The 54,734-nt window shown below is 68.8% G+C and carries 57 protein-coding genes and 1 tRNA gene (2 of these 58 cut by a window edge); 26 read left to right on the top strand and 32 right to left on the bottom strand.

Features of this window, described 5'->3' with window-relative positions; translation table 11 throughout:
* Nucleotides 1–664, top strand: partial view of a PleD family two-component system response regulator gene (locus tag J2851_RS03025; RefSeq protein ID WP_209763547.1) — the 3' portion only. Its footprint begins 752 nt before the window's first position; 664 of the gene's 1,416 nt are visible here — the last part of the coding sequence; its start codon lies beyond the left edge, outside the window; its stop codon occupies nt 662–664.
* Nucleotides 665–778: 114 nt separating this feature from the next.
* Here the strand turns inward: J2851_RS03025 and rpmG are convergent, their stop codons facing one another.
* The 3 genes from rpmG to rnr form a co-directional block, all read right to left on the bottom strand.
* Nucleotides 779–946, bottom strand: a complete 168-nt coding sequence (gene rpmG / locus J2851_RS03020) for a 50S ribosomal protein L33 (RefSeq protein ID WP_012974790.1) — start codon at nt 944–946, stop codon at nt 779–781.
* A gap of 167 nt (nt 947–1,113) precedes the next feature.
* Nucleotides 1,114–2,625, bottom strand: a complete 1,512-nt coding sequence (locus J2851_RS03015; RefSeq protein ID WP_209763545.1) for a S41 family peptidase — start codon at nt 2,623–2,625, stop codon at nt 1,114–1,116.
* A gap of 230 nt (nt 2,626–2,855) precedes the next feature.
* Nucleotides 2,856–5,105 (bottom strand): ribonuclease R, encoded by a 2,250-nt coding sequence (gene rnr, locus J2851_RS03010; RefSeq protein ID WP_209763543.1) that lies wholly within the window; start codon nt 5,103–5,105, stop codon nt 2,856–2,858.
* Between the two features lie 147 nt (nt 5,106–5,252).
* Between rnr and J2851_RS03005 the strand changes: the two genes are divergently transcribed.
* Entirely contained in the window at nt 5,253–5,924 is a 672-nt protein-coding gene (locus J2851_RS03005; RefSeq protein WP_209763541.1) for a TIGR02117 family protein, read from the top strand.
* Here the strand turns inward: J2851_RS03005 and topA are convergent.
* Both topA and dprA read right to left on the bottom strand, forming a co-directional pair.
* A complete protein-coding gene (topA, locus tag J2851_RS03000; protein WP_209763533.1) occupies nt 5,921–8,725 on the bottom strand; it encodes a type I DNA topoisomerase in 2,805 nt (934 codons plus the stop codon). The two genes, J2851_RS03005 and topA, sit on opposite strands and share 4 nt — an antisense overlap.
* Before the next feature lie 53 nt (nt 8,726–8,778).
* Nucleotides 8,779–9,900, bottom strand: a complete 1,122-nt coding sequence (gene dprA, locus J2851_RS02995; protein WP_209763531.1) for a DNA-processing protein DprA — start codon at nt 9,898–9,900, stop codon at nt 8,779–8,781.
* 338 nt (nt 9,901–10,238) lie between these two features.
* On the opposite strand from dprA, the gene J2851_RS02990 reads away from it, so the two are divergent.
* Nucleotides 10,239–10,688 (top strand): DUF29 domain-containing protein, encoded by a 450-nt coding sequence (locus J2851_RS02990; RefSeq protein ID WP_209763529.1) that lies wholly within the window; start codon nt 10,239–10,241, stop codon nt 10,686–10,688.
* Between the two features lie 31 nt (nt 10,689–10,719).
* Here J2851_RS02990 and J2851_RS02985 read toward each other — a convergent pair whose 3' ends face one another.
* The 8 genes from J2851_RS02985 to J2851_RS02950 all read right to left on the bottom strand — a co-directional run bounded on the left by J2851_RS02985 (nt 10,720) and on the right by J2851_RS02950 (nt 17,652).
* A complete protein-coding gene (locus J2851_RS02985; RefSeq protein WP_209763520.1) occupies nt 10,720–11,175 on the bottom strand; it encodes a DUF6326 family protein in 456 nt (151 codons plus the stop codon).
* Between the two features lie 218 nt (nt 11,176–11,393).
* Nucleotides 11,394–12,686 carry a hypothetical protein gene (locus tag J2851_RS02980; protein WP_209763511.1) on the bottom strand — a complete coding sequence of 431 codons (1,293 nt, stop codon included), beginning with the start codon at nt 12,684–12,686 and terminating at the stop codon, nt 11,394–11,396.
* A 153-nt stretch (nt 12,687–12,839) separates the two neighbouring features.
* A complete protein-coding gene (gene plsY / locus J2851_RS02975; RefSeq protein WP_209763509.1) occupies nt 12,840–13,448 on the bottom strand; it encodes a glycerol-3-phosphate 1-O-acyltransferase PlsY in 609 nt (202 codons plus the stop codon).
* A 4-nt stretch (nt 13,449–13,452) separates the two neighbouring features.
* A complete protein-coding gene (locus tag J2851_RS02970; protein WP_209763506.1) occupies nt 13,453–14,748 on the bottom strand; it encodes a dihydroorotase in 1,296 nt (431 codons plus the stop codon).
* A complete protein-coding gene (locus J2851_RS02965; protein ID WP_209763497.1) occupies nt 14,741–15,703 on the bottom strand; it encodes an aspartate carbamoyltransferase catalytic subunit in 963 nt (320 codons plus the stop codon). The genes J2851_RS02970 and J2851_RS02965 overlap by 8 nt, the downstream gene beginning before the upstream one ends.
* An 84-nt stretch (nt 15,704–15,787) precedes the next feature.
* The gene (locus J2851_RS02960) at nt 15,788–16,294 is read right to left on the bottom strand and encodes a DUF6644 family protein (protein WP_209763494.1); all 507 of its coding nucleotides are present in this window, start codon (nt 16,292–16,294) and stop codon (nt 15,788–15,790) included.
* 6 nt (nt 16,295–16,300) lie between these two features.
* Entirely contained in the window at nt 16,301–16,663 is a 363-nt protein-coding gene (locus J2851_RS02955) for a DUF6152 family protein (protein ID WP_209763492.1), read from the bottom strand.
* Nucleotides 16,664–16,698: 35 nt separating this feature from the next.
* A complete protein-coding gene (locus J2851_RS02950) occupies nt 16,699–17,652 on the bottom strand; it encodes a transcriptional regulator GcvA (protein WP_209763490.1) in 954 nt (317 codons plus the stop codon).
* A 168-nt stretch (nt 17,653–17,820) separates the two neighbouring features.
* Between J2851_RS02950 and J2851_RS02945 the strand changes: the two genes are divergently transcribed.
* The 5 genes from J2851_RS02945 (at nt 17,821) to J2851_RS02925 (ending at nt 20,299) form a co-directional block, all read left to right on the top strand.
* Nucleotides 17,821–18,042, top strand: a complete 222-nt coding sequence (locus J2851_RS02945; protein ID WP_209763488.1) for a DUF1127 domain-containing protein — start codon at nt 17,821–17,823, stop codon at nt 18,040–18,042.
* A gap of 4 nt (nt 18,043–18,046) precedes the next feature.
* Nucleotides 18,047–18,505, top strand: coding sequence for a GFA family protein (locus J2851_RS02940; RefSeq protein WP_246500360.1), 459 nt, complete (start codon nt 18,047–18,049; stop codon nt 18,503–18,505).
* A complete protein-coding gene (locus J2851_RS02935; protein WP_307420598.1) occupies nt 18,502–18,909 on the top strand; it encodes a GFA family protein in 408 nt (135 codons plus the stop codon). The genes J2851_RS02940 and J2851_RS02935 overlap by 4 nt, the downstream gene beginning before the upstream one ends.
* A 126-nt stretch (nt 18,910–19,035) precedes the next feature.
* A complete protein-coding gene (locus tag J2851_RS02930) occupies nt 19,036–19,386 on the top strand; it encodes a cupredoxin domain-containing protein (RefSeq protein ID WP_209763485.1) in 351 nt (116 codons plus the stop codon).
* Nucleotides 19,387–19,465: 79 nt separating this feature from the next.
* The gene (locus tag J2851_RS02925; RefSeq protein ID WP_209763478.1) at nt 19,466–20,299 is read left to right on the top strand and encodes an FTR1 family iron permease; all 834 of its coding nucleotides are present in this window, start codon (nt 19,466–19,468) and stop codon (nt 20,297–20,299) included.
* Nucleotides 20,300–20,363: 64 nt separating this feature from the next.
* Here J2851_RS02925 and ruvX read toward each other — a convergent pair whose 3' ends face one another.
* The gene (gene ruvX, locus J2851_RS02920) at nt 20,364–20,909 is read right to left on the bottom strand and encodes a Holliday junction resolvase RuvX (protein WP_209763466.1); all 546 of its coding nucleotides are present in this window, start codon (nt 20,907–20,909) and stop codon (nt 20,364–20,366) included.
* Nucleotides 20,910–21,005: 96 nt separating this feature from the next.
* Between ruvX and J2851_RS02915 the strand changes: the two genes are divergently transcribed.
* The 5 genes from J2851_RS02915 (at nt 21,006) to J2851_RS02895 (ending at nt 26,468) form a co-directional block, all read left to right on the top strand.
* Entirely contained in the window at nt 21,006–21,518 is a 513-nt protein-coding gene (locus J2851_RS02915) for a GNAT family N-acetyltransferase (protein ID WP_209763464.1), read from the top strand.
* Between the two features lie 160 nt (nt 21,519–21,678).
* Nucleotides 21,679–21,966: an Asp-tRNA(Asn)/Glu-tRNA(Gln) amidotransferase subunit GatC gene (gene gatC / locus J2851_RS02910; protein WP_209763458.1), complete on the top strand. Its 288-nt coding sequence runs from the start codon at nt 21,679–21,681 to the stop codon at nt 21,964–21,966.
* A complete protein-coding gene (gene gatA / locus J2851_RS02905; protein WP_209763452.1) occupies nt 21,966–23,447 on the top strand; it encodes an Asp-tRNA(Asn)/Glu-tRNA(Gln) amidotransferase subunit GatA in 1,482 nt (493 codons plus the stop codon). The genes gatC and gatA overlap by 1 nt, the downstream gene beginning before the upstream one ends.
* A 22-nt stretch (nt 23,448–23,469) precedes the next feature.
* Nucleotides 23,470–24,921 (top strand): Asp-tRNA(Asn)/Glu-tRNA(Gln) amidotransferase subunit GatB, encoded by a 1,452-nt coding sequence (gene gatB, locus J2851_RS02900; protein WP_209763444.1) that lies wholly within the window; start codon nt 23,470–23,472, stop codon nt 24,919–24,921.
* A 134-nt stretch (nt 24,922–25,055) separates the two neighbouring features.
* Nucleotides 25,056–26,468, top strand: a complete 1,413-nt coding sequence (locus J2851_RS02895) for a PAS domain-containing sensor histidine kinase (RefSeq protein ID WP_209763435.1) — start codon at nt 25,056–25,058, stop codon at nt 26,466–26,468.
* 24 nt (nt 26,469–26,492) lie between these two features.
* Here the strand turns inward: J2851_RS02895 and J2851_RS02890 are convergent, their stop codons facing one another.
* Nucleotides 26,493–26,765: a hypothetical protein gene (locus tag J2851_RS02890; protein ID WP_246500359.1), complete on the bottom strand. Its 273-nt coding sequence runs from the start codon at nt 26,763–26,765 to the stop codon at nt 26,493–26,495.
* A gap of 162 nt (nt 26,766–26,927) precedes the next feature.
* Here J2851_RS02890 and J2851_RS02885 point away from each other — a divergent pair.
* Nucleotides 26,928–27,021: transfer RNA gene (locus J2851_RS02885), tRNA-Ser, on the top strand.
* Nucleotides 27,022–27,257: 236 nt separating this feature from the next.
* A complete protein-coding gene (locus J2851_RS02880; protein ID WP_209763433.1) occupies nt 27,258–27,449 on the top strand; it encodes a hypothetical protein in 192 nt (63 codons plus the stop codon).
* Between the two features lie 63 nt (nt 27,450–27,512).
* Here J2851_RS02880 and J2851_RS02875 read toward each other — a convergent pair whose 3' ends face one another.
* Nucleotides 27,513–27,707 (bottom strand): DUF3008 family protein, encoded by a 195-nt coding sequence (locus J2851_RS02875; RefSeq protein ID WP_209763431.1) that lies wholly within the window; start codon nt 27,705–27,707, stop codon nt 27,513–27,515.
* A gap of 70 nt (nt 27,708–27,777) precedes the next feature.
* Nucleotides 27,778–28,869 carry a site-2 protease family protein gene (locus J2851_RS02870; RefSeq protein ID WP_209763427.1) on the bottom strand — a complete coding sequence of 364 codons (1,092 nt, stop codon included), beginning with the start codon at nt 28,867–28,869 and terminating at the stop codon, nt 27,778–27,780.
* 361 nt (nt 28,870–29,230) lie between these two features.
* Here J2851_RS02870 and J2851_RS02865 point away from each other — a divergent pair, with 361 nt between their 5' ends.
* Nucleotides 29,231–30,349: an NADH:flavin oxidoreductase/NADH oxidase gene (locus J2851_RS02865; protein ID WP_209763420.1), complete on the top strand. Its 1,119-nt coding sequence runs from the start codon at nt 29,231–29,233 to the stop codon at nt 30,347–30,349.
* Between the two features lie 251 nt (nt 30,350–30,600).
* On the opposite strand, the gene J2851_RS02860 is transcribed toward J2851_RS02865, so the two are convergent.
* Nucleotides 30,601–30,795: a hypothetical protein gene (locus J2851_RS02860; RefSeq protein WP_209763414.1), complete on the bottom strand. Its 195-nt coding sequence runs from the start codon at nt 30,793–30,795 to the stop codon at nt 30,601–30,603.
* A gap of 171 nt (nt 30,796–30,966) precedes the next feature.
* A complete protein-coding gene (locus J2851_RS02855; RefSeq protein WP_209763408.1) occupies nt 30,967–31,548 on the bottom strand; it encodes a hypothetical protein in 582 nt (193 codons plus the stop codon).
* 144 nt (nt 31,549–31,692) lie between these two features.
* On the opposite strand from J2851_RS02855, the gene J2851_RS02850 reads away from it, so the two are divergent.
* From J2851_RS02850 to J2851_RS02830, 5 genes are all read left to right on the top strand, one after another.
* Nucleotides 31,693–33,093: a cytochrome P450 gene (locus J2851_RS02850; RefSeq protein ID WP_209763406.1), complete on the top strand. Its 1,401-nt coding sequence runs from the start codon at nt 31,693–31,695 to the stop codon at nt 33,091–33,093.
* Between the two features lie 118 nt (nt 33,094–33,211).
* A complete protein-coding gene (osmF, locus tag J2851_RS02845; protein WP_209763403.1) occupies nt 33,212–34,144 on the top strand; it encodes a glycine betaine ABC transporter substrate-binding protein OsmF in 933 nt (310 codons plus the stop codon).
* Between the two features lie 18 nt (nt 34,145–34,162).
* The gene (locus J2851_RS02840) at nt 34,163–35,338 is read left to right on the top strand and encodes an ABC transporter permease (RefSeq protein WP_209763401.1); all 1,176 of its coding nucleotides are present in this window, start codon (nt 34,163–34,165) and stop codon (nt 35,336–35,338) included.
* Nucleotides 35,335–36,264: an ABC transporter ATP-binding protein gene (locus J2851_RS02835; protein ID WP_209763391.1), complete on the top strand. Its 930-nt coding sequence runs from the start codon at nt 35,335–35,337 to the stop codon at nt 36,262–36,264. The genes J2851_RS02840 and J2851_RS02835 overlap by 4 nt, the downstream gene beginning before the upstream one ends.
* The gene (locus tag J2851_RS02830; protein ID WP_281415958.1) at nt 36,261–37,028 is read left to right on the top strand and encodes an ABC transporter permease; all 768 of its coding nucleotides are present in this window, start codon (nt 36,261–36,263) and stop codon (nt 37,026–37,028) included. The genes J2851_RS02835 and J2851_RS02830 overlap by 4 nt, the downstream gene beginning before the upstream one ends.
* Nucleotides 37,029–37,194: 166 nt before the next feature.
* Here J2851_RS02830 and lysM read toward each other — a convergent pair whose 3' ends face one another.
* The gene (gene lysM, locus J2851_RS02825) at nt 37,195–37,665 is read right to left on the bottom strand and encodes a peptidoglycan-binding protein LysM (RefSeq protein WP_209763389.1); all 471 of its coding nucleotides are present in this window, start codon (nt 37,663–37,665) and stop codon (nt 37,195–37,197) included.
* Nucleotides 37,666–37,816: 151 nt separating this feature from the next.
* Here lysM and J2851_RS02820 point away from each other — a divergent pair, with 151 nt between their 5' ends.
* A complete protein-coding gene (locus J2851_RS02820; protein ID WP_209763387.1) occupies nt 37,817–38,797 on the top strand; it encodes a S1C family serine protease in 981 nt (326 codons plus the stop codon).
* Nucleotides 38,798–38,956: 159 nt separating this feature from the next.
* Here the strand turns inward: J2851_RS02820 and gndA are convergent, their stop codons facing one another.
* Complete coding sequence (gndA, locus tag J2851_RS02815; protein ID WP_209763385.1) at nt 38,957–40,390, bottom strand: NADP-dependent phosphogluconate dehydrogenase; 1,434 nt, start codon at nt 40,388–40,390, stop codon at nt 38,957–38,959.
* A 79-nt stretch (nt 40,391–40,469) separates the two neighbouring features.
* Nucleotides 40,470–41,510, bottom strand: coding sequence for an HTH-type transcriptional regulator GntR (gene gntR / locus J2851_RS02810; protein ID WP_307420592.1), 1,041 nt, complete (start codon nt 41,508–41,510; stop codon nt 40,470–40,472).
* A gap of 190 nt (nt 41,511–41,700) precedes the next feature.
* Between gntR and J2851_RS02805 the strand changes: the two genes are divergently transcribed.
* Both J2851_RS02805 and edd read left to right on the top strand, forming a co-directional pair.
* On the top strand, nt 41,701–42,195 hold the full coding sequence (locus J2851_RS02805) for a gluconokinase (protein ID WP_307420591.1): 495 nt from the start codon (nt 41,701–41,703) through the stop codon (nt 42,193–42,195).
* A gap of 23 nt (nt 42,196–42,218) precedes the next feature.
* A complete protein-coding gene (gene edd / locus J2851_RS02800) occupies nt 42,219–44,021 on the top strand; it encodes a phosphogluconate dehydratase (RefSeq protein ID WP_209763377.1) in 1,803 nt (600 codons plus the stop codon).
* A 218-nt stretch (nt 44,022–44,239) separates the two neighbouring features.
* Here edd and J2851_RS02795 read toward each other — a convergent pair whose 3' ends face one another.
* From J2851_RS02795 to J2851_RS02765, 7 genes are all read right to left on the bottom strand, one after another.
* Complete coding sequence (locus J2851_RS02795; RefSeq protein ID WP_209763372.1) at nt 44,240–44,977, bottom strand: 2-keto-4-pentenoate hydratase; 738 nt, start codon at nt 44,975–44,977, stop codon at nt 44,240–44,242.
* Nucleotides 44,974–46,056 carry a LacI family DNA-binding transcriptional regulator gene (locus J2851_RS02790; protein WP_209763370.1) on the bottom strand — a complete coding sequence of 361 codons (1,083 nt, stop codon included), beginning with the start codon at nt 46,054–46,056 and terminating at the stop codon, nt 44,974–44,976. Before J2851_RS02790 ends, J2851_RS02795 begins: the two co-directional genes overlap by 4 nt.
* Nucleotides 46,057–46,072: 16 nt before the next feature.
* Nucleotides 46,073–47,011, bottom strand: coding sequence for a 2-hydroxyacid dehydrogenase (locus tag J2851_RS02785; protein ID WP_209763368.1), 939 nt, complete (start codon nt 47,009–47,011; stop codon nt 46,073–46,075).
* Between the two features lie 27 nt (nt 47,012–47,038).
* Complete coding sequence (locus tag J2851_RS02780) at nt 47,039–47,827, bottom strand: amino acid ABC transporter ATP-binding protein (protein WP_209763366.1); 789 nt, start codon at nt 47,825–47,827, stop codon at nt 47,039–47,041.
* A gap of 202 nt (nt 47,828–48,029) precedes the next feature.
* Nucleotides 48,030–48,830, bottom strand: a complete 801-nt coding sequence (locus J2851_RS02775) for a transporter substrate-binding domain-containing protein (RefSeq protein ID WP_209763363.1) — start codon at nt 48,828–48,830, stop codon at nt 48,030–48,032.
* A gap of 35 nt (nt 48,831–48,865) precedes the next feature.
* Nucleotides 48,866–49,519 (bottom strand): amino acid ABC transporter permease, encoded by a 654-nt coding sequence (locus J2851_RS02770; protein ID WP_209763361.1) that lies wholly within the window; start codon nt 49,517–49,519, stop codon nt 48,866–48,868.
* A gap of 13 nt (nt 49,520–49,532) precedes the next feature.
* A complete protein-coding gene (locus J2851_RS02765; protein ID WP_211114187.1) occupies nt 49,533–50,213 on the bottom strand; it encodes an amino acid ABC transporter permease in 681 nt (226 codons plus the stop codon).
* A 367-nt stretch (nt 50,214–50,580) separates the two neighbouring features.
* On the opposite strand from J2851_RS02765, the gene moeA reads away from it, so the two are divergent.
* The gene (moeA, locus tag J2851_RS02760) at nt 50,581–51,828 is read left to right on the top strand and encodes a molybdopterin molybdotransferase MoeA (RefSeq protein ID WP_209763352.1); all 1,248 of its coding nucleotides are present in this window, start codon (nt 50,581–50,583) and stop codon (nt 51,826–51,828) included.
* Nucleotides 51,829–51,940: 112 nt separating this feature from the next.
* Here the strand turns inward: moeA and J2851_RS02755 are convergent, their stop codons facing one another.
* Genes J2851_RS02755 through J2851_RS02745 form a run of 3 tightly spaced genes read right to left on the bottom strand, consistent with a single transcriptional unit; the run spans nt 51,941 to nt 53,781 of the window.
* Nucleotides 51,941–52,267 carry a DUF1244 domain-containing protein gene (locus tag J2851_RS02755; protein ID WP_209763350.1) on the bottom strand — a complete coding sequence of 109 codons (327 nt, stop codon included), beginning with the start codon at nt 52,265–52,267 and terminating at the stop codon, nt 51,941–51,943.
* Between the two features lie 22 nt (nt 52,268–52,289).
* A complete protein-coding gene (locus J2851_RS02750) occupies nt 52,290–53,519 on the bottom strand; it encodes a DUF2478 domain-containing protein (protein ID WP_209763344.1) in 1,230 nt (409 codons plus the stop codon).
* Between the two features lie 25 nt (nt 53,520–53,544).
* Nucleotides 53,545–53,781, bottom strand: a complete 237-nt coding sequence (locus J2851_RS02745) for a sulfurtransferase TusA family protein (RefSeq protein ID WP_209763338.1) — start codon at nt 53,779–53,781, stop codon at nt 53,545–53,547.
* A 162-nt stretch (nt 53,782–53,943) separates the two neighbouring features.
* On the opposite strand from J2851_RS02745, the gene J2851_RS02740 reads away from it, so the two are divergent.
* Nucleotides 53,944–54,734, top strand: partial view of an SDR family oxidoreductase gene (locus J2851_RS02740; protein WP_209763336.1) — the 5' portion only. The gene runs 286 nt beyond the window's last position; only the first 791 of its 1,077 coding nucleotides appear in the window; it begins with the start codon at nt 53,944–53,946; the stop codon falls past the right edge of the window.

Here is a 54,734-nt window from a genome sequence, read left to right as displayed (position 1 = left end):
CGCCAACGACTACGTCATCAAGCCGCTGGACCGGAACGAGCTGCTGGCCCGCGCCCGCACGCAGGTCCGGCGCAAGCGGTACCAGGAGCGGCTGCGCGCGAACTACGAGCACAGCCTGTCCATGGCGCTGACCGACAGCCTGACGGGCGTCTTCAATCGCCGTTACGTCAACGCCCATCTGCCGCGCCTGCTGGAGCGGGCGATCGACAGCCACAAGCCGGTGGCGATCCTTCTGTTCGACATCGACCACTTCAAGGTCGTCAACGACAGCTTCGGCCACACCGTCGGCGACGAGGTGCTGAAGGAGGTCTCCAACCGGGCCAGCCGCAACCTGCGCACCTTCGATCTGGTCGCCCGCCTCGGCGGCGAAGAGTTCGTCGTCATCCTGCCGGACACCGATGTGGAGGCGGCCATGACCGTCGCCGAGCGGCTGCGCAACCAGATCGCCAACAGCATGTTCAAGGTGTCCGCCGACATCGGCGAGGTTCCGGTGACGGTGTCCATCGGCGTTGCCGTGGGCGGGCGCCTGGGCGATTCGTCCGAAGGGCTGATCCGCCGCGCCGACGAGGCGCTGTACGAGGCGAAGCGGTCGGGGCGCAATTGCGTGATCGCCGACCCGCGCTCCGACTTCCAGGGCGTGACCGCCCCCGCTCCCGCGCCATAAGCGGGGGCTGGGGACGGCAGCGCCGGGGCCGTGAGCGGTTTCGTGCGAAGACGTGAAAATGCAAAAGGCCGCCTGAACAGGCGGCCTTTTCGATTCCGGCGGTTCCGGGAAACCTTACTTGATCTTGGCTTCCTTGAACTCGACGTGCTTGCGCGCCACCGGGTCGTACTTGCGGAACGACAGCTTCTCGGTGGTCTTCTTCGGGTTCTTCTTCTTCACGTAGAAGAAGCCGGTGTCAGCCGTGCTCACCAGCTTGATGAGGACGGTGTTCTGCTTCGCCATGATCTCAATCCCGACAAAAATTCCGTGACCCGCCAGCCCGGCGGGGCGGCGTCGTAGCGGGGGAAGATACCCGCTACAGCCGCCATGTCAAGTCTTTGTAACCCACAAGCCCTTGTAATTCGCAGGGTGAAGGGCCAGGACGCGCAAGGGATCGCGCCCCCTGGCCTTCAGCGTTCCGCGACCGTGTTGCTGGAGGCGAGCGCCACCGCGCGCTGGTACATGGTCGGTTCCGACAGAAGGCGCAGCGCGACCTTCAGGTCCAGTTCCGGCTCATGCTCCTTCCAAGGGCAGGCTTCCCGCAGATGGGCCAGCGCGTCCTCGTCGTCGGCGGCCTTCGCGCGCCAGCCGGCGAACTGGGCCATGGGCCGGACGCGGCCGTCGCGCAGGTCGGTCAGCAGGGCGGACGCGTCGTCCTGCCCGCCGCGGCTGGTGCAGACGGTGGGCTGGACGCCCTGCCGGTGCAGCGTGTAGCCGGCGGGCGTGTAGATGCGGCTCCAGGTCAGGAACAGCTCGCCGTCGTTCGGCAGGCGGGTCACCGTCTGGACGCTGCCCTTGCCGTAGGAGGACGCGCCGACCACCACGGCGCGGCCGGAGTCCTGGAGCGCCGCCGCGACGACCTCCGCCGAGGAGGCGGAGCGTCCGTCGACCAGCACGACCATGGGCAGGCCGTCCGCGATGTCGTCCGGCGCCGCTTCGAAACGCTGCCGGCTGTCCGGATGCCGCCCTTCGGTGGTAATGATCTTGCCGCGGGCGATGAACAGGTCGGCCACGGCCACCGCCTGGTCGAGCAGCCCGCCGGGGTTGCCGCGCAGGTCGAGCACATAGCCGCGCAGGCCCTTGCCGACGCTCTGCCGTGCGGCCACCGTGGCCTCGCGCAGGTTGGCGGCGGTGGCGGCGTTGAAACGGTCGACCTTGAGGATGCCGACCTGATCGGCGACGGTCATGCTGACCGTGTTGGGGACCACGCGCTCGCGCCGGATCGGCGCGCGGCGCGGCGCGTTGCCGTCCCGCGCGATGGTCAGCAGCACCATGGTCCCGGTCGGGCCGCGCAGCCGGTCGCGCATCTCCGCCTCTGACATCTTGGCGGTGAGTTCGCCGTCGATGGCCAGGAGCTGGTCGCCGTCGCGGACGCCGGACCGGTCGGCGGGGCTGCGCGCCAGGACGTTGCGGATCACCGTGCGGTTGGCGCTGGTTTCCAGCGACAGCCCAATGCCGCCGTATCCTTCGCGCTGCGCGCGCTCGCTGGTCGCCCGCGTCGTGCCGGTGTAGCGGGAATAGCCGTCCAGGTCAGCCATCACCGAGTCGAGGACCGCTTGGTAGACCCGCTCAGGCGAGGCCTGGTACAAGGTGGGCGAGTAGAGGCGGGCGCGCTCCGTGGCCTTGGTGGTCAGGGCGGCCCAGCCGGCCGCGTCCGAGGCGGACGGTGCCGCGTACTCTCCGACCTGGCTGTCCGAGACGTACAGGCGTACGGCGTTGCCGGCCCGCTCCACGCGCGTGGCCGGGTCGATGGTGGTCAGGCCCTTCAGCCCGTCCAGCCCCAGCTTGGTGAAGTCGGCGGGCTGAAGGTACACCTCGGCGACCTTGCCGTAGGCGACGGAGAAGACCTGTTCGCTGATGAAGAAAGCGTCGGCGGCGGCCGCCGGCGGGGGTGGTTCGCCCCGATGGCCGAGGATCAGCATGACCGCTGCGATTGGGATGGCCGCGAGAGGGATTGCTAAGCGCCGTCGCGGCGAAGATCCTCGATTGCGAATGCCCATGGCGCGCCGAACGCGGCCTCCTTGTCCAGAGGCGGATCCGGACGGGGAACGCCCGGATTCGATTGGCCAAGGAATATCACTTCGGGGGAGTGGTCGGACGCGACAAAAGTCGGCGCTTTACCTCTTTGTTGCGGAAACTCCATGGATGTGGCTTACCGGCCACGGTCGCGCTTTCGCGAGGCGGATGGGGTTTTCCGGACCGGCGCGCCGGGCTGGTGGCCGGATTGCAACGGATGATCCGCGTCCTGGTCTTTCGGCAGGGCGAACAGCGTGCTACCGGTCAGCGGGTCCGCCTCCACCAGGATCACCGTGACCGGCGCGCCGAGGCGGTAGACGCGGCCCGTTCGCTGGCCGACCAGGGCGTGGGCGTGCTCGTCGTGCTCGTACTGGTCGTCGGGCAGGGTGCTGGCCGGAATCAGGCCGTCGGCGCCGCTCTCGTCCAGGCGGATGAACAGGCCGAAGCGGGTGACGCCGGACACCCGGCCGGTGAAGGTCTCGCCGACCCGGTCGGCCAGGAAGGCCGCGGTGAAGCGGTCCACCGCGTCGCGCTCCGCCGCCGCGGCGCGTCGTTCCATGGCCGAAATGTGTTCGCCGATGTCCTCCAGCCCGGCCGTCGCCGTGTCGTCCAGCCCGCCGGGGCCGAGCCCGTGGGCGCGGATCAGGGCGCGGTGCACGATCAGGTCGGCGTAGCGCCGGATCGGCGAGGTGAAATGCGCGTAGCGGGTCAGTGCGAGGCCGAAATGACCGATGTTCTCCGGGCTGTATTCGGCCTGCGACTGGCTGCGCAGGATGACCTCGCTGACCAGCTGCGACTCCGGCTTTCCGGACGCCTTGGCGAGGATGCGCGTGAAGTGCGACGGCGTCAGCGTCAGGACCTTGGGCAGTGCGTAGCCGATGCCGCCCAGGAACTCCCGCAGGGACTCCTGCTTGTCGGGCGAGGGCTGGTCGTGCACGCGGTAGAGGCCGGGCATGCCGGCGCTTTCCAGGCTTTCCGCCGCGGCGACGTTGGCGCAGATCATGAACTCCTCGATCAGGCGGTGGCTGTCGAGGCGCTCGCGCGGGGCGATCTCCGCCACCCGTCCGCGGTCGTCCAGGCGGACCTTCCGTTCCGGCAGGTCGAGGTCGAGGGTGCCGCGCTTTCCGCGTGCCGCCCAGAGGCAGGCGAAGGCGCCGTAGAGCGGCTGGAGGACGGTTTCCAGCAGCGGCGCGGTGACCTCGTCCGGCGCTCCGTCGCGGGCGGCCTGGACCTGCTCGTAGGTCAGGCGCGCGGCGGAGCGCATCAGGCCGCGCACGAACTGGTGCCGCCGAAGCGCCCCCTGGCGGTCGATCCACAGATGGACGGCGAAGCAGGCGCGGTCCTCGTTCGGGCGCAGGGAGCAGAGGTCGTTGGACAGCGCCTCCGGCAGCATCGGCACCACGCGGTCCGGGAAGTACACCGAGTTGCCGCGCTCGTACGCCGCCCGGTCGAGCGCCGATCCGGGGCGTACGTAGAAGGAGACGTCGGCGATGGCGACGAGCAGGTGCCAGCCGCCCTCGTTCGCCGGATCGCCGTCGGGCTCCGCCCAGACCGCGTCGTCGAAGTCGCGGGCGTCGGCGCCGTCGATGGTGACCAGCGGAATGGCGCGCAGGTCCGTGCGGCCGGTGAGGGAGGGAACGGAGGCCGCCTGCGCCTCGCGCACCGCGGCGGGCGGGAAGTCGGTCGGCAGGCCGTGGGTGTGGATGGCGATCAGGCTGACGGCGCGCGGTTCCGCCGTGTGGCCCAGCCGCTCCACCACGCGCGCCTGCGGCAGGCCGAGGCGCCCGGCGGGCAGGACGTCCACCAGCACCAGCTCGTCGGCTTCGGCGTCGTTGCGGTTGGCGGGCAGGACCATCAGCTCGGTCTTGTTGCGCTTGTCGGTCGGGATGACGCGGCCGCCGTCCGCGGCCGGGCGGTAGACGCCGAGGACCCGGCCGACCGTGCCCTCGATGCGGCGGATGGTGCGCGCCTCGTAGAGGCGGTCGTTGACGCGGGCGAGCTTGGCGAGGACGCGGTCGCCCACGGCCAGCGCGGGGTGGCCCTTCTTCTCCGGCATCATGAAGATGCGCGGCGGCTTGCCCTCGCCGGTCCAGGTCAGGGGACGGGCCAGCACCTCGCCGTCGGGGTCGATGGCGGACACCTCCAGCACCGCGACCTCCGGCAGGGATTGCGGCGGGGCGACGCGCTTGCCGCGCCCGCGCTCGACGGTGCCGTCGGCCTCAAGCTCCTTCAGCAGCTCCTTCAGCCGCTCGCGGTCGGCGGTGCCGGACAGCTTGAAGGCGCGCGCGATCTCGCGCTTGCCGACCGGAGTCGCACTGTCGCGGATGAAGCCGAGGATCGTGTCCTTGTCGGGAAAGGTGCCGGTGCGGCGGGGCGTGTCGCTCAAGGGACTCCGGGGAGTTCGGGCCGTGTGGAGTGGGCATGCGGAGGGAATGGTTTAAGTAAGCCCTGGCCACGGGGAATCCAACCGTGACGCCGCGATACCGCCACAAACACGCGCGAAAACCAGCGGGAGCGCGGCGGGAGTGCATCCATGAGGGCGGTCGGGATCGGGGCGGCGTTGGTCGCGACGCTGGTCGGGGTGGTCGTGGGCTTCTATGCGCTCGCCGCCACCGTGCTTGCCCGCGTGGAGGTGGAAGGACAGCCGGCTGGACGGGATGGAGTGGAGATCTTCGTCTGCACCAACGGGGTCCACACCGACTTCGTGCTGCCGGCGGTCAGCCGGGTGATGGACTGGACCACGGAGCTGCGGCGCGGCGACTTTCCCGGCGCCGATCCCTGGACGACGCATTTCTCCTTTGGCTGGGGCGACCGCGCCTTCTACCTGGAAACCCGCCGGTGGGAGGATCTGAGGCCCGGCACCGTCCTGTCGGCGCTGTTCGGGGGCGGGCCGACGGTGATGCACGTCTACGCCCTGTACACGCCGGCGGGGAGCCCGGACTGCGGTGCGCTGATTCTGCGGGAGGGGCAGTACCGGGCGTTGGTGGACTATGTGCGGGGCAGCTTCCGCCGGGACGGGGGAGGGGCCGTCCGGCCGCTCCCCGGCAGCGGCTATGGCCCGACCGACCTGTTCTACGAGGCGGTCGGGCGCTACAGCCCGATTGACACCTGCAACGAATGGACGGGCAAGGGCCTGCGCGCGGCGGGGGTCACGGTGGGCGCGTGGACGCCGCTGGAGGGCGGCGTCATGCGCTGGGTCCGCTAGGCCCGCTTGCGGGCCGGAGCCGGTTTTTCCGCGTCGGCCTTCTCAGCCTTCGCCTTGGGCTCGGCCTTCTTTGGGGCGGCCTTCTTGGCGGCCGGTTCCTTCTTGGTGGTGGCCTTGGCCTTGGTCGCCTTTTCCGTCTTCGCGGGCGCCTCGGCGCGTTCCGCGGCGGCGGGCTCGGCGTCCTTGGGGGCCTTGCCCTTCTTGGCGGCGTCCTTGGCGGCCTTGGCCTCCAGCAGTTCCAGCGCCTGCTCCAGCGTCACGCCCTCCGGGTCGGTGCCCTTGGGGATGGAGGCGTAGGTGGAGCCGTGCTTGACGTAGGGGCCGAAGCGGCCGGAGCCGGTGGTGATCGGCTTGCCGGTCTTCGGGTGGTCGCCCAGCGTCTTGGCCGGCGCCGAGGCCTTCTTGGCCGCACCGGCCAGCAGGTCCACCGCGCGGTTGATGCCGATGGTCAGCACATCGTCGTCCGGCGTCAGCGACTTGTAGACGCTGCCGTGCTTCAGATAGGGGCCGAAGCGGCCGATGCCGGCGCTGATCTCCTCGCCCGTCTCCGGGTGCTTGCCGATGGTGCGGGGCAAGGCCAGCAGCTTCAGCGCGGTGTCCAGGTCCACGTCGGAGGCCGACATGCCCTTGGGCAGGGAGACGCGCTTGGGCTTCGGCTCCTCGGCCTTGGCCTTCTTCTTGCCCTTGCCCTTCTTGCCGTCGGCGGGGGCCTCCTCCACGACCTCGGCCGGCGCCGCGGCGGCGGGGGCCGGGCCGAGCTGGATGTAGGCGCCGTAGGGGCCGCGCCGCACGGTGACGGGCAGCTTGGTTTCCGGATCCAGGCCCAGCTCGCGCGGGCCTTCCTGCGCCTCCCCGCTCTCGTCGTTGGCGACGGCGAGCGGGCGGGTGTAGCGGCATTCCGGATAACGGGAGCAGCCGATGAAGGCGCCCATCTTGCCGAGCTTCAGCCCCAGCCGGCCCTGGCTGCACACCGGGCAGACGCGCGGGTCGTGGCCCGGGCCGTTGGTGTTGGCCGGGAAGAAGTGCGCGCCAAGCTCCTCGTCCAGCGTGGTCAGAACCTGAGTGATGGTCAGGTCCTTGGTGCCGTCCACCGCCATGTGGAAGGCGCGCCAGAAGTCGCGCAGCACCGTCTTCCAGTCGATCCGCCCGCCGGAGATGTCGTCCAGCTGGTTCTCCAGGTCGGCGGTGAAGTTGTACTCCACATACCGGTTGAAGAAGTTCTTCAGGAAGGCGGTGACCAGACGGCCGCGGTCTTCCGGGATGAAGCGCCGCTTGTCCAGCCGGACGTAGTTGCGGTCCTGCAGCACCTGGAGGATCGAGGCGTAGGTGGAGGGACGGCCGATGCCCAGCTCCTCCAGCTTCTTCACCAGGCTCGCCTCGGTGTAGCGGGGCGGCGGCTGGGTGAAGTGCTGCTCCGGCGCGATGTCGCCGCGGGTGAGGTCGTCGCCCTGCTCCATGGCCGGCAGGCGGCGCTCCTGCTGCTCGTCGTCGGCTGCGTCGTCGCGGTCCTCCTGGTAGACCTTCAGGAAGCCGTCGAAGACCACGACCGAGCCGGTGGCGCGCAGCACCACGTCCTTGGCCGGCGAGGCGATGTCCACGGCGACCTGGTCCAGCACCGCGCTTTCCATCTGGCTGGCCAGCGTGCGCTTCCAGATCAGCTCGTAGAGCCGCAGCTCGTCGGCTTCCAGGTAGGAAGCGACCGTCTCCGGCCGGCGGAACAGGTCCGTCGGGCGGATGGCCTCGTGCGCCTCCTGGGCGTTCTTGGCCGCGGTCTTGTAAACGCGCGGCTGGGCCGGGACGTAGCGCTCCCCATAGTGGGAGCCGATCAGGCTGCGCGAGCCCTCGATCGCCTCCTGCGAGAGGCTGACGCCGTCGGTTCGCATGTAGGTGATCAGGCCGACCGTCTCGCCGCCGATGTCCACGCCTTCGTACAGCTTCTGCGCGGTCCGCATGGTGCGGGTGGCGCCGAAGCCCAGCTTGCGCGAGGCCTCCTGCTGCAGGGTCGAGGTGGTGAAGGGTGGGGAGGGGTTGCGGCGGCTCTGCTTGCGCTCCACCGTCGCGACCGAGAAGGCCTGCGGCTGGATCCGGGCCACCGCGGCCTCCGCCGCCTCGCGGGTCGGCAGGGCGAACTTGTCGAGCCGCTTGCCGTCCAGCTGGGTCAGCTGCGCCGTGAAGGACGCACCGCCCGGCGTGGCGAAGCCCACGTCGATGGTCCAGTATTCCTGCGGCTTGAAGATCTCGATGTCCGATTCGCGCTCGCAGATCAGGCGCAGCGCCACGGACTGCACGCGGCCGGCGGACTTGGAGCCCGGCAGCTTGCGCCAGAGAACCGGCGACAGGGTGAAGCCGACCAGATAGTCCAGCGCGCGGCGGGCCAGATAGGCGTCCACCAGCTCCTGCGAGACGTCGCGGGGGGCTTCCAGCGCGGCCTGGACGGCGGTCTTGGTGATCTCGTTGAAGGTGATGCGCTGCACCTTGCTGTCGTCGATCAGCCGCTTTTCGCGCAGCAGTTCCGACAAATGCCAGGCGATGGCTTCCCCTTCGCGATCCGGGTCGGTGGCGAGGTAGACGCGCTCGGCCCCTTTGACCGCCTTGGCGATCTCGTCGATGTGGCGCTTGGAGCGGTCGCCCAGCTCCCAGTCCATGGCGAAGTCCTCGTCCGGACGCACCGATCCGTCGCGCGCCGGAAGGTCGCGCACATGGCCGAAGCTGGCCACCACGGTGTAGTCCGAGCCAAGGTATTTGTTGATGGTCTTCGCCTTGGCCGGCGATTCGACGATGACAACGTTGCTGCCCGGCAAGAGTCCGCGCCCCTGATAGTGCCTTTGCCCACAAACGGCGGTGCGGACCGGGATCAGATCAGGTTCACCTGATTCCCCGGCTGGCGCTGGACCCGGCCCGCAAGCTCAAGTTCCAGCACGACGGTCAACACCACCGGTGCGGACAATTGGCACCCGCGAACGAGTTCGTCAATGGCAACCGGACTTGGGGACAGGTTTTCCAAGACGGTGGTGCGGGCCTGTTCCAGCTCCGACTCGGTTGGCGGCGCGGGGCGCGGCGCCGCGAACAGGTCGCCCTGCCGCTCGCGCACAGCGGGTGGTGCCAGGCTTTCCAGCGCCCGGATGACGTCGTCCACGCTTTCCACCAGAACGGCCCCCTGGCGCAGCAGGTTGTTGGTGCCCTGGCAGCGCGGATCCAGCGGCGATCCGGGCACGGCCATGACCTCCCGCCCCTGGTCCAGCGCCATCCGGGCGGTGATCAGCGAGCCGGAGCGCAGCGCCGCCTCCACCACCAGCACGCCCAGCGACAGGCCGGAGATCAGCCGGTTGCGGCGCGGGAAGTGGCGGGCCTGCGGCGTGGTGCCGGCCGGGCTCTCCGCCACCACCACGCCCTGCTGCACTATGTCGCGGTAGAGCCGCTCGTTCTCCGGCGGATAGACGATGTCCACGCCGCCCGCCACCACGGCCGCCGTCCCGGTGCCGAGCGCGCCGGCGTGGGCGGCGGTGTCGATGCCGCGGGCGAGGCCGGAGACGACCAGCAGCCCGGCCTCTCCCAACTCCTTCGCCAGCCTCTGGGCGAAGGTCTTGCCGTTCATCGAGGCGTTGCGCGCCCCGACCATGGCGACCCCGCGCCGCCGCAGCAGATGCGCGTGGCCGAGCACCGAGACGACCGGCGGTGCGTCGTCCAGCGCCGCCATGGGCTCCGGATAGTCCGGTTCGCAGGAGCAGAGCAGGCGGGCGCCGACGCGCTCGTTGGCGAGCAGTTCGCGCTCCACGTCGGCCTTGGCGGCGATGCGCAGGGGCTTGGCCCGTCCACCGCGCTTGGCGAGGTCGGGCAGCGCCTCCAGCGCCGCGCGGGCGGTGCCGTACCGCTCCAGCAGCCGGTGGAAGGTGATCGGCCCGACATTCTCCGTCCGGATCAGGCGGAGCCAATCGAACCGTTCGGCGTCGGTGAGGGTGCGGCGCGGTTGTGTCATGCGCCATTTTGTACAACCAGCGCTGCGTCGTTTTCAACATGCATGCGTGTGCAGCGGGGCCGCTGCCGGCCGGCGAATGAAACATCGTGAAACGCTATGAAACATGAAACGCGTCATGTCGCATCGGCGCGTCGGCGTTAACAAACGCAACGTGGTGCGACGGATTTACGACGATGTGGTATGGGCGCAGATCGGGTGTTGGCGAGGCGAAGTGTAGCGGGATTGGCTGAACGAAGCAAGAACGTCGGGGCATTGGAATGCCTCTCTCTTGCTGCGTTGCCCATCACCATCATCTAGATTGGTGGTGTTCGAGCGGGGGTGGCGGGATGGAGAGTGACATGGCAACCAGCCTCTACGACCGGGATTTCTACGCGTGGGCCAACGAGCAGGCCGCGCTGCTGCGCGCCGGCAAACTGGACGCCGCCGACATTGAGCATATCGCCGAGGAGATCGAGAGCATGGGCCGGAGCGAGAAGCGCGAACTCGTCAACCGCTTGGCCGTGCTCTTGTTGCATTTGTTGAAGTGGCAGTTCCAGCCGGGTCTGCGTGGGAATAGTTGGCGGCTCAGTGTTGAGGAGCAGCGGTATCGGCTGGGCAGTCATTTGGCCGACAATCCGAGCCTCAAGTCCAAACTGGACGAAGCCATCAGCGACGCATACCGGCTCGCATCGATTGAGGCGGAAAGGGAAACTGGGCTATCGCGGAAAATCTTTCCAGCGGAATGCCCCTGGTCGTTCCGTGAGCTTATGAATGACGAGTTCTGGCCGGACGCGGAGAGTTCAAGCTGAGCCATAGGTTGGCTGATGGCCTGAGGCCATATCACGCGCGCGAAGGCTGGACTCCGCGATCGCTCTGGTCCGATTGCGGCGCGGTCCAGCGCCAAGCGTATTGGACGATGAACAGGGTGGTCGCGATTTCGACGATGCTGAAGAAGACGTAATAGGGGGTGGGCGTGCCGGAGAGCAGCGTTGCGAGCTGCACGGCGGTCATGATCGCGCCGGCTATGATGTTCGCCAGACGATTGGCCCGGTGCGTCAGCACGCGCGACAGTAGGACCATGACGATGGGGATTTCCATCAGCACCGAGGCGACGAGCAGAAACATCTGGTCGATTTGCATGCCTTCGACGGTCCCGCTGAGAAATTGCTTCAGCAGGTTTGGATCCATGAGGGTCACAATGTCGCAGTATAAGTAGTTGAGCATCGCGAAGACCCACAGGAGGGATAATCGCTTGCCTTCGGTTGGTGCCCCTGTGGCGTTTGTGATGCTGTCCATTGTGTCCGCCCTGTGGATTGGCCGAGAAATAGGAAGCGCCGTAGGTTGGGTGGAGCGTAGCGTAACCGAACACACGTCGCGACATGGATGATTCTGGGTTTCTCTGCACCCAACCGAAATAACTTCAAAATAGAAAAGCAAGAATTCAGTTGTTCGGAGCTAATTGTCGTAGTGCGCTTTTTGCCGTCGTCAACCTCGAGTGTGCTGGAGTCATCGGCTTACTCCATTAACATTCTGTCAATCTGCTTCTGGACTAATTCGGCGGCGTTCTTAAGCCAAGTCATCTCGTTGATCTTGGCAGCCACTGGGGTAACTTGCGCCGCGCCACCGAGTGCCGCAGTTAACAGGCCTACAATGATGGCCTTTGAAACGGCGGTAGAAAGCCCGTCAACGGTCTTTTGGGCGGTTTGATCAAAAAAATCAGCGCCTAATGAAAACACCTTACTTATGAGATTCTCGATGCTCCGTAAGACGGCAAATGCAGCCCTTTTCCCAGCTGAGCTTGGGGCTCTGAGTAGTTCGTTTAATTGGGAGAAGGTATTTGGGATTTCAGGGTCAACGTAATCATGCCTTGAAGCAAGATCTTTAATCAGATTATTTGTTGCTTCACTAATGCGATTAATGTCGGCCTGGTCAATGCTGACTATAGCGGCATGCTCGACGAACCGCCTCCAATCTGGAAATTGGGCCGCAAACATTTCTATGCTTCTCGTGTGCGATAGTATCATAGAATTTACTGACTCACTCAATTCTGGCTCGCATGCGCTTCGCATGATATCGCAAGTAATGTTCGTTAGTGCCAGTTTTATTATATTGTCGTCCAAAGTCAGTTGTTCTTGGAGAATAGAAAAAGTCTCGATTAGACGGCGGTCGCAATTCGATTGCTTGAGATACTCCTGTATCCTTTCGCCCTGCGCGACAATGGCCTCTTTTGCGCTAGCGATGTTATTATAATCGTCCGATTCAAAAGAGTTCCGTGTGCGTAATAGAACAAGGCGCCCCGATTGGAAATCAAATTGCACGGGAGCAATTTTCTGAGGAGGCAGCATTCTCCTCAGATTTTTGAGGTTATTTTCATCGTGTACTTGAGACTCTACCGTTAAAAGCCTGACGATTATTTTCATACAAACCTTCGAAGCGTCAAGTACTGTAGACAGCCTTGCGCCTTCGAAGTTTCGTAATTTGATGAATTCTTTCTTGGAAAGAGGACGGCTTCCGTAGAAGCGGCATTTGCCCGCGAACTCCACAAAAAACTCATCGCAAAAAATATCACTAAATCTTTCTTCTATTTCTCTTAATGGACTGTAGCCATCCTCTGATATTGGAAACATAAATCCGTAACGCAATGATATGTCCGCGGCCTCAATCTTAAGAAGAAGCCGAGATATACTATTCCAATAGCTCTCTCTTGCCTTCCGGTGCGAATAAAGGTCGTGTTCAATTCCTGCTTTTATCCCGCTTAATAACAAATCAAGTGATTTTATGTCTTCTGAGCTTGCATCGTTATTCATTGTGCAACCTATATTCGAAAGCTAGGCGAGGCGAAAAAGCGAGACAGGCAAGGGAGAAAAATATCAAACGTTCCAAAAAATTTCAATAAACTCGCATTAACGTTCAGGCTTGTAGGGTGGAGTGTGGGCTACTGGTAGCAACGTGGACGTAGATCACGCCTTCTTCTTCCCGAAGCTGATCTTCGGCTCCTCGCCCTTCAGCAGGCGGCGGATGTTCGCGGCGTGGCGGACGTAGACCAACGCCGCGATGAAGAGGCACAGGCCCGCCACCAGCGGGCCGCCGAAGAACCAGCCGAAGATGGGGCTGAGGCCCAGCGCGGTGAGGGCGGAGAGGGAGGAGATCTTGAACAGGAAGGCCATCGCCAGCCACGTCGCGCAGGCGATGACGCCGACCGGCCAGGACACGGCCAGCAACACGCCCAGGGCGGTCGCGACGCCCTTGCCGCCCTTGAAGCCCAGCCAGACCGGGAAGGTGTGGCCGAGCATGGAGGCGCCGCCGGCGATGATGGCGGCTTCCGGGCCGAAGAAGGCGAGCGCGAGCAGGGTGGCGATGGCCCCCTTGCCGCTGTCGAGGATCAGGGTCGCGGCGGCCAGCGGCTTGTTGCCGGTGCGCAGCACGTTGGTGGCGCCGATGTTGCCGGAGCCGATCTTGCGGATGTCGCCCAGGCCGGCCAAGCGCGTCAGCACCAGGCCGAAGGGGATCGAGCCCAGCAGGTAGCCGAGCAGGGCCGAGATGACCAACGTAGAAACAGGCAGCGTCACCGCGTCAGCCCTCGAACTGCCAGACGGGGCGGCCGTCCACGATGGTGCGCAGGGGGCGGCCCTGCACGGGGCGGTCCTCGAAGGGGCTGTTCTTCGACTTGGACTTGAAGGTTTCCACGTCCACCTGCCACGGCACGTCGAGGTCGAAGGCGACGAGGTCGGCGGGCGCCCCCACGGCGATGCGGCCGAGCGGGAGGCCCAGGATTTCCGCGGGCTTCACCGTCACGCAGGCCAGCGCCTTCAGCAGCGGCATGGCGCCCTTGTGCACCAGCTCCAGCGTCAGGGGGAACAGCGTTTCCAGCCCGATCACGCCGAAGGCGGCCTGGGCGAAGGGCAGGCGCTTCTGGTCCTGGTCCTGCGGCGTGTGGTCGGACGCGATGGCGTCGATGGTGCCGTCGGCCAGGCCCTCCACAATCGCGCGGCGGTCCATCTCGCCGCGCAGCGGCGGGGAGACCTTGGCGAAGGTGCGGTAGTCGCCGACGTCCGTCTCCGTCAGGGCGAAGTAATGCGGGGCGGTGTCGCAGGTGACCTTCAGCCCGCGCGCCTTGGCGCGGCGGATCAGGTCGACCGACTCGCCCGTGCTGACGTGGGCGAAGTGCAGGCGGCCGCCGGAGAGTTCGAGCAGGCGCAGGTCGCGCTCGATCATGATGATCTCGGCCTCCCGCGGGATGCCGACGAGGCCGAGGCGGGTGGCGCGCTCGCCCGAATTCATCATGCCGCCGCTGGCGAGGCTCGGCTCCTCCGGGTGCTGCACGATCAGCTTGTCGAAGGTCTTGGCGTAGCTGAGCGCGCGGCGCATCGCCTTGGCGCTGGTGATCGCCTTGGTGCCGTCGGTGAAGGCCACGGCCCCGGCGCGGGCCAGCAGGCCCATCTCGGTGATCTCGTTGCCGTCGGTGCCGCGGGTGGCGGCGGCGTAGGCGAAGACCTTGACGAGGCGCACCTCGCGGGCGCGGCGCGCGATGAACTCCAGGCTCGCCACCTCGTCGGTGACCGGGTCGGTGTTGGGCAGCAGGACCATGGCGGTGATGCCGCCGGCCACCGCGGCGCGCGACGCGCTCTTGATGGTGTCCTTTTCCTCCTCGCCGGGCTCCCCGATCAGGACGCGCATGTCGACGAGGCCGGGGGCGAGGCACTGGCCGCGCAGGTCGACCGTCTCGATGCCCTCCGGCACGCCGTCGTTGAACAGCGACGGGCCGAAGTCGGCGATCTTCGCGCCCTCGGTCAGCAGCGTGCCGGTCTGGTCCAGGCCGCTGGCGGGGTCGAGCAGGCGGGCGTTGCGGTAGGCGATGCGGTTAGGCATTGGACATCCGGCGGTCGCGGGTGAGAAGGTCGAGAACGGCCATGCGGACGGCAACGCCTAACTCCACCTGGTCGAGGATCATGGAGCGCTTGAGGTCGTCGGCGACCTCCGAATCGATCTCCACGCCGCGGTTCATCGGGCCGGGGTGCATGACCACCGCGTGCGGCTTGGCGACCGACAGCTTCTCGTAGTCCAGGCCGTAGAAGTAGAAGTACTCGCGCGTGGAGGGGACGTACTGGCCGCTCATCCGCTCCGTCTGGAGGCGCAGCATCATCACCACGTCGGCGTCCTTCAGGCCGGTCGCCATGGAATGGTGCACCTCCACGCCCAGCCGGTCGATCTGCGAGGGAATCAGGGTCGGCGGGGCGACGACGCGGACGCGGGCGCCCATGGCGTTCAGCAGGTGGATGTTGGAGCGCGCCACGCGGCTGTGCAGGATGTCGCCGCAGATCGCCACGATCAGCCCCTCCAGATGGCCCAGGCGGCGGCGGATCGCCAGCGCGTCCAGCAGCCCCTGCGTCGGGTGCTCGTGGTGGCCGTCGCCGGCGTTGATGACCGAGCAGTTGACCTTGTCGGCCAGCAGCTTCACCGCGCCCGAGTCGGCGTGGCGAACGACCAGCGCGTCCAGGTGCATGGCGTTCAGCGTCATCGCCGTGTCGATCAGCGTCTCGCCCTTCTTCACCGAGCTGCCGTCCGACGACATGTTGATCACGTCGGCGCCGAGCCGCTTGCCGGCCAGCTCGAAGCTGGTGCGGGTGCGGGTCGAGTTCTCGAAGAAGAGGTTCACGATCGTGCGCCCGTCCAGGAGCGACGACTTCTTCGAGGGCTGGCGGTTCTGCTCGACGTAGCCGTTGGCGAGGTCGAGGATCGTGGTGATCTCGCCGGCCGTCAGCCCCTCGATGCCAAGGAGGTGGCGGTGCGGGAAGATCGTGCTGCTGTGGGGCGTTCCGGTCATGGGCCGGGACTATAGGAGCGGCGTGTTGCGGTCGCAAGCGCCCCCAGCAGCCCCAATCACAGGCCGGCGATCATACGCCTGCGATTATACGTAGGCGATGAGGCGGCCGCAGACCAGAACGGCGACCCACAGGCCGAGCGACGCCGCCCCGGCGAAACGCGCGGCGGGTGGCGGACGGTCGGCGACGCCCCAGGCGGCCATCCGGCGGCCGGCGCCCTTGTGAAACAGTACGATGTTGACGAGCGCCAGGGCGAGCAGCGCCATCTTCGCCAGGAACATGCCGTTGCGGACGAGCGACGTCGCCTCCGTCGTGAAGAGGAGAAGTCCCGTGGGGACGGCCAGCGCGAAGCCGGTCACCGCCACGGGAAGAAGAAGACGGGCCAGCGCCTCCGCCGGCAGAAGGGGGGCGCGGACTCCCAGCAGGCGCAGGTCGAAGGCCAGGATCGATCCGACGAGCAGGGCGAATCCGAGGATGTGCAGAACCTCGACCAGCGGATAGAGCCAGACCGACTGGCGCATGGCGTCGCCGAGGCCGGACGTTTCCAGCGCCACCAGCCAGCCGCTCCCCACCGGACCCTGGTCGTGATCCATGATCCGTCAGCGCAGCTCGATCGTCCGGTCGCCGGCGGTGATGCGCTCGGCCCGCATTTCGGCAGGGTCGGCCTTGGCGGGATAGCCGACGACCGTCACGGATTGCCCGACCTTGATCGTGTCCGCGGGAAGGCCGCGCGTGCTCATGCGGCCGGGCGGCGCCAGCACCACGTGCCAGACCTTGCCGTCGGCCTCCAGGTTGAGCATGGCGTGCGGATTCTGGGCGGCGGCCTGCCGGACGGTGCCGGTCAAGGTCAACAGCTGGCCGGAGTCGTAGCCGCCCCAGCCATGGTGCGCCGCAGCGGGGCCGGCCGCCAGGACGGCGGCGGGCAGCAGCGCGAGGGGGGCGAGTGCGCGGGCGCGTGGCATGGTCGGACCCTCTCCCTATCAGGCGTCGGATGACGTCAGGCGTCAGATGACAAGGTTGGGGCTGGGGCCCGGCCGGGCAAGGCGGAGAGGTGGGCGGCGCGCTCGGTCGGGGCGGCCTCCTCGAACAGCCAGTCGCGGAAGGCCTTCACCTTGGGCCGCGAAAAATGCTGCGGCGGCGCCACCACATAATAGGCGTAGTCGCCCGGCAGGTGGACGTCGAACAGCCGCACCAGCCGCCCGGCGGCAATGTCGTCGGCGACCAGTACGCCGCGGGCCAGCGCGACGCCGGTGCCCTCCGTCGCCGCCTGCAGCAGCAGGCCCGAATCGTCGAATCGGGGGCCGCGGGTGACGTCGACGCCGGTCAGGCCCGCCGCCTCCGCCCAGGTGCCCCAGGTGATGAAGTAGTCGTCGTGCAGCAGCGTGTGGTGGCGCAGGTCCTCCGGCGTTGCCAGAGGGCGGTCGCCGGCCAGCAGAGCCGGGCTGCACACCGGGTAGATGTCCTCCGTCAGCAGCCGCTCGCAGCGCAGACCCGGCCAGCGGCCGGCGCCGAAGCGGATGGCGATGTCGACGTCCTGCTGGTTGAAGTCCACGATCTGCGAGGTGGTGTGCAGCCGCACCTCCAGCTCCGGGTGGCGGCCCTGGAAGCGGCCGAGCCGCATCACCAGCCACTTCGCCGCGAAGCTGGGCATGGTGGAGATGGTCAAGGCGCCCGAGCCGTCGCGGCGCAGCAGCCGCTCCGTCGCGTGGGACAGCGTGTCGAGCGCGTCCTTGACCGCGGGCAGGTAGGACTCGCCGGCCTCCGTCAGTTCCAGCGCGCGGTTCAGGCGGCGGAACAGCATCAGGCCCAGCCAGTCCTCCAGCCCCTTGATCTGGTGGCTGACGGCGGCCTGGGTGACATGCAGTTCGTCGGCCGCCTTGGTGAAGGACAGGTGGCGGGCGGCGCATTCGAAGGCGCGCAAGGCGTTCAGCGGGGGCAGGCGGCGCGGCATTTCGCCTCTTCGGCACTGGAGGGATTCGGATTAGTTTTCCTTATCCAGACTATGAGAAAGCGTCGTTTGTGCGCAAGAAGCGGGTGGCCCATTCTCCCTTCACGGAACACAGTTTCGACACCGGAGCGGACGCTTCGAACGAAACACCTTCGGATGAGGAGATGCACGATGACGCAGAGCATGAACAATGTCGCCACCGCTGGTTCCGCCCGCAACGGCGCCTCCCTTGGCCGGTCGGTGATGGCCCTGTTCGACGTGGTGGCGACGTGGAACGAGCGGCGCCGGCAGCGCCTCGCCCTGGAGGCTTTGCCCGACCATCTGTTGCACGACATCGGCCTGTCGCGCGCCGACGCGGTGAACGAGGCCGAGAAGCCCTTCTGGAGAGGATGAACGCATGAGCGAAATGACGGCTGGCGCCAAGGCTGGGGTCGAACGCGTGTGGACGGGCGGCTGCGCCTGCGGCGGCGTGCGGTACGAGATCACCGCGCAGCCGGGCCCGATCTCCTTCTGCCATTGCGGGCAGTGTCGGCGGCAGCACAGCCACGTCGGCGCCTACACCACGTTTCCGCGGGACGCCCTGCGGCGGGTGAAGGAGGACACGCTGGCCTGGTACGCGTCGTCCGACCGGGCGCGGCGGGGCTTCTGCTCCCGCTGTGGCTCCGGATTGTTCTGGGAAGGCGAGGGCAATCCGAACGTGGACGTCACCGCCGGCAGCCTGGACGAGCCCACCGGACTGTGCGCCGACCGGCACATCTGGATCGATTTCAAGGAAGACTATTACGACCTGCCGGACGACGGGCTGCTGCGCCGCGCCAGCACCGATCCGGACAACCATTCCAAGGTGGAGTCGTGACGGCGCCGCTGCCGGGTGGCTGCCTGTGCGGGGGCGTGCGCTTCCTGGTGACCGAACGCCCGATGGGGGTGGTGAACTGCCACTGCGGCCAGTGCCGCCGCTTCCACGGGCATGTCGGCGCCTACATCACCGTGCCGCGCGAAACCGTCTTCTTCGACGCCGACGCGACGCTGGCCTGGTACCGGTCATCGGCGAAGGCGGAGCGCGGATTCTGCGCGCGCTGCGGATCCTCCCTGTTCTGGAAGGGCGACGGAAACCCGCTGGTGGACGTTGCGGCGGGAAGCCTGGACCAGCCGACCGGCCTTGCCACACTCCGGCACATCCATGTGGCGGGCAAGGCCGACTATTACGCCATCGAGGATGGGCTGGAGCGGTTTCCGGCGGACGCACCGGAGCCCCCGTGATGGATTCGGAAGACCCTTCGTGCGTGGGGCTTATTCCGGAATCGCGGTGGGGGTATTGACGTTCCGGGCGAAAGGTGCGAATGATTTGCAGAAGCAGTCGCACCTTTTCCCGTGAGGTCTCCCAGAATGCGCCGTCTCGCCGCCCCGTTCGTCGCTTGCGTCCTGTTGGCCCTGCCGGCCGTCCTGGGGTCGGCCGCTCCGGCCTCGGCCGCGGACGGCGACGTCACCATCGTCATCAAGGACCACAAGTTCGAGCCGGCCGAGGTGACCGTCCCGGCGGGCAAGAGGGTGACGCTGGTGGTGGACAACCAGGACGCCAGCTCCGAGGAGTTCGAGAGCAAGCCGCTGAAGGTCGAGAAGATCATCGGCCCGAAGAAGCAGGCGCGCATCTCCGTCGGCCCGCTGGAGCCCGGCCGCTACACCTTCTTCGGCGAATTCCACGAGAGCACCGCCCAGGGGGTGCTGGTCGCCCAGTAACGCCGCGCCCGGTCACCGGCCGCAGCGGCCGGTGGTCCCGACGCACAAGGTCCCCGTCGCTCGGTCGTAGGAGAGCCGGATGCTCGCCAGCCTCATCATCGTCTTCCGCGAAGTGCTCGAAGCCGGTCTCATCATCGGCATCGTGCTTGCCGCCACGCAGGGCGTGGCCGGGCGGGCGCGCTGGATCGTGCTGGGCATCGTCGGCGGCATCGCCGGCTCCTGCCTGGTCGCCGCCTTCGCCGACGTGATCAGCGCCCAGTTCGCCGACAGCGGGCAGGAGCTGTTCAACGCCTCCGTTCTGCTGCTCGCCGTGCTGATGCTCAGCTGGCACAACGTGTGGATGGCCCAGCACGGCAAGGAGCTGGCCCGCGAGATGGCCGCGGTCGGCCGCGATGTGTCGTCGGGCAACCGCTCGCTCGGCGCGCTGGCGCTGGTCATCGGCCTGGCCGTGCTGCGCGAAGGGTCGGAGGTCGTGCTGTTCCTGACCGGCATCCTGGCGTCGGAGGAAGGCGGGATCACCACGGTCGCCATCGGCGGGGCCGGGGGCATGGCGCTGGGCGCCGTGGTCGCCGGGCTGCTCTACGCCGGCCTGCTGCAGATCCCGGCGCGCCATCTGTTCGGCGTGACGACCTGGCTGATCACGCTGCTGGCCGCCGGCATGGCGTCGCAGGCGGTCGTCTTCCTGGCCCAGGCCGGCATCGCCAACGTCGGCGGGACCGTGCTGTGGGACAGCTCCGCCCTGCTGGACGAGACGACCATGATCGGCCGCACGCTGCACGTCCTGGTCGGCTACACCGACCGTCCGACCGAACTCCAGCTGATCGTCTACGTCACCGTCGTGGCGGCCATCACGCTGCTGACCCGCTGGACCCGCGGGATGGCGGACAACCGCCGCGTCGCCGCCGCGCGTTGAGCGTAGTTTGGTTGGCCGCCGGGGTGGTGAAAAGCCCCGGCGGTGAAAAGGCAGGGAACGGCGGTCAGTCGTCCGGGTGGGCGTCGTCGCCGTTCCCGCCGTTCCGTTCCATCTCCTCCTGCTGCATCCGACGCTGGTGGGCCAGCGCGTCGAGCGCGCCTTGCAGGATGTAGGCGGCCGCCATCTTGTCGACGACCTCGTCCCGGCGCTTACGGGTCATGTCGGCTTCGCCGATCATGAAGCGCTCAACGGCGGAGGTGGACAGCCGCTCGTCCCAGAAGGCGATCTCCGCGTCCCAGCCCAGCAGGTCGGGACGCTCCATCAGGTTCTTGGCGAAGGCCCGGGTGGACTCGGCGCGCGGCCCTTCGCTGCCGTCCATGTTCAGCGGCAGCCCGATCACGAAACCACCGATTCCATAGTCGCGGATCGTCTTCGACAGCTCCCGCGCGTCCTGGGTGAACTTGGTCCGGCGCAGCGTGCCGATGGGCGAGGCGACGACGAGGTTCGGGTCGGCGACGGCCAGGCCGATCGTCTTGGTGCCGACGTCGAGGCCGAGGAGCCGCTGGCCCCGACCGAGGCGGGCGGCGAGTTCGGGAAGCGTGTGAATCATGTCACGAACCATAGAAGCTGCCCAGCCCTGCGGCAAGATCGCTTGAGTTGTCCAAGAAGATACTTATTCTTCTAATCAAACAGCCGGAGCACTGCGATGTTTACCCATCGTGCTCTGGCCGACGCCGATATACCGCAGATTTGCGGCTTTCCGCGTGACCGGCTGGAGCTTTACTACCTGTTTCCAAGGGCGAGTTGGCCCCTGACCCCGGAGCAAATCCGGGAGTCGCTGGACATCCGCCGCGACCCCACCGTCATCCTGCAGGGCGACGCGGTGGTGGGCTACGCCAACTTCGCCACCTTCGAGGAGGGGCGGAGCGCCAGCCTGGGCAACGTCAGCGTCGCCCCGTCGGCGCGCGGCACCGGCGTCGCCAAGCACATCCTGCAGGTGATGATGGACCGCGCCTTCGCCCGCCACGGCCTGCCGGAGCTGGTGCTGCGCTGCTTCAACACCAACACCCCGGCGCTGGTGCTGTACGGCAAGCTCGGCTTCGTTCCGGTCGCGCTGGAGGAACGGACCACCCCCTGGGGCGAGCGCATCGCCCTGTTCACCCTGCGCATGGAGCGCGACGTCTGGGAACGGCGACACCGGGAAGCGGTCGCGGCCTGATCCCAGAGCCTGATCCGAGAGTCTGATCCCAGAGTCTGATCCCAGAGTCTGATCCTTGGGGCCTGAATCCCTGGGAGGCCGCCTGAATCATTGCGATGACAGTTTTCGGGTGTTAGCTTCCAACCCGTTTTTCCAGACGTTTCGGAAGAGAGTGGAAGGCATGTCGCTCGACAAGGCCACCGTGGCCAAGATCGCGCATCTGGCCCGCATCAAGGTGCCGGAAGAGGAACTGGATCACCTGGCGGGTGAGCTGAGCCAAATCCTGACCTTCGTGGAACAGCTGAACGAGGTGGACACGGGCAACGTGCCGCCGATGACCAGCGTCGCCGCGCAGAAGCTGCGCCGGCGCAAGGACGAGGTCACGGACGGCGGCTACCGCGACGCCGTCCTCTCCAACGGCCCGGAAACGGCCGAAGGCTTCTACGTCGTTCCGAAGGTGGTCGAGTGATGGCCGAGCTTACGCATCTGACCATGGCGGGGGCGCTGGACGGCCTCGCCAAGAAGGAGTTCACCGCGGTCGAGCTGGCCGAGGCCCACGTCAAGGCGGTGGAGACGATCCGCCCGCTGAACGCCTTCATCACCGAGACGCCGGACAAGGCGCTGGAGATGGCCAAGGCCTCCGACGCCCGCCGCGCCAAGGGTGAGGCCGGCCCGATGGAAGGCCTGCCCATCGCGGTGAAGGACCTGTTCTGCACGAAGGGCGTCCTGACCACGGCGGCCAGCCACATCCTGGACGGCTTCAAGCCGGAGTATGAGTCGACCGTCACGTCCAACCTGTGGCGCGACGGTGCGGTCATGCTGGGCAAGGTGAACCTGGACGAGTTCGCCATGGGCTCCGCCAACATCACCTCGCACCACGGCAACGTCATCAGCCCGTGGAGCCCGGGCGAGGTCGGCAACTGGTCGCGCCAGCTGGTGCCCGGCGGCTCGTCGGGCGGCTCGGCCGCCGCGGTGGCCGCGCGCGCGGCGCTGGGCGCCACCGGCACCGACACCGGCGGCTCCATCCGCCAGCCGGCCGCCTTCACCGGCATCGTCGGCATCAAGCCGACCTACGGGCGCTGCTCCCGCTGGGGCGTCGTGGCCTTCGCCTCCTCGCTGGACCAGGCCGGGCCGATGACCCGCACGGTCGAGGACGCGGCGATCATGCTGCGCTCCATGTGCGGCTTCGACCCGAAGGACAGCACATCCGTCGATATGCCGGTGCCGGACTTCCGTGCCGCGCTGACCGGCGACATCCGCGGGTTGAGGGTCGGCATTCCGAAGGAATACCGGGTCGAGGGCATGCCGGCGGAGATCGCCGCGATCTGGGACCAGGGCATCGAGTGGCTGAAGGCCGCCGGCGCCGAGCCGGTCGAGATCAGCCTGCCGCACACCAAGTACGCGCTGGCGACCTACTACATCGTGGCGCCGGCCGAGGCCTCCTCGAACCTCGCGCGGTACGACGGCGTCCGCTTCGGCCTGCGGGTCGAGGGCGGCAGCCTGAAGGACCTGTACGAGAACACGCGCGGCGCCGGCTTCGGCAAGGAGGTCCGCCGCCGCATCCTGATCGGCACCTACGTGCTGTCGGCCGGCTATTACGACGCCTACTACAACAAGGCCCGCCAGGTGCGCACGCGCATCAAGTGGGACTTCGACGAGGCGTTCCAGCGTTGCGACGTCATCCTGACGCCAACGGCGCCGAGCACGGCCTTCGCCATCGGCGAGAAGATGGACGACCCGATCCAGATGTACCTGAACGACGTGTTCACGGTGCCGGCCTCGCTGGCCGGCCTGCCGGGCATGTCGGTTCCGGCCGGCATCGGGTCGGACGGCCTGCCGCTGGGGCTCCAGCTGCTGGGCCGGCCCTTCGACGAGGAGACCGTGCTGCGCGTCGGGCAGGTCATCGAGAAGGCCGCCGCCGTCACCGCCACCCCGCCGTTCATGGCCTGAGCCGGATCGAGAGAGCAGACCGATGTCGTACATTCAGGGCGAAACGGGCGATTGGGAAATCGTGATCGGGCTGGAGGTCCACGCCCAGGTCATTTCGAACGCGAAGCTGTTCTCCGGCGCCGCGACCGCTTTCGGCGCGGAGCCGAACAGTCAGGTCAGCTTCGTCGACGCCGCGTTCCCCGGCATGCTGCCCGTCATCAACGAGCATTGCATCGAGCAGGCCGTGCGCACCGGCCTTGGGCTGAAGGCGCAGATCAACCTGCATTCGGTGTTCGACCGCAAGAACTACTTCTACGCGGACCTGCCGCAGGGATACCAGATCAGCCAGTACCTGCAGCCGATCGTCGGCAAGGGCGAGATCGTGCTCGACCTGCCGGACGGCTCCTCCCGCACGGTCGGCGTCACCCGCCTGCATCTGGAGCAGGACGCCGGCAAGTCGCTGCACGACCAGCACCCCGCCAAGACCTACATCGACCTGAACCGGTCGGGCGTGGCGCTGATGGAGATCGTGTCGGAGCCGGACATGCGCAGCGCGGAGGAGGCCGGCGCCTATGTGCGCAAGCTGCGCTCCATCCTGCGCTACCTCGGCACCTGCGACGGCAACATGGAGGAAGGCTCCATGCGCTGCGACGTCAACGTGTCGGTGCGCAAGCCGGGCGAGCCCTTCGGCACGCGCTGCGAGATCAAGAACGTCAACTCGATCCGCTTCGTCATGCAGGCGATCGAGTATGAGGCGCGCCGCCAGATCGAGATCATCGAGGAGGGCGGCAAGATCGACCAGGAGACGCGTCTGTGGGACACGACGAAGTTCGTGACCCGCTCCATGCGCTCCAAGGAAGAGGCGCACGACTACCGCTACTTCCCCGATCCGGACCTGCTGCCGTTGGAGCTGGAGCCGGAATGGGTCGAGGACATCAAGAAGACCCTGCCGGAGCTGCCCGACGACAAGAAGGCCCGCTTCATCAGCGAGTACAAGCTGTCGCCCTACGACGCCAACGTTCTGGTGTCGGAAAAGGCGCGGGCCGACTTCTACGAGGCCGTCGCCAAGGGGCGCGACCCGAAGCTGGCCGCCAACTGGGTCACCGGCGAGCTGTTCGGCTACCTGAACAAGGCCGGCAAGGAGATCGAGGAGAGCCCCGTTTCGGCGGAGAACCTCGGCGGCCTGATCGACCTGATCGCCGACAACACCATCTCCGGCCGAATCGCCAAGGAGGTGTTCGAGGCGATGTTCGAGACCGGTGAGAAGGCCGCCGACATCGTCGAGAAGAAGGGGCTGCGGCAGGTCACCGACACCGGCGCCATCGAGGCGTCGATCGATGCGGTCCTGGCCGCCAACGCCGACAAGGTGGCGGAGTTCCGGTCGGGCAAGGACAAGCTGTTCGGCTTCTTCGTCGGCCAGGTCATGAAGGCCACCCAGGGCAAGGCCAACCCGGCGCTGGTCAACGAGATCCTGACCACGAAGCTGAAGGGCTGAGCGGGACGCCGCCGGGTTGAATCGGCGGCTTGCCTGAAAGTGCCGGTGGCGCTCCTCCTTTCGGAGGAGCGCGGCGATATAACAGTTGATTTTGATCTCCCGCCGGTTTCCAGTGGAGGCCGGCGGGGGGCTTCATGATCGAATGCGGGCTGTTCGTTGCGCTTCTGGCTCTGTGCGCCGGCATCCTTGCGGGGACGGCCGGCGGAGCCGTGATCGGGTGGCGCTCCGGCCGGTTCCATGACCTGAACGCCTTGCGCAAGGCCGACGCCGACCGCCGCGATTTGGCCGAGCGGCTGGAGATGGCGTTCGACGCGACCAACGCCGCCGCCTGGGACGCCGACGTCGTGAACGGCACCTGCTGGTGGTCGGACAGCTTCCCGCGCCTTCTCGGCTTCACCGAAACACCGCCGATGCCGCCCGATTTCTGGGAATCGCGGCTGCACCCCGCCGACCGCGAGCGCGTGCTGGCGACCATCGGCGCGCACCTGCGCGGCGACACGACGACCTACGCCTACGATTACCGTCTGCGCCGGGAGGACGGCGGCTGGGTCTGGATCGCCGCCAAGGGGCGGGCCATCCGCGATGCGGAGGGGCGCGCCGTCCGCTATCTCGGCATCATGACCGACATCACCGACCGCAAGGCCGCGGAAGCGGCCGTGGTCGCCGCCAAGGAGGAGGCGGAGCACGCGCTGGCCGAGCTGCGCGCCGCGCAGGAAAGCCTGATCCAGGCGGAGACCATGGCGTCGCTGGGGCAACTGGTGGCCGGCGTGGCGCACGAGATCAACACGCCCATCGGCATCGGCCTGACCGCCTCCACCCACATCGCCGAGCAGACGCGGACCGTCCGCGACCGGTTCGCGGGCGGCACGCTGAAGAAGACGGGCCTTGCCGACTACCTGGACACCATGGCGGAGTGCGCCGGGCTGCTGGACGCCAACATCCGCCGCGCCGCGGCGCTGGTGCAGAGCTTCAAGCAGGTGGCCGTGGACCAGGCGTCGGGCGAGCGGCGGGTCTTCGACCTGAAGACGACCATCGACGAGGTGCTGTTCTCGCTGCGCCCGCGCCTGAAGCGCACACGGCTGGGCGTGGAGGTCGCGTGCCCGGACGACGTGTCCATGGACAGCTTCCCCGGCGCGCTGGGGCAGGTGCTGACCAACCTGGTCATCAACGCCGTCCTGCACGCCTACCGCGAGGGGGAGGCCGGGACGATTCGAATCGCGGCCCGTGCGGAGGGCGAGGGCTGGGTGGTGCTGGACTTCACCGACGACGGCTGCGGCATCCCGCCGGAGAACCTGCTCAAGGTCTTCGAGCCCTTCTTCACGACCAAGCGCGGGCAGGGCGGCTCGGGCCTGGGCCTGCACATCGTGCACAGCACGGTGACGGGCGTGCTGCGCGGGACGGTGTCGGTGCACTCGACTCCGGCGCCGTCGCCGGGGTCGGATCGCGGCACCCGCTTCACGCTGCGGCTGCCGCGCGCGGTGCCGCAGCCGGCGACCAGCGTGGCGGGCACCGGCATTGCAGAGGCCGAGGCGCGTCCGGCGGCGTAGGGCCGTCGCGGCCGGGGCGCCCGGTCACGCGACGTGGAGATCCTGGTATTGCAGGTGCTTGGGCCGGCGGCCGCGGCGCTTGGGCGCCGCGAAGGCGGCCATCGCGCCATTCTCCCCGCGCAATTCGGCGTTCAGCTCCTGCACACAGCGCATCAGAAGCTCCTTCTCCTTCAGGTCCTCGCGGTCAGTGACCTCCAGGCAGCTCAGCTTGATCTCGACGAGATCGATCAGCGTTTCCGTGCAGCGGCGCGACAGGCCCATGGCGTCCTCCAATTCCGGAGATTTCTCATCGCTCATGGTGGCACCATAGCCCCGATTGGATAAAAAGTACATAAAATTTTATACACATTTCTCACAGATTCGAGCGAACGCGTTTTTTGCTGCGTAAGCGTTGACAGGCCCCTGCCGGATCGTTAGAACGCACGAACGCCAGCGGCGCCCACCAGCGCCGACCCGGTAGGAGGGGTGGCCGAGAGGCTGAAGGCGGCGGTTTGCTAAACCGTTATAGGGGCTCAAACCCCTATCGTGGGTTCGAATCCCATCCCCTCCGCCACTTTCTCTCCCTTTCAAAAAATGGTTCGGTTGCCCGTGAGGGCGAATTCCCTGGGGATGGACCCTGGGGCGCGTTGCCTTGCGGGCTTTCCGTGGGCTGCTTCAGGACTCCGCGAAGGGGGCTCCGCAAAAGGGTACCGCCAATGCGCCGGGGTCGACGGCGCAGGACTTCCGGGGAAAGGCGCGTCCAAGCACCGTCAACACGGTGAAAACGCCTCAACCGCCTTGGAGGGTGCCATGGAGAAGAGTGAGAGCCGTTATGTCGCGCGTCTTCGCGACGACGGCGCGGAATGGTGCGTGATCGACCGCCGGACCGGAGCCTACGCGGTCCCCGCGTCTCTCCGGCTCGACCGGCTGCCCGAGGACACCGCCAGGCTCATGAGCGAGCGGCTGAACGAACTCGCGGCGATGGGGAAAAGCCACGGCTGAGCCGCGCCCCGGCTGGACCGCCCGGATCCAGCCGGGGGCGAACGGGCCGACCGGTGCGCCGGGTCAGTCGTCCTTGGATTCGCGGGTCGGCAGGTCCTTGCGCTTGGCGGAGGCCATGTCGTGGAGTTCCTTCTCGCTCATGGATTCGACCATCTGCCGGGACGCGCCCTTGAGGCTCGATTTCGGACGTTCGCCGCGCTTGGCGGACAGGGCCGCGCCGGCGGCCATCTGCTGCTTCTTCGATTCGGCCTTCGCCATCGACTGTCTCCTGAGGTGATCCGATTTCGGGAGGTTCAACAGGGGGCGGCGCCCGGAATCGCGCGGCCGCTCAGGACGCCATGCGGCGGTCGGGGCGGGCGGCGTGGACCATCATCATCTCGCCGACATTCTCCGGCGTGACGAGGCCGACCAGCCGGCCGTCGTTGTCGTTGACGCCGACGGCGGGAAGGCGGTTCTCCTGCATCAGGCGCAGGGCCTCCTCCAGGTTGCGGCGGCGGTCGATCACCGGGATGTCGGCGCGCATCACCTCCAGAACCGGCGTGTCCGGGCCGCGGTCGCGCAGCGCGCGGATCATGTCGTCGCGGGTCAGCACGCCGCGCAGCCGGCCGGAGCCGTCCACCACCGGAAACTCGTGCTGCGTGGTCTGCAACAGGCAGCGCACCGCGTCCTCCAGCACGCTGCCGGGCGCCAGGCTCTCGAAATGGGTGATCATGGCGTCGGAGACGATCACGCCGCGCGAGACCTCCCGCATCTGCACGGCGTGCGATTCGGACGCCGCGCCCAGATAGACGAACAGCGCGATGAACAGAAGCAGCGGGTTGCCGAACAGGCCCAGCAGCCCCAGTCCGAAGGCCACCGCCTGCCCGACCGTCGCGGCCAGCTGCGTGCCGCGCCCGTAGCCGAGGCGGGATGCCAGGATCGCGCGCAGCACGCGGCCGCCGTCCATCGGGAAGGCCGGGATCAGGTTGAACAGCGCCAGGAACAGGTTCGCGGAGGCCAGCCGCTCCAGCACGCCGACCCCGGCGTTCTGCGGCTCCGTGCTTGCCGGTGAGGGGAAGCCGCCGAGCGCCACGTAGAGCAGGGCGGCGATGACCAGGTTCACCGCTGGGCCGGCGAGCGCCACCAGAAGCTCCTGCGAGGGCTTCTCGGGCAGGCGCTCCAGCCGCGCCACGCCGCCGATGGGCAGAAGCGTGATGTCCGGGGTGCGGATGCCGTAGCGCCGCGCGGTCAGGACGTGCCCGAACTCGTGCAGCAGGACGCACAGGAACAGCAGGGCGATGAAGACGATGCCCTCCGTCGCCGCGGTCCAGCCGCCCTGCGTGTAATGCGCGCTGCCGATCCACAGGAGCAGCAGCAGGAAGGTGATGTGGATGCGCACCACCGTGCCCTTGATGGTGCCGATGGGGATCGACCAGCCCATGGCGGTTCTCCTGCGTCCTGATTCCGGCCTGCTGCGATGTCGGGGGAACGTGTGGGACGGTGATTGGGTCCGCGGGTGCCGCTGGCGGACGCTGTGGCGAATGGCCGCGGCGAGGGTGGCCGCCGGACGCCGTGCCCTGGGCGCAGGGCAGGGAACACCTGGACCCGGAGCGGCGGAGCGACCATCTTCGACGGGATCCCGGCCTTTCGGACGGCCGCGACCCGCCGCCCCACGATTGGCCGCCGGGTGATCGGTGGTGGTGAGGCTTTCGATCGGCGGGAGGCGCGGAGCGGCGGGCTGTTGAAGCCGCCAAACCCATCAAGACCGAATCCAGCAAGACCGACGGGCAAAGGACGTGCCGATGGCCAGCAGACTCTTCGAACCGATCGAGATCGGACAGCTTCGCTTGCAGAACCGGATCGTCATCGCGCCGATGTGCCAGTATTCGGCGGAGGACGGAAAGCCGGGCAGCTGGCACCTCATCCACCTGGGGCATCTGGCGCTGTCGGGTGCCGGGCTGATGTTCCTGGAAGCGACGGCCGTCGTGCCGGAGGGGCGGATCAGCCCCGGCGACATCGGCCTGTGGTCGGACGAGACCGAGGCCGCGCTGAAGCATGTGCTGGATTGCGTGCGCAAGGAATCGGCGATGCCCATCGGCGTCCAGCTGGCCCACGCCGGGCGCAAGGCGTCGGTGCAGCCGCCCTGGGAGGGCGGGCAGCAGCTCGGGCTGGAGGAGGGCGGCTGGGACTGCGTCGCGCCGTCGCCGATCCCCCACGCCGACGGGGAGCGCACCCCGCTGGCGCTGGACGCCGCCGGGCTGGAGCGCGTGCGCGACGCCTTCGTGGAATCGGCCAAGCGCGCCGCGCGGATCGGGCTGGACGCGGTCGAGCTGCACGCCGCGCACGGCTACCTGCTGCACCAGTTCCTGTCACCGCTGTCCAACCGGCGGGAGGACGCCTATGGCGGCAGCCTGGAGAACCGCATGCGCTACCCGCTGGAGGTGTTCGACGCCGTGCGCGCCGCCTTTCCGGCGGACCGGCCGGTGGGCGTGCGCGTGTCCGCCACCGACTGGGCCCCGGGCGGCTGGGATCTGGAGCAGACGATCGCCTTCGCCAAGGCGCTGGAACAGCGCGGCTGCGACTTCCTCGACGTGTCTTCGGGTGGGCTGACGCCGGCTCAGGAAATCCCCGTCGGTCCCGGCTACCAGGTGCCGCTGGCCGAGGGGGTGAAGCGCGCGACGGCCATGCCGACCATCGCCGTCGGGCTGATCACCGATCCGCAGCAGGCCGAGGAGGTCGTCGCCGGCGGCAAGGCCGACATGGTCGCGCTGGCGCGCGGCATCCTGTACGACCCGCGCTGGCCCTGGCACGCCGCCGCGGCCCTGGGGGCGGAGGTGCAGGCGCCCAAGCAGTACTGGCGGTCGCAGCCGCGCGAGTACAAGCGGCTGTTCGGGACGACCTCGATCGAACAGCGGTCGTGACGGGGCGACCGTCTTGAGGGGCCGGGGGCGGGGTGGTTTGTTTCGTGGCCACCCCGCCCGCCGCCCTTAAAGCGAATTTGCATTCGCTTTAGATTCATATGGCCTCATTCGCCGGCTCTCAGCGGATGCCTGTGGCATCCGCCTGCCGCCAGCGGGAACTCCGTTCCCGCGAGAGGCCGGGCTTCGGTCGCACGTGCGACCGGGCCCGCGGTCGCGGTCCAAAGCGGATTGCAATCCGCTTTAGGAAACCGTCAGGAACAGGGCAGGCCGCCCGCGCCGAAGAGGATGGACATGGTGGCGCTCACCGCCTCCGACAGACTCGCGCTTAAGTGGCGGGCTCGCAGGGCTTCCGCCGCCAAGTGGATTGCGGCATCTTCGGTGAAACGTCCGCTTGCAAAACTAAAGACCTCCGAGACAACCCGGCAGTCTCCGTCGTCGATGGTCATTGTGTGTCTCTAACCTCGATTTCTTGAAGGAGACGGTAGAGGCGATTTGACTAACAATGTGTTGACGACGCTGATCGGCAGCCTTTTTAACGCATTGGTCCTACTCTTGCCTTAGGCGGTTCGTGGTTCGGACGAATCCGGTCCGGATACGGGCCGGAGTCCGATCCGTCCTCAGTGGGTGAAGCCGCCGCGGGCCATGGCGAGGTGGTGCGCCTGATGGTGGCTTCCCTGCACCATGATGCCGATGAAGCTGAGGCCGCGGATGCGGGCGGCCTGGCGCGCGTCGGGGGATGTGACCGTCAGCAGCACGCCGTCGGGCAGGGGTTCGGTGGCGATGGTCCAGCCGTCGGTGCCGTTCATCGCCTGGGCGTGCGCGGGGACCATGCGGCGGATGGCGTCCAGCGTGCGGCCGGCGCCGGTGACCGCGAAGCGCGCGCCGCCGTCGATGGGGGTTGCCGCGGCGGCCGCGTTCAGCGTGACCTCATTCATGTCGATCAGGTGCCGGCGCAACGCCTCGATGTCCACCTTGGTCCAGTCGGTGTTGGGATCGGCGTCGAGGATGCCCACGATCTCCTGGATGGTGCCGAAGGCGTCCTGTCCGGGCATGGTGGGTGTCGCTTGCGCTGCCGTGGCGCCGTGGGCCATTCCGGCGTGGTGGGCGGCATGGTCCATGGGCATGGGCGTTTGGGCGTGGGCCGCGCCGGCGGCGAGAAGCAGGAGGGAAAGGGCGAGCGCTGGGGTGCGGGTCTGCATGGCGTGCTCCGGTCGGGCTGGCATTCGGCAGGGTAGCGGGTGGCGGAGCCCTGGAAAGTCGGGGCTGCTCCTTTCATTATAAGCATGGCCGTTCCTGACGGAGACGGCGAACGGTCGCGGGAACGGTCCGAGGAGGATTCCGCCATGGCAACGCACAGCGCCGCGACGTGGGGCACCCCTTTGTACGTGCCGCCGGTCCCGGAGCCGCAGCCGGCCGACCTGCCGGCGTGGCAGCTGCTGACGGCCTTCCGGACCAACGCGCTGACCTCCTGGCCGCGGCGGGCCTACGAGGAGTGGGCGTTGGAGCGGTCGGTGTTCGGCCGGCCGAGCTTCCTGCTGAACGACCCGGAGGCCATCCGCCGCGTGCTGGTGGACAACGACGCCAACTACGCCCGCACCCCCGCCGCCATGCGCGTGCTGCGGCCCATCGTGGGCGAGGGCGTGCTGCTGTCGCGCGGCGACAGCTGGAAGCGGCAGCGCCGCACGCTGGCCCCGGCCTTCACCCCGCGGACGCTGCCCATGCTGGCCCGCCACGTGGTGCTCGCCACCGGGCCGGCGCTGGACCGGCTGGGCGGCATGGCCGGGGTGGGGTCTGGCGTGGACATGCTGACCTTTATGCAGGCGCTGGCGCTGGACATCGCCGGGCGGTCCATGTTCTCGCTGGAGATGGAGCGGTTCGGCCCGGCGCTGCGCGGCATGATCCGGCGCTACAACGAGCGGCTGGCGCGCCCGCACCCCAGCGACTTCTTCGTGCCGCTGTCCATACCGACGGTCTGGGACCTGCTGCGCCGCCGCTTCCGGCGGGAGTGGATGGGGCTGATCGAGAGCATCATCGCGGAGCGGCGGCGGGCGGGCACCAGCGGAAGGGATGGCGCGCGCGACCTGCTGGACCTCATGGACGAGGCGCGTGATCCGGAGACGGGCGCGGGCTTTACCCCTGACCAGCTGCGCGACCAGGTGGCGACGCTGATCATGGCCGGGCACGAGACGACAGCGCTGGCGCTGTTCTGGGCCTGCTGGCTGCTGACCCAGGCGCCGGACGTGCAGGAGCGCGTGGCGGAGGAGGCGCAGGGCGTGGACATCACGCCGGAGACGGCGCTGGAGGCGGTCGCGCGGTTGCCCTACACGCGGGCGGCGGTGGACGAGGCGCTGCGGCTCTACCCGCCGGCCTTCACCATCGTGCGGCTGGCGCTGGGGCCGGACCGCGCCGGGGCGGTGAGCATTCCCAAAGGATCGGTGGTGATGGTGGCGCCCTGGGTGCTGCACCGGCACCGCGGCCTGTGGGCGGAGTCCGACGCCTTCAACCCGGACCGCTTCCTACCCGGCGCCCCGCCGCCGCCGCGATTCGCCTTCCTGCCCTTCGGGGCCGGGCCGCGGGTGTGCATCGGCGCGCCGTTCGCCCTGACGGAGGCGGTGCTGGTGCTGGCCTCCCTGTTCCGACGGTTCCGGCTGGAGATGCCGGCGGGGGCGCGGCCGGCGCTGCCCGTGGCCGTGGTGACGACCCAGCCGGACCACGCCCCGTCCTTTCGGGTGAGCCCGCGCTGACCATTCGAAGCCCCTTGCAAGCCGCAAGCTGGCGGAAAGCCCGGCTTGCCGTGGCGCCGATTGACCCCCATCCTACCTGCAAAACGAAACCTGTGCGGGAATGGAGGGATTGGTGGTGATGAAGCGGGCCAAGGGAGTAGTCTCTGGGGCGGTGGCCGCCCTGGCACTTGGGGTCCTCCTGTCCGCGGGGAGCGTCCAGGCGGCGGACGCGGTCCGGGTCAGCTCCAAGCTCGACGCCGAGAGCGGGCTGCTCGGCACCATGATCCTCCAGGTGCTGGAGGCCAACAACATCCCGACCGAGAACAAGATCCAGCTCGGCCCCACCAAGATCGTGCGCAGCGCGCTGCTGGCCGGGGAGATCGACGTCTATCCGGAATACACCGGCAACGGCGCCTTCTTCTTCAACGTGGACAGCGACCCGGTGTGGAAGAACGCGGCGGGCGGCTACGAGACGGTCAAGCAGCTGGACCTGGACAAGAACAACATCGTCTGGCTGAAGCCGGCGCCGGCCAACAACACCTGGGCCATCGCGCTGCGCCGCGACGTGGCGGCGCCCAACAAGCTCGCCACCATGGAGGATTTCGCGCGCTGGGTGGGGGCGGGCGGCAAGGCCAAGATCGCCGCGTCCGCCGAGTTCGTGGAGAGCCCGGCGGCGCTGCCCTCCTTCCAGAGCACCTACGGCTTCGCGCTGAAGCCGGATCAGATCCTGGTGCTGGCCGGCGGCGACACGGCGGCGACCATCCGCGCGGCGGCGGAGGGCACGTCGGGCGTCAACACCGCCATGGTCTACGGGACGGACGGCGCCATTGCGGCGCTCGATCTCGTCGTCATGAAGGACACCAAGTCCGCGCAGATGGTCTATGAGCCGGCGCCCACGGTGCGCGCGTCGGTCCTGCAAGCCTACCCGAAGATGCGCGAGGCGCTGGAGCCGGTCTTCGCCTCCCTGGACGAGGAGACGCTGCGGTCGCTGAACGCGAAGATTTCGGTGGAGGGGCAGGATCCGAAGCAGGTCGCCTCGGCCTACCTGAAGTCCAAGGGCTTCGTGAAGTGACCGGGCAACCGTAAGGGGATGCCCCACCGAACGATCCTGCACAACCGCGTCGCGCTGCTGCTGGCCGCTGCGATCGCCGCCGCGGCCCTGACGTTGCCGTTCCTCGGCTTCGCGCCCAACCGGCTGCTGTCCGGGCGGCCGGTCGCGCTGTGGGCGGCGTTGGAGGGGGCGGCGTTGGAGGGAGCGGCGGACTGGCTGGTCCTGCTGCCGGGCGCGGTCGTGCTCGCCGTGCCGTTCCTGCGGCCGGGGCGGCTCGTGTCCGTGGCCTATGTGGCGGCGGGGGTGCTGTTCGCCGTCGGGCTGGTGTGGCTGGCGGGGGAGCAAGCGGCGCGGCTGGCCGCCAACGCGGCGCCGGCGGCGCGGACCTCCTTCGGCGCCGGATTCTGGGTGATGGAGGCGGCGGCGCTGCTGGCCGCCATGGACGGCGTGCGGCGGCTGGGGCTGGCGTCCGCGTGGCGCATCGCCGTGGGGGCGGTGGCGGCGGGGCTGATCGGGGTGATGCTCGCCTCCGGCCGGCTGGACCAGCTGTCGATTCTGAAGGAATACGCGAACCAGCGGGACGTCTTCGCCGCCGCCGTGGTGCGGCACGCGGTGCTGGTGGCCGCGGCGCTGGTGCCGACGCTGTTGGTCGGCGTGCCGCTGGGCGTGCTGGCGCAGCGGGTGCCGCGGGTGCGGCGGGCGGTTTTCCCGGTGCTGAACGTCGTCCAGACGGTGCCGTCCATCGCGCTGTTCGGGCTGTTGCTGGCGCCTCTGTCGGTGCTGGCCAACGCCCTGCCGGGACTGGGGATCGCCGGGGTCGGGCCGGTGCCGGCGGTGATTGCGCTGACCTTTTATTCGCTGCTGCCCATCGTGCGCAACACGGTGGAGGGGCTGGACGGCGTGCCCTCGGCGGTGCGGGAGGCGGCGCGCGGCATGGGCATGACGAAGCGACAGATCTTTCTGAAGGTCGAGGTGCCGCTGGCCCTGCCGGTGTTCCTGTCGGGGCTGCGGATCACACTGGTGCAGGCGGTTGGGCTAGCCGCGGTGGCGGCGCTGATCGGGGCCGGCGGGCTGGGGGCGATCATGTTCCAGGGGCTGTTCGCCAACGCGCTGGACCTCGTGCTGCTGGGGGCGGTGCCAGTGATCGTGCTGGCGGTGGCGGTGGATGCGGCGCTGAAACTCGCCGTCTCGATTATTGGGAGGCGTGCGGCGTGATCACGTTCGAGCGGGTGACGAAGCGGTTCGAGCCCTGGACGGCGGTGGACGGCGTGTCCCTGACGGTGGAGGCGGGGGAGTTCTGCGTCCTGATCGGCCCGTCGGGGTCCGGCAAGTCCACCCTGATGAAAATGGTCAACCGGCTGATCGTGCCGGACGAGGGGACCATCCGCGTCGGCGGCGAGGACATCGCCATGCTGCGGCCGGAGGACCTGCGCCGGCGCATGGGCTACGTCATCCAGAATGTCGGGCTGTTCCCGCATTGGACGGTGGAGCGCAACATCGCCACCGTGCCGACCCTGCTCGGCTGGCCGAAGGCGCGGGTGCGCGACCGGGTGTCGGACCTGCTGGACCTGCTGAAGCTGGACGCGCGGCGCTTCCGCGACGCCTACCCGCACCAGCTCTCCGGCGGGCAGCAGCAGCGCGTCGGCGTCGCCCGCGCGCTGGCGGCGGAGCCGGCCATCCTGCTGATGGACGAGCCATTCAGCGCGCTCGACCCCATCACGCGCGGGGCGCTGCAGGCGGAGATGACGGCGATCCACAAGGCGACGGGCACGACCATCGTTTTCGTCACCCACGACATGGACGAGGCGCTGAAGCTCGCCAACCGAATCGCCGTGCTGGATCATGGCCGGCTGATCCAGTTCGGGCCACCGCTGGAGATCCTGCACCGTCCCGCCAACGACACGGTGCGCGACCTGATCGGGCGGGAGGACTGGGGGCTGAAGCTGCTGGCCGTGGAGACGGTCGGCCAGCGCGTCCGGCCGGATGTGGAGAAGGTGCCCGGCGCGCCGCTGCCGATCGATGCTCCGCTGCGCCAAGCTATCGCCGAGATGGTGGCGCGCGGCACCGACCGGCTGCCCGTGGTGGACGCGCGCGGGCGCCCGGCCGGGGTGCTGCACCTGTCCGACGTTGTACGGTCATGAGGCCGGGTTCGACGACGGTGCGCTGGCGGATGGCGTTCCTGACCGACCGGCTGACGCTGGCGGTCGCGGTGCTGGTGGCGCTGGTGCTGGGTATGCCGCTGCTGAAGCCGCTGTTCGCCGCGGCCTTCCCGGCGCTCGACCGGCCGCTCTACGAGGCCGACAGCTTCCTGGCGCTGACGCTCGACCATCTGGCGCTGGTCGGGCTGTCCAGCCTGATGGCCGTCGTGGCGGGCTGCGCCGCCGGCGTCTTCGTGACTCGACCGTCCGGGGCGGAGTTCCGCGGCATCCTGGAGGCGGTGGCCACCATGGGCCAGACCTTCCCGCCGGTGGCGGTGCTGGCGGTGGCGGTCCCGGTCATGGGCTTCGGGCCAAAGCCGGCCTTAATCGCGCTGACTCTTTACGCCCTGCTGCCCATCGTGGAGAACACGGTGGCCGGGCTGGAGGGCGTGCCGGAGGCGGTGCTGGAGAGCGCGCGGGGCCTGGGCATGGGGCCGGTGGAGAGGCTGTTCCGGGTGGAGCTGCCGCTGGCCGCCCCGGTGATCCTGGCCGGCGTGCGCACGGCCGTGGTCATCAACGTGGGCACGGCCGCCATCGCCTCCACCGTCGGGGCGAAGACGCTGGGGCTGCCGATCATCGTCGGGCTGAACGGGTCGAACCAGGCCTATGTGATCCAGGGGGCGGTCATCGTCGCGGCGCTGGCCGTGGTGCTGGACTTCGGCTTCGACCGGCTGGCGGCGCTGTCGGTGCGGTGGCGGAGGGGGTGAGATTTTGGGGGTGGTTGAGCGGGGAGTGGTTGTGTCGGGCCCCCACCCTAACCCTCCCCCACTTCGCGGGGGAGGGAACTCCGCGGGGCGTTCCTGAAAGCCCTCCCTCGCCGAAGGTGGGGGAGGGTTGGGTGGGGGCCCAACACAACCACTCCCCTCGCAAAAATTACCGCGGCGGGATGCGCAGGACCTGGCCGGGGTAGATCTTGTTCGGGTCCTTCAGCATCGGCTTGTTGGCCTCGAAGATCCGGTTGTAGGCCGAGGCATCGCCGTAGACCTGCTTGGCGATGGCGGACAGGGTGTCGCCTTTCTCCACGGTGTGGAACTGGGTCTGCTGGCCCGGCTGGCTGGAGGGCGGCATGGTCGGCTGGTCCTGGGCGGAGCCGACGACGTTGGTCTGGTCGTCCACGCGCGACACGCCCTTCACGTTGCCCAGCGCCACCGCGATCTTCTCCTTTTCCTCCTGCGAGGTGACGTTGCCGCGGACGGTCACGGTGTCGTCGGCGACCTGGATGTCGAGGCCGTTCGTCGGCAGGCCGAGCTGCGAGACGTGGGTCTTCAGCTCGTCGGGCGTCGGGGTGTCGGTGTCGCTGACCTTTTCGCCGAATTCGCGGCGGAAGAAATCGAACAGGCCCATGGCTGCCTCCCTTATGTCGAGTTTCGCACCCTGACAACACCGGGACGGCCCCGGGGTTCTCCGCGGGGGGTTCACGAATCGGGGGGCACGGCACACTTAGTCCTTCATGAGGTCCGTGATGAGCCGGGCGGCCCAGGTTAAGGAGACAGCGATGCAATCGTCCGACGACTGGCGGATCCCGCCGGAGTTCCAGCCCGACCCGGATGCCCTAGGCTATGACCTGGACCGCGCGCTGTCCTGCATGGTCAGCCTGCGCGCGATGATCCCGGAGGACGCCTACACCGCCGACGTGCTGGGGACGGAGCGGGCCGGGCAGGGGGCGGTGATCAGCGCCGACGGCCTCGTCCTGACCATCGGCTATCTGATCGTGGAGGCGGAGGAGGTCTGGCTGACCACCAACGATGGGCGCGCCGTCCAGGCCGACGTCGTCGCCTACGACCACGCCAGCGGCTTCGGCCTCGTCAAGGCGATGCAGCCGCTCGGCACGCCCGCGCTGGCGCTGGGGTCGTCGACGCGGGCGGAGGTCGGCGACAGCGTCGTGGTGGCCGGGGCCGGCGGGCGGGAGCGCTCGCTCCAGGGGCGGATCGTCGCCCAGCAGGAGTTCGCCGGCTATTGGGAATACATGATCGACGACGCGCTGTTCACCCTGCCGGCGCACCCGAATTGGGGTGGGACGGCCTTGCTGGGCTCCGGCGGCGAGTTGCTGGGCATCGGGTCGCTCCAGCTGCAATACCGCGCGCCGGGCGACCGCATCCTGCCGCTGAACATGAGCGTGCCCATCGACCTGCTGAAGCCGATCCTGGACGACCTGCTGACCAAGGGGAAGGTGGAGGGGCCGACGCGCCCCTGGCTCGGCCTCTACGCCACGCAGGACGAGCAGGACCGGGTCGTGCTGGTCGGGCTGGCCGGCGACGGCCCAGCCCAGCGCGCGGAACTGCGCGCCGGCGACGTGGTGCGCGCCGTGGCCGGGGAGCCGGTGGGCACGCTGGCGGACTTCTACCGGGCGCTGTGGGCGCTCGGGCCCGCCGGGGTGGACGTGCCGATGACCCTGGAACGCGAGGGCGACGTGTTCGACCTGCGGGTCGGGTCGGCGGATCGGGAACGCTTCCTGAAGCAGGGGCGGCGGCATTGAGGGCGGGTGGTTGCGCTGGGCCCCCACGAGGTTCTTACGTTGGGCCCCCACCCTAACCCTCCCCCATCTTCGACGGGGGAGGGAACTCCGTCGCGCGTCCCGAAAAGCCCTCCCCCGCCGAAGGTGGGGGAGGGTTGGGTGGGGGCCCAGCGCGACCCCTTACGCCGGCTTCCACTCCGTGTGGACCATGCCCGGGCGGTCGATGCGTTCGTAGCCGTGGGCGCCGAAATAGTCGCGCTGGGCCTGGATCATGTTCGCCCAGAGGCGGCCGCTGCGGTAGCCGTCCCAGTAGGCGAGCGCCGAGGACATGGCGGGGACCGGTACGGACGCCAGCGTCGCCTGCGCCACGACGCGGCGGAAGCCGGCGTCCCCCCGGGTCATCAGGCTGGATATCTCCGGGTCGAGCATCAGGTTGGGCAGGTCGGGCGTCCGGCTGAGCGCCGCCAGGATGCGGTCGAGCAGGCGGGCGCGGATGATGCAGCCGCCGCGCCAGATGCGCGCCACGGCGGCGAGGTCCACGTCCCAGCCGAACTGGCGGCTGCCGGCGGCGATCACCGCGAAGCCCTGGGCGTAGACCGCGATCCGCCCGCCGAGCAGCGCGTCGCCGACGGAGGAGACCAGATCGTCCGGGGTCGCCGCGGTGTGGGAGGGGAAGGCGGCGGAGGCGCGCACGCGCTCATCCTTCAGGGCGGACAGGCAGCGGGCGTGCACGGCCTCGGCGATGGTCGGGGCGGGCATGCCCAGCTCCAGCGCGGTGGTCGCGGCCCAGTGGCCGGTGCCCTTCTGGCCGGCGGCGTCGCGGATGATCTCCAGAATCGGGGAGCCCGACTCGGCATCCCGGGTGCGCAGGATGTCGGTGGTGATCTCCATCAGGTAGGAGGCCAGCTCCCCCCGGTTCCACTCCGCGAAGCTGTCGGCCAGCCGCTCGTAGGAGAAGCCGCCGAGGTTGCGCAGCAGATAGTAGGCCTCGGAGATGAGCTGCATGTCGGCATATTCGATGCCGTTGTGGATCATCTTCACGAAATGGCCGGCACCCTCCGGTCCGACGCGGGCGAAGCAGGGATCCCCGTCCGGGGCGCGGGCCGCGATGGCGGTCAGCAGCGGGGCGACCGGGGCCAGCGCCTCCGCCGGGCCGCCGGCCATCAGCGCAGGGCCGCGCCGGGCGCCTTCCTCACCGCCGGACACGCCCAGGCCGACGAAATGCACGCCGCTCTGCTGCGCCAGCGCGGAGCGCCGGTTGGTGTCGCGGAAATGCGAGTTACCGCCGTCGATCAGCACGTCGCCCGGCGACAGGCGGGGCAGCAGGGCGGACAGCAGCGCGTCCACCGGCGCGCCGGCCGGCACCATCATCAGGATGGTGCGCGGCGCCTTCAGGGCACCCAGCAGCTCCTCAGGCGAGGCGCAGGGCACGGCCCCGGCGACATGGGCGGCGAAGTCGGCGCGGCGGCCGGCGTCGAGGTCGTAGCCGGCGACCGTGGCCCCGTGGTCCGCCAGGTTGGCGGCGAGGTTGCGCCCCATCACACCCAGGCCAACCACACCGATGTCGGCGCCAATGTTCCCAACACCGGGGTTGGCCGAGTTACCCTGCACCATCACAACGAACTCCCGTCGATTCTCTTTTTCATGCACGCCGCCCCTATGAACTCTGCCGGGCGGAGGTTGGTTGCGGACTTCAAGTGGTCTCTCGGACCATCAGGCGAAAGCCCAGGTCCACGCTTCGCGGCCCATTGTCGTTGCCGTTGATGGCGGCGAGCAGCAGGCGCGCCGCCTCCACGCCGATGGCGTGGCGGGGGGTGGCGACGGTGGTGAGCGGCGGGATGGTCCAGGCCGCTCCGCCCAGGTCGTTGAAGCCGGCGACGGCCAAGCGCCCGGGCACCGCGATGCCGCGGCGCGCGCAGTGGAACAGCGCGCCCTGCGCCAGGTCGTCGTTGCACAGGAACAGCGCGTCGAGGTCCGGGTGGGCGGCCAGCATGCGCTCCAGCAATTCGGCGCCGAGCGCCACGCTGGTGGAATCCGGGACCATGAGTTCCAGCGCCGGGTCGTGCAGGCCGGCCTCGACCAGCGCCTGCCGCCAGCCGTCGCAGCGCTGGCGCGTGCGCGGGTCGAGCTGCCCGGCGATCAGGCCGATGCGCCGACGCCCGCGCTCCACCAGATGGCGCCCCACGGCGTGGCCGGCGTCGAACTGGGAGAAGCCGACGGTCAGGGCGTCGTCCGTGTCGCCAGCAAAATTTCGGGCCAGATCCATGGTGTGCACGACCGGGGTGGGCAGGCCGCGCAGCAGGTCCCAGGTCGCGGGGGTGTGGTCGAGGCCGGTCAGGATGACGCCGTCCGGGCCGCTGGCGAGCTGCGTGCGCAGCACGCGCTCTTCCTCCTCCGGCGCGTAGCCGGTGACGCCGATCACCGGCTGGTAGCCGTGCGGGCTCAGCGTCTCCTGGATGCCGGCCAGCACGTCGATGAAGACGGAGTTGGTCAGCGACGGGATCAGCACCGTCACCGTCATGCTGCGCGCGGTGGCGAGCGCTGCGGCCAGACGGCTCGGCACGAAGCCCAAACGGCGGCTCGCCTCCGCGACGCGGGCGCGCACCTCCTCGCTGACCTTGTCGGGCCGGTTCAGCGCGCGCGACACCGTCATGGCGCTGACGCCAGCGGCGGTCGCCACGTCGGCCATGGTGGCGCGGCCGGTGCGCGAGGAGCGGGGCTTGCGGGTGGGCACGGGAAATGGGGCGTTCTGCGTTGCGTTTTCGTGTCGCCCATTATCCCGCGTCGCAAAGCCCTTTACAAGCCTTTGGTGTTAGCGGTAACATCGAAACATTCCCTGACTGATGTCGTTGAGGCTTCCCGGCATGCGTTCTGATCCGTCTTCTGATGTTACCGCTAACATCGCCATTGGGAAAGCTGGCCCTGTGGATGCCGTCGTGGTGATGGGTGTGGCCGGCTGCGGCAAAACCTCCGTGGGACAGGCGCTGGCGGGCAGTCTCGGCTGGCCGTTCCTGGAGGGCGACAGCTTCCACCCGGCGGAGAACATCGCGAAGATGTCCGCGGGCATCCCGCTGCAGGACGAGGACCGCTGGGGCTGGCTGGACACCATCGCCGCGCGGATCGCGCAGGCCCGCTCCTCGGGGGAGAGCGTGGTGGTCTCCTGTTCCGCGCTGAAGCGCCGCTACCGGGAGCGGCTGGCCGCCGGGGGCTTGCGCGTCCTGTTCGTGCACCTCAGCGGCACACGGGAGTTGATCCACAGCCGGATGGCGCTGCGCACCGGCCATTACATGCCGACCAGCCTGCTCGACAGCCAATTCGCCGCGCTGGAGCCCTTGGCAGCGGACGAATTCGGCATCACCTGCGACATCGATGCGTCCCCGGCGGAGATCGCCGCCCGCGTCGCCCCGCTCGTTTCCTGAACACAGCAGCGAAGGATCGCCCCATGAGCCTTCACCCCGTGCTCGCCGCCGTCACCCGCCGGATCGAGGAGCGCAGCCGCGAGAGCCGCGGCGCGTACCTGGCGCGGGTGAGGGCGCAAGGGAACAAGGGCCCGCGCCGCATGGCGCTGGGCTGCGCCAACCGCGCCCACGGCTTCGCCGGCTGCACCGTGGCGGAGGACAAGGTGGAGCTGCGCGGCGGCTCCCGCCCGTCCATCGGCATCGTGACCGCCTACAACGACATGCTGTCCGCGCACCAGCCCTACGCGACCTATCCGGACCGGATCAAGGCGGCGGTGCGCGAGGCCGGGGGCGTGGCGCAGGTGGCGGGCGGCGTGCCGGCCATGTGCGACGGCATCACCCAGGGCTATGCGGGGATGGAGCTGTCGCTCTTTTCCCGCGACGTGATCGCCATGGCGACCGGCGTCTCCCTGTCGCACGACACCTTCGACGGCGCGTTGTGCCTGGGCATCTGCGACAAGATCGTGCCCGGCCTGCTGATCGGCGCCCTGACCTTCGGCCACCTGCCGACCATCTTCGTGCCCGCCGGGCCGATGCCGTCCGGCCTGCCGAACAAGGAGAAGGGCCGCATCCGACAGCTCTACGCCGAGGGCAAGGTGGACAAGGACGCGCTGCTGGAGGCGGAGGCCAAATCCTACCACTCCCCCGGCACCTGCACCTTCTACGGCACCGCGAACTCCAACCAGATGCTGATGGAGATCATGGGGCTGCACCTGCCGGGCGCCAGCTTCGCCAATCCCGGCACGGAACTGCGCGACGCGCTGACCGACGCGGCGGCGCGGCGGGTGGTGGAACTGCGCAAGCCGATCGGCGAGATCATCGACGAGCGGGCCATCGTCAACGCGGCGGTCGGTCTTCTGGCCACCGGTGGATCGACCAACCACACGCTGCACCTGCCGGCCATCGCCGCGGCGGCGGGCATCCGCCTGACCTGGGAAGACTTTGCGGAGCTGTCGGCGGTGGTGCCGCTGCTCGCCCGCGTCTACCCGAACGGCAGCGCCGACGTGAACGCCTTCCACGCCGCGGGCGGCATGGCCTTCCTGATCGGGGAACTGGTCGACGCCGGCCTGATGCACGGCGACGCCGAGGCCGTGTGGGGCGAGGAGGGCATCGCTGGCTACAGCCGCCCGCTGGTCCTGGAGGGCGGCGCGCTGGTGCAGGGTGCGGCGGTGCGGACCAGCGCCGACCCGGAGGTGCTTGCCCCCGTGGCCTCGCCCATGGCGGCGGAGGGCGGCCTGCGCGTGCTGGCCGGCCCGCTGGGGCGCGCGGTCATCAAGGTCTCGGCCGTGAAGCCGGAGTGCCGCGTGATCGAGGCGCCGGCCCGCGTCTTCACCGACCAGGAATCGGTGCAGGAGGCCTTCCGGCGCGGCGAGCTGCACCGCGACGTCGTGGTGGTCGTGCGCTTCCAGGGGCCGAAGGCCAACGGCATGCCGGAGCTGCACAAGCTGACGCCGCCGCTGGGCGTGTTGCAGGACCTGGGCTACCGGGTGGCGCTGGTCACGGACGGGCGCATGTCGGGCGCGTCGGGCAAGGTCCCGGCGGCGATCCACGTGACGCCGGAGGCGGCGGCCGGCGGCGCCATCGGGAAGCTGCGCGACGGCGATATGGTGCGGCTGGACGCGGAGCGCGGCACGCTGGAAGTGCTGGTGGATGCGGCGGAGTGGGCCGGCCGGGTGTCGGAGACGGAAGTCCCGCCGGGGTCGGACTTCGGCTGCGGGCGGGAGCTGTTCGGGGTGTTTAGGCGCGCGGTGGGCAGCGCGGAGGCCGGGGCGTCGGTGTTTGGGTGAGGGGAGTGGTCGCGCTGGGCCCCCCTCCTAACCTCCCCCCATCTTCGACGGGGGGAGGGACTTGTCCGCGGAGTTGCGGCAGTCCCCTCCCCCGCGAAGTGGGGGCGCAGAGCCGACGGCCGAAGGCCGGATGAGCGCCGAAGGCGATCGTAGGCGGCGCGCGGTCGCGAGACTTGCGAGCGACTGTGGTTAGGGTGGGGGCCCAACGCGATCCCTTTTTACTCCACCGTCAGTTCATACGTCCCCATCGTCCCGTAGGTCGCGACGCTGCGGCTGCCGGGCTTTACGAAGACGGTGCCGGTGTGGGAGCCGGTGGTGACCACGTCGCCGGTCTTCAGGCCGCCGAGGCTCACGGCACCGACATTCGCCATCCACACCAGAAGGCGGACGGGTTCGCCGGCCGAGTTGCCGCCGACCGTGTCCATCTCGCGCTTGCCGTCCACGTCGAGCGTCACGCGCTCCTTGATCGGGTCGAGCGAGCGCCAGTCCGGGATGGCCGGGCCGACGACCAGGGCGCCGTGGTTGAACTGGTCGGCCATGTGGCTCAGCCCGTCCTGGGTGCCGAAACCGGCGAAGCGGGTGTCCACGATCTCGAAGGCCGGGTGGACGGACTCAACGGCGTCCAGCACCTCGTCCCGCGTGTAGGGCTGGGCGCGGGGCGGCAGGTCCTTGGCAAAGCGGTAGGCGATCTCCGCCTCCATGCCGATCACCTGGAACATTGAGGCCGGCAGGCGGTCCACGCCGGTGAAGGTGGTCTCCGCGTGGATCGGGGCGCGGAAGGGCTCCGAATCGGGCGTGCGGGCGCCGACCTTCCAGGCGACGACGGGGCCGAGGCGCCGGGCGACGGCGTCCTGGATGGCGTAGGCGTCCGCCTCGCTGACGGGGGGAGCGGGAAGGGCCGTCAGCCACTGGCGGGTGCGGCGCGCTTCCAGCAGCGCGTCGACGGTGGTGTTCATTTCGGGAACCTCTGGGTGTTTGTTCGTTGGTTTGCTTTTCGTTCGTTCATCGCGCCGCAGGATTCGCGGACGACGAGGCGTGCGGGCAGGATCACCCGTTCCGGTGCGCCCTGCGGATCCGCGATGCGGCGCAGCAACAACCGTGCCGCCTCCTGCCCGATCTGGCGGGCGGAGGTGGAAATGGTGGTCAGGGCCGGGCGGCTGAAGGCCGCCTCGGCCACGTCGTCGAAGCCGGTCACGGCGATGTCGCGCCCGGCCTTCAGCCCGCGCGCCTCAAGCCCCAGCATGACGCCGAAGGCGACCATGTCGTTGTAACAAAGCGCCGCGGTCGGCGGATCGGGCAGGTCGAGCAGCGGGCCGATGGCGTCCACCCCGGCCCGTCGGGTCGGCGGGCAGCGCACGATCAGGTCGGGCGACAGGCCGTGCCGGCGCATGGCGGTGCCGAAGCCGGCGCGGCGGGCGGCGGTCGCGGAGTGGGTGAGGTTGCCGCCGACGAAGGCGATGCGGCGGTGGCCGAGACGGACCAGATGCTCCGTCATCATCTCCATGCCGAACTCGTAATCCACGCCGGCGTAGTCGCCGTTGCGCGCCGAGACGAAGCGCAATGCCTGCACGCAGGGCAGTTGCCACTGGCGCAGGCGGTCGAGCAGGTCGGGCTGCGTCCCGGCGGTGGGGCAGAGGATGACGCCATCGACGTTGTGCTCCCGCATGCGCTGGAGGAAGCGGTCCTGCCGTTCCGGCGATTCGGCGGTGTTTGCGAGGAACGCGACCACGCCTTCCTCCCCCAGCACTTCGTCCACGCCGGCGGTCAGCTCGCCGTAGAAGGCGTTGCTGATCTCGCAGACCAGCAGCCCGACCGTGTTGGTGCGGGCGGCGCGGAGCGTCGCCGCTCCGCGGTTGTAGACGTAGCCCAGTTCCTTGATGGCGGCCTGGACGCGGTCGCGGGTGTCGGCCGCGACCAGCGGGCTGTCGCGCAGCACCAGCGACACCGTGGACCGCGACACGCCCGCGTGGCTCGCCACCTCCGTCAGGGTGATGCGGTTGGGGCCGCGGTTCTCGCGTTCGTCCAGGATCGTCATCAGGCGCCTTTGGTGCTTACACCACCGGCGTCAGCAGCGGCTGCCCGGCGAAGAAGGCCTTCAGGTTGCTGAGAACCAGGTCGCCCATCGCCGTGCGCGTCTCCACGGTGGCGCTGGCTTGGTGCGGTTGCAGGACCACGTTGTCAAGCGCGAACAGGGCCTCGGGCGCGTGCGGCTCGTTGGCGAAGACGTCGAGTCCGGCGCCGCCCAGGCGGCCGTCCTGCAACGCGGCAACCAGCTCCGGCTCGTCCACCACGCTGCCGCGGGCGACGTTGACCAGCAGGCCATCCGGCCCCAGCGCCTCGATCACCGCGCGGTTGACCATGTTGCGCGACTCCGGCCCGGCCGAGGCGGCGACGATCAGGATGTCGCTGTCCCGCGCCAAGTCGACCGGCGAGGCCACGAAGCGGTAGGGCACGTCGGTGCGCGGCTTGCGGTTGGTGTAGGAAATCGCCATCCCGAAGCCGGCCGCGCGCTCCGCAATGGCCAAGCCGATGCGGCCGAGGCCGAGGATGCCCAGCCGCTTGCCGGTCACCTTGCGGGCGAGCGGCAGCTTGCCCTTCGGCCACTGGCCAGCGCGGACGAAGCGGTCGCCCACGGCCATGCGGCGCGACGCCATGATCATCAGCCCGATGGCGAGGTCGGCCACGTCGTCGTTCAGAACGTCCGGCGTATTGGTGACGCGCACGCCCTTCGACTGCGCGTGCTTCAGGTCCACCGCGTCGGTGCCGACGCCGTTGATGGTGACGATGCCCAGGTTGGGGCAGGCGTCCATCACGGCGTTGCTGACGCCGGTGCCACCGCCGGTGACGACGGCGCGGACGCGCGGCCCCACCTCCGCCACGAAGCGTTCGCGGTCGGGCGCGGCCGAGAGGCGGTGCACGGTGTAGTCGGCGTCGAGCGCCGCCTCGATGCCCGGCATCATGGGCTCGACCAGAAGGATCTCTGGCTTCATCGGAAACGGTCCTTGAGTAGCGGGAGCTTAATGGGAGAGGATCTGGCCGAGGAAGTTGCGGGTCCGCTCGGACTTCGGGTTGGTGAAGAACTCCGCCGGGGACGCCTCTTCGACGATCTCGCCGCGGTCCATGAAGATGACGCGGTCGGCGACCGACTTGGCGAAGCCCATCTCGTGCGTGACGCAGAGCATGGTCATGCCGTCCTCGGCCAGCCCGATCATGGTGTCCAGCACCTCCTTGACCATCTCCGGATCCAGCGCGGAGGTCGGCTCGTCGAACAGCATGACCTTCGGGTTCATGCAGAGCGAGCGGGCGATGGCGACGCGCTGCTGCTGCCCGCCGGAGAGCTGGCCCGGGTGCTTGTGCGCCTGGTCTGGGATGCGGACGCGTTCCAGGTACTTCATGGCGATGGCCTCGGCCTCCGCCTTGGAAGTGCCGCGGACCTTCATCGGCGCCAGCATGCAGTTTTGCAGCACGGTCAGGTGCGGGAAGAGGTTGAACTGCTGGAACACCATGCCGACCTCCCGCCGCACCTGGTCCAGGTGGCGGTGGTGGCTGTCGAGCGTGATGCCGTTGACGGTGATCGTGCCCTGCTGGTGCTTTTCCAGCTGGTTGATGCAGCGGATCAGGGTCGACTTGCCGGAGCCGGACGGGCCGCAGATGACGATGCGCTCGCCCTTGTGGACCTCCAGGTTGATGTTCTTCAGCACCTGGAAGCTGTCGTACCATTTCTGGACGCCGTCCATGCGGATGACGACCTCGCTGCTGATGGGCCGCGGCGCGCCATCGCCCGCGTGATCGAAAGCCAGCGCCATGGGTGGACTCCTTGGAAATAGGGCGGCGAACCGTTCCCCTCTCCCTGCTCCGCAGGGAGAGGGAGGGGCCCACGAAGTGGGAGGGTGAGGGCTTGGTTTCTCGGGCCAAGATTCTCGAAAGGACCTTGCCCTCACCCTCCCATGGCTTCGCCACGGGTCCCTCCCTCTCCCGCCAGGGGCGGGAGAGGGGCACAAGCGCGAATTACGACTTGGTCAGCGGGGGCAGGTCGGTGCCGAGCCACTTCTGGTGGATGGCGTTCAGCTCGCCGTTCGACTTGGTCTTCTCGATGAAGTCGTTGACCCACTTCAGCAGGGCGTCCTGGCCCTGGCGCATGGCGATGCCCTGCACCTGGCGGTTCAGCACGAACTTCATCTCGTAGTTGGACTGCGGGGCCAGCTTCTTGATCTCCTTGGCGACCACGTTGCTGAGGCCGAGCGCGTCCACCTGGCCGGACAGCATCGCCTGCACGGCGCTGGCGTCGTCGTCGAAGCGCATGATGCGCGCGTCCTTCGGGGCGACGGCGGTCAGGGCGTTGTCCTGGGTGCTGGCGCGGGCGACGCCGACGCGCTTGCCGGACAGTTCCGCGGCGTCCTTGATCTTGGTGCTGGCCGGGGCGACGAGGCCGATCTCGATGGCGGCGTAGGGCTCGGAGAACTGCACCTGCTTGGCGCGCTCCGCCGTGATGCCGAGCGAGGCGACCAGAAGGTCGACCTTGTTGGTCAGCAGGTAGGGGATGCGGTTCGGGCCGGTGACCGGGACGATCTCCACCGGGACGCCCATGTGCTTGCCCAGCAGCTTGGCGACGTCGGCGTCGTAGCCGTCGGGCTTGCCGTCCGACGTGGTGATGCCGAAGGGCGGGAAGTCCACCAGCATGCCGACGGTCAGCTTGCCCTTGGACTTGATCTCGTCGACGGTCTGGGCGGCGGCGGGGGCGACATACGCGACGGCGGCGGCCATCAGGGCGCCGGCGACGACGAGGCGGCGGGTGATAGAGAAGCTCATGGACGATTCCCTCACGTTTTGATTTTTAAAGGATGTTAGCGAGCCGGGGCCGCGTAGCGCTGCTCCAGCCGGGCGCTCAGCAGCGACAGCGGCCAGCACAGGACGAAGTAGATCGCGGCGACGATCCCGAACACCAGGAAGGGCTGGAAGGTGGCGTTGTTGACGATCTGGCCGGCGCGGGTCAGTTCGGTGAAGCCGATGATGGCGGCCAGCGACGTGCTCTTGATCAGCTGCACCAGGAAGCCGACGGTCGGCGGCACCGCCACCTTCACCGCCTGCGGCAGGATGACGTAGCGCATCAGCCCCGGGTAGCGCAGGCCGAGCGCCGAGGCCGCCTCCCACTGGCCGCGCGGCACCGCCTGGATGCAGCCGCGCCAGATCTCGCCCAGGAAGGCGCTGGCGTTCAGCGTCAGGCCCAGCGCCGCGGCGGCCCAGGGGTTCATGTCGATCCCCATGACGGTGGCGCCGAAGAAGACCAGGAACAGCTGCATCAGCAGCGGCGTGCCCTGGAAAAGCTGGATGTAGCCGGTGGCGAGCAGGCGGACCGGCTTGATCGTGGAGGTGCGGCCCAGCGCCACGAACAGGCCCACGGTCGCGCCGCCGATGAAGGCGATCGCCGACAGGGCCAGCGTCCATTGCACGGCGCTGAGCAGGAACAGGAATTCGTTGTACCCGAAGGAGCGGATCATGGCGCGGGGCTCCTCAGCGGCGGTCGGTGTCGTAGGCGAAGGCCAGCCGGTAGATGCCGGCGAACAGCGCCGAGAACATCAGGGCCAGGCACAGGTAGACGGCCGTTACGACGATGTAGATCTCGAAGCTGCGGAAGGTCTGCGACTGGATGTTGTTCGCGACCGAGGTCAGCTCGTCCGCCGAGATGGCCGACACCACGCTGGAACTGAGCATCAGCAGGATGAACTGGCTGGTCAGCGCCGGGTAGACGGTGCGCAGCGCCGGCTTGATGACGACGTAGCGGAACACCTGCAAGGGCTTCAGGCCAAGCGCGAGGCCGGCTTCGATCTGGCCTTTTTGGATCGATTCGATGCCGGCGCGGATGATCTCCGTCGCGTAGGCGCCGACGTTGACCACCATGGCGATCAGCGCGGCGAGATCCGGCGACAGCCGGATGCCGGCGGTCGGCAGCCCGAAGAAGATCAGGAAGATCTGCACCAGGAAGGGCGTGTTCCGGATCACCTCGATGTAGGCGTTGATCAGCCAACGCACCGGTTTCGGCCCGGAGGTCTTGCCGAGCGCGCAGAGAATCGCCACGACAAGGCCGATGGCCATCGCGCCAAAGGACAGCTGGACGGTCAGCCAGGCGCCTTCGAGCAGATAGTCCCAGGACGCGAGCACGGCGTCGAAGTCGAATTTGTAGTTCACGGGCATCCCTCCACAACCGCGCTGGGCTTTGTGCCCCTTCGGCGGATTGGCTTTCCCGGTTTTGGGCAACGGTCCGCGGGCTGCGCGCCCGTCTTCTCCGGTCGTTTTTCGGAACCTATTTGGATCGATCTAAACGCGCAAGCCAGAAAACGCAGCGCTGCGAAAAATAATTGGTGTAACCACCATTCGTTCCGTCTCCGGCGGAAAATCGCGCGGATTTCCGGGGTGGGGTAAGCACCCGGTCGCAGGCTGCGTCTTGACGGTGGTCAAGGTGGTCCGGCGCGCCGGGGCCGCATATCCACCTTGAACAACCACCCTTGAATCGAGGGGGTGCACGCCGTCATGCTTGGGCGCCCCAGGGAAAGGATTTCGCATGGACTGCTTCGCCGCTCCCGGACCCGCTCCGCTGCCGCTGGACGAGGCGCTTGCCCGCGTCCAGGCCGCCTATGGCCCGGCGACGGAGCCGGAGAGCGTGCCGCTGCGTTCCGCACTCGGCCGCATCCTGGCCGAATCGGTGACGGCGCCGGGCGACGTGCCGCCCATGGCGGTGTCGGCCATGGACGGCTGGGGCTTCCGTGCGGCGGATACGGCCGGGGACGGGCCGGTGCGGCTGGCCGTGGTCGGGCGCGTGCCGGCGGGGTCGGTGTTCGGGGGCACGGTCGGGGCGGGGGAGGCGGTGCGCATCTTCACCGGCGCGCCGGTGCCCGCGGGCGTCGATGCGGTCGCCATGCAGGAGGATTGCCGCGCCGACGGGGATGCGGCGGTGCTGGTCCCGGCCAATGTGAAACGCGGCGCCAACATCCGCGAGGCTGGCGAGGACATGGCGGCCGGCGCCGTGGTGCTGACCCCCGGCCGGCGCCTGCGCGCGCAGGAGATCGGGCTCGCCGCCGCGGTCGGGCGGTCGCACCTGTCGGTGCGCAAGCGGCTGCGGGTGGTGCTGTTCTCCACCGGCGACGAGCTGCGAGAGCCGGGCACGGCGAAGCCGGACGGCGCCATCTACGACGCCAACCGCTACACGCTGGCCGCCCAGCTCGACGCGCTGGGGGTGGATGTGCATGACCTCGGCATCCTGCCGGACCAGCGCGAGGCCACCCGCGCGGCGCTCGCCACGGCGGCCGACACGGCGGACCTGCTGGTCACGTCCGGCGGTGTGTCGGTGGGGGAGGAGGACCACGTGAAGGCGGCGGTCGGCGCGCTGGGCTCCATCGACCTGTGGAAGCTCGCCATCAAGCCGGGCAAGCCGCTGGCGTTGGGCCGGATCGGCAACACGCCCTTCCTCGGCCTGCCGGGCAACCCGGTCTCGGCCATGGTGACCTTCATGCTGGTGGGCCGTCCGTTGGTGCTGCGCCTGTCCGGCGCGGAGAGCGCGCCGATCCCGCGCTGCCTCGTGGTCTCCGGCTTCGAGTTCCGCAAGAAGGCCGGTCGGCGGGAGTTCCTGCGCGCCCGCTTGGCGCTGGGGGCCGACGGCCGCCCGGTCGCCCACAAATTCCCCAGCGACAGCTCCGGCGTGCTGACCTCCATGGTGGAGGCGGACGGTCTGGTGGACATGCCCGCCGACGCCACGGCGATCAAGCCCGGGGATATGGTGGAGTTCCTGCCGTTTACCGGGCTGTTTGCGTGACCGGTCCTGCGTAACTTCGTAGGTTGGGTGGAGCGGCAGCGCAACCCAACATTGTCGGGATGACAACGGGTGTTGGGTTGCGCTGCGCTCCACCCAACCTACGAGGTCGTTGTCACTTCTTCGGCATGTGGCCGCTGATTTCGGCGTGGAGGGGCTTGGTGTCCTCGAACTTCTGCTGCTGTTCGGGGGTGGCTTCCTTCTGGTGCTTGGCCTTCCATTCCGAATAGGGCATGCCGTAGACGGCGATGCGCGCCTCCTCGTCGGTCAAGGGGACGTTGCGCTCCTTCGCGGCCGCCGCGTACCACTTCGACAGGCAGTTGCGGCAGAAGCCGGCGAGGTTCATCAGGTCGATGTTCTGCACGTCGGTTCGCTTGCGCAGGTGCTCGACCAGGCCGCGGAAGGCGGCGGCCTCCAGTTCGATGCGGGTTTGTTCGTCCATTGTCGGATCCTCCTGAATTTATTTACGTGTTGTGCAGCGTGACGAAGCGGCCGTGGCGGTGGAAGGCCTGCGAGGAGCCGCCGTCGAGGATGACGCGGCGCAACGCCTCGCGGTCCTCCACCACGAAGCCGGCCAGCGAATCGACGCCGTAGCGGAACAGCCGGCCGGTCAGCGGCGTGCCCGGCCCGACCAGCGCGACGCGCGCGCCCGTGGACGCCGACAAAAGGCGCGGCAGCGTGCGGTTGGCGAGCGAGGACGACGTGATCGCCGCTCCCTCCGCCCCCGGCAGCAGCCATTCGCCGGCGGCCTCCGGGTACTCGTCATCGCGCGGCTTCATCTCGATCACCTGGGCGTTCGGCAGCCGCTTGGCGAGCTGCGGGAAGGCGCCGATCACCACCACGCGCCCGTCCATGCCGGTGAACAGGTCCAGCCCGTTCGCCGCGTCGCCGGTCACGCCGGGATGGTTGTAGTGGGCGTTCAGGGCGGCGACGCCGACCGCGGTCTCCAAGGGATCCCAGGACCGGGCGGCGGGCAGGGCCAGCGCCTTCAGGCCGGCCCCGGCCCAGCGTTCCGGCGGCGGAAGGTCCGCGCCGAGGGAGGCGGAGGGGCGGGCGGCGAGGCCGACGGTGCCGTCGGTTTCCACCATGATCCATTTGGCGCCGATGGTGACGCGGCGGACGGGCGCGTCCTCCACCCCGTGCAGCAGGTCGTCGTAGAGCCGGTGCGTCCCCCACCAGCGCCACAGCGCGTCCTCGTCCGGGGAGAGCAGGGCGGTGAAGCCGCCGGTGAAGGACTGCCACTCGTTCAGGTACCGGCTGCCAACGCTGGTCAGCACCGGGATGCCCTCCGCGATGGCGGACAGGAGTTCGTCGGCGAGGCCTTTGCCGTGCGCCTCCAGCCCGGCGAACTTGTTGACGACCAGCAGGTCGGCGCGCTCCTCGATGGCGCGGCGGAGCGCTTGGCTGGCGTCGGCGACGCCCGCGGGATCGACCCGGCAGGACTGCGACTCGCGCCCCAGGTTCTGGGAGATGTTGAAGGCCTTGCCGGTGGCGACGTCCACCAGCTCCATCCGGTCGGCGCAGTCGTCCAGCGCGCCGTAATTGCGCTGCACGACCCCGCCGACGCGGAAGCCGCGGCGGCGCAGTTCCGCGGTGAAGCGGTCGAGCAGATCGTCCACGGCGAGCGAGCCGGGGCCGTGGATCACGGCGCCGGGGCGCAGCGGCGGCGGGACCGCGTGGCGCAAGGTCGGCATCGATGCGGCCTCCATCATTGTGGACCTACGCCTGGGAAACGCCGCGGCGGATGTGGTAGACGAACACCTCGCCGCGCGTCTCGTGCGCGAGAAGCGCGTTGTCGGTCGTGTTGCAGAAATGCTTGAAGTCGATGATCGACGCCGGGTCGGTGGCGTAGACGATCAGTTCCTCGCCGGTGGCCATCTTGTCCAGCAGCGCGCGGGTCCGCAGGATGGGAAGCGGGCAGTGCAGCCCCTTCACGTCAAGTTCCTTTGCCGCCACGGCCGTTCCCTCTTTGCTTGGTCACCCAATTTGGACCGCAGGACTGTAGCCGGTTCGCGCCCGCGTCTCCAGAGTTGCGGTGATCCCGGCCCCGCACGGCACCTTTGCCGTCCGGGGGTGTTGAACAGGCACGACAGGAACCAACGGGGCGGGAACAGATCCATGGCGCAGGGGCACTTCGACAAGGTGGTCGTCATCACCGGGGCGTCCAGCGGCATCGGCCACGCGACGGCGGTGGCCTTCGCACGGCGCGGCGCTGCGGTGGTGCTGGCGGCGCGGCGGCACGCCGCCCTGCACGAGGTGGCGGAGGAATGCGTCGCGGCCGGCGGGCGGGCCATGGTCGTGCCGACGGACGTGCGCGACCAGGAGCAGGTGAACCGCCTGGCCCAGCGCGCCATCGACGCGTTCGGCGGCATCGACGTCTGGGTGAACAACGCCGGCGTCATCGCCTTCGGCCAGTTCGAGGAGATGCCGCAGGACGTCTTCGAGGAGGTGATGCGCACCAACTTCTTCGGCACGGCCAACGGCTGCCGGGCGGTGCTGCCGCATTTCCTGGACCGGGGCGAGGGGACGATCATCAACATGTCGTCCATGGCCTCGACCGTCGGGCAGCGATACACGACCAGCTACGCCGCCAGCAAGTTCGCCGTCCGCGGCTTCACCGAAACCCTGCGGCAGGAGCTGGTGGAAGAGCCGAACATCCACCTCTGCACCGTCATGCCGGGGCCGATCGACACGCCGCTGTGGCAGCACGCCGCCAACTACACCGGCCGCGCCATCAAGGCGATGACCCCGCTCTACCCGCCGGAGCAGGTGGCCGACGCCATCGTGGCGATGGCCGAGAATCCGGCCAAGCGCGACGTGTTCGTCGGCAACGTCGGCCGCGTCGCCGCCTTCCAGAACGCGGTCGCCCCGGCGATGACCGAGCGGGTCATGGCCCACATGATCGACCG

The sequence above is a fragment of the Azospirillum rugosum genome, assembly GCF_017876155.1.
Classification (GTDB): Bacteria; Pseudomonadota; Alphaproteobacteria; order Azospirillales; family Azospirillaceae; genus Azospirillum; species Azospirillum rugosum.
The sequence above is the reverse complement of the archived record's forward strand: the minus strand, read 5'-3'. Positions and strand labels throughout refer to the sequence as shown.

Excerpts from the sequence above, each read along its gene's own strand:
- moeA (WP_209763352.1), top strand. The coding sequence starts at position 50,581 with ATGGACTGCTTCGCCGCTCCCGGACCCGCTCCGCTGCCGCTGGACGAG.
- J2851_RS02780 (WP_209763366.1), bottom strand. The coding sequence starts at position 47,827 with ATGGCGCTGGCTTTCGATCACGCGGGCGATGGCGCGCCGCGGCCCATC.
- J2851_RS02955 (WP_209763492.1), bottom strand. The coding sequence starts at position 16,663 with ATGCCACGCGCCCGCGCACTCGCCCCCCTCGCGCTGCTGCCCGCCGCC.
- J2851_RS02855 (WP_209763408.1), bottom strand. The coding sequence starts at position 31,548 with ATGCAGACCCGCACCCCAGCGCTCGCCCTTTCCCTCCTGCTTCTCGCC.
- J2851_RS02865 (WP_209763420.1), top strand. The coding sequence starts at position 29,231 with ATGGCCAGCAGACTCTTCGAACCGATCGAGATCGGACAGCTTCGCTTG.
- dprA (WP_209763531.1), bottom strand. The coding sequence starts at position 9,900 with ATGACACAACCGCGCCGCACCCTCACCGACGCCGAACGGTTCGATTGG.
- J2851_RS02770 (WP_209763361.1), bottom strand. The coding sequence starts at position 49,519 with ATGATCCGCTCCTTCGGGTACAACGAATTCCTGTTCCTGCTCAGCGCC.
- J2851_RS02950 (WP_209763490.1), bottom strand. The coding sequence starts at position 17,652 with ATGCCGCGCCGCCTGCCCCCGCTGAACGCCTTGCGCGCCTTCGAATGC.
- rpmG (WP_012974790.1), bottom strand. The coding sequence starts at position 946 with ATGGCGAAGCAGAACACCGTCCTCATCAAGCTGGTGAGCACGGCTGAC.
- J2851_RS02820 (WP_209763387.1), top strand. The coding sequence starts at position 37,817 with ATGCAATCGTCCGACGACTGGCGGATCCCGCCGGAGTTCCAGCCCGAC.
- J2851_RS02790 (WP_209763370.1), bottom strand. The coding sequence starts at position 46,056 with ATGACGATCCTGGACGAACGCGAGAACCGCGGCCCCAACCGCATCACC.
- J2851_RS02985 (WP_209763520.1), bottom strand. The coding sequence starts at position 11,175 with ATGGACAGCATCACAAACGCCACAGGGGCACCAACCGAAGGCAAGCGA.
- J2851_RS02970 (WP_209763506.1), bottom strand. The coding sequence starts at position 14,748 with ATGCCTAACCGCATCGCCTACCGCAACGCCCGCCTGCTCGACCCCGCC.
- J2851_RS02775 (WP_209763363.1), bottom strand. The coding sequence starts at position 48,830 with ATGAGCTTCTCTATCACCCGCCGCCTCGTCGTCGCCGGCGCCCTGATG.
- J2851_RS02940 (WP_246500360.1), top strand. The coding sequence starts at position 18,047 with ATGAGCGAAATGACGGCTGGCGCCAAGGCTGGGGTCGAACGCGTGTGG.
- J2851_RS02875 (WP_209763431.1), bottom strand. The coding sequence starts at position 27,707 with ATGGCGAAGGCCGAATCGAAGAAGCAGCAGATGGCCGCCGGCGCGGCC.
- J2851_RS02755 (WP_209763350.1), bottom strand. The coding sequence starts at position 52,267 with ATGGACGAACAAACCCGCATCGAACTGGAGGCCGCCGCCTTCCGCGGC.
- J2851_RS02915 (WP_209763464.1), top strand. The coding sequence starts at position 21,006 with ATGTTTACCCATCGTGCTCTGGCCGACGCCGATATACCGCAGATTTGC.
- J2851_RS02960 (WP_209763494.1), bottom strand. The coding sequence starts at position 16,294 with ATGGATCACGACCAGGGTCCGGTGGGGAGCGGCTGGCTGGTGGCGCTG.
- J2851_RS02930 (WP_209763485.1), top strand. The coding sequence starts at position 19,036 with ATGCGCCGTCTCGCCGCCCCGTTCGTCGCTTGCGTCCTGTTGGCCCTG.
- J2851_RS02870 (WP_209763427.1), bottom strand. The coding sequence starts at position 28,869 with ATGGGCTGGTCGATCCCCATCGGCACCATCAAGGGCACGGTGGTGCGC.
- J2851_RS02925 (WP_209763478.1), top strand. The coding sequence starts at position 19,466 with ATGCTCGCCAGCCTCATCATCGTCTTCCGCGAAGTGCTCGAAGCCGGT.
- gatC (WP_209763458.1), top strand. The coding sequence starts at position 21,679 with ATGTCGCTCGACAAGGCCACCGTGGCCAAGATCGCGCATCTGGCCCGC.
- J2851_RS03005 (WP_209763541.1), top strand. The coding sequence starts at position 5,253 with ATGAGGGCGGTCGGGATCGGGGCGGCGTTGGTCGCGACGCTGGTCGGG.
- gatB (WP_209763444.1), top strand. The coding sequence starts at position 23,470 with ATGTCGTACATTCAGGGCGAAACGGGCGATTGGGAAATCGTGATCGGG.
- J2851_RS02795 (WP_209763372.1), bottom strand. The coding sequence starts at position 44,977 with ATGAACACCACCGTCGACGCGCTGCTGGAAGCGCGCCGCACCCGCCAG.
- J2851_RS02895 (WP_209763435.1), top strand. The coding sequence starts at position 25,056 with ATGATCGAATGCGGGCTGTTCGTTGCGCTTCTGGCTCTGTGCGCCGGC.
- J2851_RS02990 (WP_209763529.1), top strand. The coding sequence starts at position 10,239 with ATGGCAACCAGCCTCTACGACCGGGATTTCTACGCGTGGGCCAACGAG.
- J2851_RS02830 (WP_281415958.1), top strand. The coding sequence starts at position 36,261 with ATGAGGCCGGGTTCGACGACGGTGCGCTGGCGGATGGCGTTCCTGACC.
- J2851_RS02785 (WP_209763368.1), bottom strand. The coding sequence starts at position 47,011 with ATGAAGCCAGAGATCCTTCTGGTCGAGCCCATGATGCCGGGCATCGAG.
- osmF (WP_209763403.1), top strand. The coding sequence starts at position 33,212 with ATGAAGCGGGCCAAGGGAGTAGTCTCTGGGGCGGTGGCCGCCCTGGCA.
- ruvX (WP_209763466.1), bottom strand. The coding sequence starts at position 20,909 with ATGATTCACACGCTTCCCGAACTCGCCGCCCGCCTCGGTCGGGGCCAG.
- lysM (WP_209763389.1), bottom strand. The coding sequence starts at position 37,665 with ATGGGCCTGTTCGATTTCTTCCGCCGCGAATTCGGCGAAAAGGTCAGC.
- gatA (WP_209763452.1), top strand. The coding sequence starts at position 21,966 with ATGGCCGAGCTTACGCATCTGACCATGGCGGGGGCGCTGGACGGCCTC.
- J2851_RS02945 (WP_209763488.1), top strand. The coding sequence starts at position 17,821 with ATGACGCAGAGCATGAACAATGTCGCCACCGCTGGTTCCGCCCGCAAC.
- J2851_RS03015 (WP_209763545.1), bottom strand. The coding sequence starts at position 2,625 with ATGCTGATCCTCGGCCATCGGGGCGAACCACCCCCGCCGGCGGCCGCC.
- J2851_RS02840 (WP_209763401.1), top strand. The coding sequence starts at position 34,163 with ATGCCCCACCGAACGATCCTGCACAACCGCGTCGCGCTGCTGCTGGCC.
- J2851_RS02765 (WP_211114187.1), bottom strand. The coding sequence starts at position 50,213 with ATGCCCGTGAACTACAAATTCGACTTCGACGCCGTGCTCGCGTCCTGG.
- J2851_RS02980 (WP_209763511.1), bottom strand. The coding sequence starts at position 12,686 with ATGAATAACGATGCAAGCTCAGAAGACATAAAATCACTTGATTTGTTA.
- J2851_RS02860 (WP_209763414.1), bottom strand. The coding sequence starts at position 30,795 with ATGACCATCGACGACGGAGACTGCCGGGTTGTCTCGGAGGTCTTTAGT.
- J2851_RS02750 (WP_209763344.1), bottom strand. The coding sequence starts at position 53,519 with ATGCCGACCTTGCGCCACGCGGTCCCGCCGCCGCTGCGCCCCGGCGCC.
- edd (WP_209763377.1), top strand. The coding sequence starts at position 42,219 with ATGAGCCTTCACCCCGTGCTCGCCGCCGTCACCCGCCGGATCGAGGAG.
- J2851_RS02965 (WP_209763497.1), bottom strand. The coding sequence starts at position 15,703 with ATGACCGGAACGCCCCACAGCAGCACGATCTTCCCGCACCGCCACCTC.
- J2851_RS02890 (WP_246500359.1), bottom strand. The coding sequence starts at position 26,765 with ATGAGCGATGAGAAATCTCCGGAATTGGAGGACGCCATGGGCCTGTCG.
- gndA (WP_209763385.1), bottom strand. The coding sequence starts at position 40,390 with ATGGTGCAGGGTAACTCGGCCAACCCCGGTGTTGGGAACATTGGCGCC.
- J2851_RS02850 (WP_209763406.1), top strand. The coding sequence starts at position 31,693 with ATGGCAACGCACAGCGCCGCGACGTGGGGCACCCCTTTGTACGTGCCG.
- J2851_RS02880 (WP_209763433.1), top strand. The coding sequence starts at position 27,258 with ATGGAGAAGAGTGAGAGCCGTTATGTCGCGCGTCTTCGCGACGACGGC.